This window comes from Hymenobacter sp. HD11105 (genome assembly GCF_054051685.1).
This window is the reverse complement of record NZ_JBSWBR010000009.1, coordinates 115,343-173,013: the sequence shown is the minus strand read 5'-3', so window position 1 is coordinate 173,013 and position 57,671 is coordinate 115,343. Positions and strand designations below refer to the sequence as shown.

General features: G+C 59.8%; 41 protein-coding genes (1 of these 41 cut by a window edge). 20 read left to right on the top strand and 21 right to left on the bottom strand.

The annotated features are described in order from the left end of the window. Window positions 1-239: 239 nt before the first annotated feature. Window positions 240-386: a hypothetical protein gene (locus tag ACW9KT_RS19895; protein WP_457083661.1), complete on the top strand. Its 147-nt coding sequence runs from the start codon at window positions 240-242 to the stop codon at window positions 384-386. A gap of 358 nt (window positions 387-744) precedes the next feature. Next, window positions 745-1,125, top strand: coding sequence for a RidA family protein (locus tag ACW9KT_RS19890; protein ID WP_457083659.1), 381 nt, complete (start codon window positions 745-747; stop codon window positions 1,123-1,125). A gap of 89 nt (window positions 1,126-1,214) precedes the next feature. Here ACW9KT_RS19890 and ACW9KT_RS19885 read toward each other — a convergent pair whose 3' ends face one another. Both ACW9KT_RS19885 and ACW9KT_RS19880 read right to left on the bottom strand, forming a co-directional pair. Continuing rightward, window positions 1,215-1,508 carry a hypothetical protein gene (locus ACW9KT_RS19885; RefSeq protein ID WP_457083657.1) on the bottom strand — a complete coding sequence of 98 codons (294 nt, stop codon included), beginning with the start codon at window positions 1,506-1,508 and terminating at the stop codon, window positions 1,215-1,217. A gap of 394 nt (window positions 1,509-1,902) precedes the next feature. Beyond that, on the bottom strand, window positions 1,903-4,851 hold the full coding sequence (locus ACW9KT_RS19880; protein ID WP_457083655.1) for a PAS domain-containing sensor histidine kinase: 2,949 nt from the start codon (window positions 4,849-4,851) through the stop codon (window positions 1,903-1,905). 751 nt (window positions 4,852-5,602) lie between these two features. Between ACW9KT_RS19880 and ACW9KT_RS19875 the strand changes: the two genes are divergently transcribed. The 4 genes from ACW9KT_RS19875 (at window position 5,603) to ACW9KT_RS19860 (ending at window position 8,339) form a co-directional block, all read left to right on the top strand. After that, window positions 5,603-6,142: a heme NO-binding domain-containing protein gene (locus tag ACW9KT_RS19875; RefSeq protein ID WP_457083653.1), complete on the top strand. Its 540-nt coding sequence runs from the start codon at window positions 5,603-5,605 to the stop codon at window positions 6,140-6,142. Between the two features lie 150 nt (window positions 6,143-6,292). After that, a complete protein-coding gene (locus ACW9KT_RS19870; RefSeq protein ID WP_457083651.1) occupies window positions 6,293-6,544 on the top strand; it encodes a LytTR family transcriptional regulator DNA-binding domain-containing protein in 252 nt (83 codons plus the stop codon). Window positions 6,545-6,871: 327 nt separating this feature from the next. Further along, window positions 6,872-7,441, top strand: coding sequence for an RNA polymerase sigma factor (locus tag ACW9KT_RS19865; RefSeq protein ID WP_457083649.1), 570 nt, complete (start codon window positions 6,872-6,874; stop codon window positions 7,439-7,441). Between the two features lie 643 nt (window positions 7,442-8,084). Next, window positions 8,085-8,339 carry a hypothetical protein gene (locus ACW9KT_RS19860; protein ID WP_457083647.1) on the top strand — a complete coding sequence of 85 codons (255 nt, stop codon included), beginning with the start codon at window positions 8,085-8,087 and terminating at the stop codon, window positions 8,337-8,339. 133 nt (window positions 8,340-8,472) lie between these two features. On the opposite strand, the gene ACW9KT_RS19855 is transcribed toward ACW9KT_RS19860, so the two are convergent. Then, window positions 8,473-9,042 (bottom strand): BLUF domain-containing protein, encoded by a 570-nt coding sequence (locus tag ACW9KT_RS19855; RefSeq protein WP_457083645.1) that lies wholly within the window; start codon window positions 9,040-9,042, stop codon window positions 8,473-8,475. Between the two features lie 348 nt (window positions 9,043-9,390). Between ACW9KT_RS19855 and ACW9KT_RS19850 the strand changes: the two genes are divergently transcribed. Then, the gene (locus ACW9KT_RS19850) at window positions 9,391-9,522 is read left to right on the top strand and encodes a hypothetical protein (protein ID WP_457083643.1); all 132 of its coding nucleotides are present in this window, start codon (window positions 9,391-9,393) and stop codon (window positions 9,520-9,522) included. Window positions 9,523-9,662: 140 nt separating this feature from the next. On the opposite strand, the gene ACW9KT_RS19845 is transcribed toward ACW9KT_RS19850, so the two are convergent. Next, window positions 9,663-10,085 (bottom strand): response regulator, encoded by a 423-nt coding sequence (locus ACW9KT_RS19845; RefSeq protein WP_457083641.1) that lies wholly within the window; start codon window positions 10,083-10,085, stop codon window positions 9,663-9,665. Between the two features lie 209 nt (window positions 10,086-10,294). Between ACW9KT_RS19845 and ACW9KT_RS19840 the strand changes: the two genes are divergently transcribed. The 3 genes from ACW9KT_RS19840 (at window position 10,295) to ACW9KT_RS19830 (ending at window position 16,059) form a co-directional block, all read left to right on the top strand. Then, on the top strand, window positions 10,295-11,506 hold the full coding sequence (locus ACW9KT_RS19840; RefSeq protein WP_457083639.1) for a PAS domain-containing sensor histidine kinase: 1,212 nt from the start codon (window positions 10,295-10,297) through the stop codon (window positions 11,504-11,506). Between the two features lie 78 nt (window positions 11,507-11,584). Then, on the top strand, window positions 11,585-15,622 hold the full coding sequence (locus tag ACW9KT_RS19835) for a PAS domain-containing protein (RefSeq protein ID WP_457083637.1): 4,038 nt from the start codon (window positions 11,585-11,587) through the stop codon (window positions 15,620-15,622). A 5-nt stretch (window positions 15,623-15,627) separates the two neighbouring features. Further along, window positions 15,628-16,059 (top strand): response regulator, encoded by a 432-nt coding sequence (locus ACW9KT_RS19830; protein WP_457083635.1) that lies wholly within the window; start codon window positions 15,628-15,630, stop codon window positions 16,057-16,059. Between the two features lie 79 nt (window positions 16,060-16,138). Here ACW9KT_RS19830 and ACW9KT_RS19825 read toward each other — a convergent pair whose 3' ends face one another. Next, a complete protein-coding gene (locus ACW9KT_RS19825; RefSeq protein ID WP_457083669.1) occupies window positions 16,139-16,750 on the bottom strand; it encodes a recombinase family protein in 612 nt (203 codons plus the stop codon). A gap of 276 nt (window positions 16,751-17,026) precedes the next feature. Between ACW9KT_RS19825 and ACW9KT_RS19820 the strand changes: the two genes are divergently transcribed. Together ACW9KT_RS19820 and ACW9KT_RS19815 are read left to right on the top strand one after the other, a co-directional pair. Next, a complete protein-coding gene (locus ACW9KT_RS19820) occupies window positions 17,027-17,260 on the top strand; it encodes a hypothetical protein (RefSeq protein ID WP_457083633.1) in 234 nt (77 codons plus the stop codon). Window positions 17,261-17,658: 398 nt separating this feature from the next. After that, window positions 17,659-18,393, top strand: coding sequence for a DUF6843 domain-containing protein (locus tag ACW9KT_RS19815; RefSeq protein ID WP_457083631.1), 735 nt, complete (start codon window positions 17,659-17,661; stop codon window positions 18,391-18,393). 655 nt (window positions 18,394-19,048) lie between these two features. Here ACW9KT_RS19815 and ACW9KT_RS19810 read toward each other — a convergent pair. The 4 genes from ACW9KT_RS19810 to ACW9KT_RS19795 all read right to left on the bottom strand — a co-directional run bounded on the left by ACW9KT_RS19810 (window position 19,049) and on the right by ACW9KT_RS19795 (window position 23,870). Then, window positions 19,049-20,206 (bottom strand): hypothetical protein, encoded by a 1,158-nt coding sequence (locus ACW9KT_RS19810; protein WP_457083629.1) that lies wholly within the window; start codon window positions 20,204-20,206, stop codon window positions 19,049-19,051. A 736-nt stretch (window positions 20,207-20,942) separates the two neighbouring features. Continuing rightward, window positions 20,943-21,398, bottom strand: coding sequence for a hypothetical protein (locus ACW9KT_RS19805; RefSeq protein ID WP_457083627.1), 456 nt, complete (start codon window positions 21,396-21,398; stop codon window positions 20,943-20,945). A 260-nt stretch (window positions 21,399-21,658) separates the two neighbouring features. After that, window positions 21,659-22,495, bottom strand: coding sequence for a C10 family peptidase (locus ACW9KT_RS19800; protein WP_457083625.1), 837 nt, complete (start codon window positions 22,493-22,495; stop codon window positions 21,659-21,661). Between the two features lie 157 nt (window positions 22,496-22,652). Beyond that, the gene (locus ACW9KT_RS19795; protein ID WP_457083623.1) at window positions 22,653-23,870 is read right to left on the bottom strand and encodes a helix-turn-helix domain-containing protein; all 1,218 of its coding nucleotides are present in this window, start codon (window positions 23,868-23,870) and stop codon (window positions 22,653-22,655) included. Between the two features lie 938 nt (window positions 23,871-24,808). Here ACW9KT_RS19795 and ACW9KT_RS19790 point away from each other — a divergent pair. The 8 genes from ACW9KT_RS19790 (at window position 24,809) to ACW9KT_RS19755 (ending at window position 35,302) form a co-directional block, all read left to right on the top strand. After that, a complete protein-coding gene (locus ACW9KT_RS19790) occupies window positions 24,809-24,973 on the top strand; it encodes a hypothetical protein (RefSeq protein WP_457083621.1) in 165 nt (54 codons plus the stop codon). 469 nt (window positions 24,974-25,442) lie between these two features. Further along, complete coding sequence (locus ACW9KT_RS19785; protein WP_457083619.1) at window positions 25,443-25,934, top strand: outer membrane beta-barrel protein; 492 nt, start codon at window positions 25,443-25,445, stop codon at window positions 25,932-25,934. Between the two features lie 323 nt (window positions 25,935-26,257). Beyond that, window positions 26,258-27,946, top strand: a complete 1,689-nt coding sequence (locus ACW9KT_RS19780; RefSeq protein WP_457083617.1) for a histidine kinase — start codon at window positions 26,258-26,260, stop codon at window positions 27,944-27,946. 4 nt (window positions 27,947-27,950) lie between these two features. Continuing rightward, window positions 27,951-28,649, top strand: coding sequence for a LytR/AlgR family response regulator transcription factor (locus ACW9KT_RS19775; RefSeq protein ID WP_457083615.1), 699 nt, complete (start codon window positions 27,951-27,953; stop codon window positions 28,647-28,649). A gap of 127 nt (window positions 28,650-28,776) precedes the next feature. After that, complete coding sequence (locus ACW9KT_RS19770; protein WP_457083613.1) at window positions 28,777-29,226, top strand: nuclear transport factor 2 family protein; 450 nt, start codon at window positions 28,777-28,779, stop codon at window positions 29,224-29,226. 279 nt (window positions 29,227-29,505) lie between these two features. After that, a complete protein-coding gene (locus tag ACW9KT_RS19765) occupies window positions 29,506-32,130 on the top strand; it encodes a DUF5916 domain-containing protein (RefSeq protein ID WP_457083611.1) in 2,625 nt (874 codons plus the stop codon). 1,291 nt (window positions 32,131-33,421) lie between these two features. Continuing rightward, entirely contained in the window at window positions 33,422-34,120 is a 699-nt protein-coding gene (locus ACW9KT_RS19760; protein WP_457083609.1) for a recombinase family protein, read from the top strand. Between the two features lie 384 nt (window positions 34,121-34,504). Then, a complete protein-coding gene (locus tag ACW9KT_RS19755; RefSeq protein ID WP_457083607.1) occupies window positions 34,505-35,302 on the top strand; it encodes a hypothetical protein in 798 nt (265 codons plus the stop codon). Between the two features lie 487 nt (window positions 35,303-35,789). On the opposite strand, the gene ACW9KT_RS19750 is transcribed toward ACW9KT_RS19755, so the two are convergent. From ACW9KT_RS19750 to ACW9KT_RS19695, 12 genes are all read right to left on the bottom strand, one after another. Continuing rightward, window positions 35,790-36,737 (bottom strand): hypothetical protein, encoded by a 948-nt coding sequence (locus ACW9KT_RS19750; RefSeq protein ID WP_457083605.1) that lies wholly within the window; start codon window positions 36,735-36,737, stop codon window positions 35,790-35,792. 165 nt (window positions 36,738-36,902) lie between these two features. Further along, window positions 36,903-39,665, bottom strand: a complete 2,763-nt coding sequence (locus tag ACW9KT_RS19745) for an N-acetylmuramoyl-L-alanine amidase (protein ID WP_457083603.1) — start codon at window positions 39,663-39,665, stop codon at window positions 36,903-36,905. Between the two features lie 381 nt (window positions 39,666-40,046). Beyond that, entirely contained in the window at window positions 40,047-40,976 is a 930-nt protein-coding gene (locus ACW9KT_RS19740; RefSeq protein ID WP_457083601.1) for a caspase family protein, read from the bottom strand. Then, window positions 40,957-41,514, bottom strand: a complete 558-nt coding sequence (locus ACW9KT_RS19735; RefSeq protein ID WP_457083599.1) for a hypothetical protein — start codon at window positions 41,512-41,514, stop codon at window positions 40,957-40,959. The genes ACW9KT_RS19740 and ACW9KT_RS19735 overlap by 20 nt, the downstream gene beginning before the upstream one ends. A gap of 687 nt (window positions 41,515-42,201) precedes the next feature. Continuing rightward, window positions 42,202-43,674: a peroxidase family protein gene (locus ACW9KT_RS19730; RefSeq protein ID WP_457083597.1), complete on the bottom strand. Its 1,473-nt coding sequence runs from the start codon at window positions 43,672-43,674 to the stop codon at window positions 42,202-42,204. 689 nt (window positions 43,675-44,363) lie between these two features. After that, window positions 44,364-44,693: a hypothetical protein gene (locus ACW9KT_RS19725; RefSeq protein WP_457083595.1), complete on the bottom strand. Its 330-nt coding sequence runs from the start codon at window positions 44,691-44,693 to the stop codon at window positions 44,364-44,366. Continuing rightward, complete coding sequence (locus tag ACW9KT_RS19720; protein WP_457083593.1) at window positions 44,690-46,297, bottom strand: hypothetical protein; 1,608 nt, start codon at window positions 46,295-46,297, stop codon at window positions 44,690-44,692. The genes ACW9KT_RS19725 and ACW9KT_RS19720 overlap by 4 nt, the downstream gene beginning before the upstream one ends. A gap of 956 nt (window positions 46,298-47,253) precedes the next feature. Continuing rightward, window positions 47,254-50,124 (bottom strand): DUF6519 domain-containing protein, encoded by a 2,871-nt coding sequence (locus ACW9KT_RS19715; RefSeq protein WP_457083591.1) that lies wholly within the window; start codon window positions 50,122-50,124, stop codon window positions 47,254-47,256. A gap of 90 nt (window positions 50,125-50,214) precedes the next feature. Then, the gene (locus tag ACW9KT_RS19710; RefSeq protein ID WP_457083589.1) at window positions 50,215-52,392 is read right to left on the bottom strand and encodes a hypothetical protein; all 2,178 of its coding nucleotides are present in this window, start codon (window positions 52,390-52,392) and stop codon (window positions 50,215-50,217) included. After that, window positions 52,389-55,061 carry a putative baseplate assembly protein gene (locus tag ACW9KT_RS19705; protein WP_457083587.1) on the bottom strand — a complete coding sequence of 891 codons (2,673 nt, stop codon included), beginning with the start codon at window positions 55,059-55,061 and terminating at the stop codon, window positions 52,389-52,391. Before ACW9KT_RS19705 ends, ACW9KT_RS19710 begins: the two co-directional genes overlap by 4 nt. Window positions 55,062-55,067: 6 nt before the next feature. Beyond that, a complete protein-coding gene (locus tag ACW9KT_RS19700; protein ID WP_457083585.1) occupies window positions 55,068-57,647 on the bottom strand; it encodes a putative baseplate assembly protein in 2,580 nt (859 codons plus the stop codon). Then, window positions 57,647-57,671, bottom strand: partial view of a GPW/gp25 family protein gene (locus ACW9KT_RS19695; RefSeq protein ID WP_457083583.1) — the final stretch only. The gene runs 326 nt beyond the window's last position; the window shows 25 of its 351 coding nt (coding positions 327-351); its start codon lies off the right edge, out of view; it ends in the stop codon at window positions 57,647-57,649. The genes ACW9KT_RS19700 and ACW9KT_RS19695 overlap by 1 nt, the downstream gene beginning before the upstream one ends.

The following is a 57,671-nucleotide window of genomic DNA, read 5'->3' as shown; positions in this document are numbered from 1 at the left end:
CGTAAGCAAACGTATGGAACCCTCCCCCTGGACTCGCTCTGTTTATAAAGCCGATAAGACGGGCCTTCTCATGTGCGGCGTCAACGGGTTTTGCCTGGCTTGCCTGCTGTGGGAAGCGGGGCTGCTCTAGGAGCCAAAGCACCCGCCTTCGAGTAGGAAGAAAAGGGGGTGTCTGCATCTTTCGATGAAATAGTACTCGTCAGCAAACCATTGCCTAAGTACCTTGTCCTAAGGAGGCGATGGAAAGACACCTCCTGAAAAAACCATGGCCTGCTCGGCTGCGCTATCTGCTCTTGAATGGGCGGCACGTGCTCTGGTCACTGGTGCTGTTCTTGATCATCTGTCTCCTGGTCGCCGAAATCTGGCGCGAGTTAAGCCCTGAATAAGGGAGGATGAACCAGGGGCCTCACGCCGCAAACGCTAGTCGGATGGCCTTGGGTACGGGCTACGAGCGCTGGCCCTTGCCCTCAGCTCAGGGCTCCTGTGCCGGGTTCCAGCACGAAGTCAAGGCATTACTACGGTTGAGCTAGGAATCACCACCTTCCAGCCTAAAGCTGATCAGTCCATGTTAGAGAGCAAAAAGTCCCGGCATCGACCCCGCTTTTTTGGTATTGTATTGCACCCGCAACGTTAGCCCCGCCCCTTACTGAGCCTAAGCGACGGGGTCAATATCCGGTCGGAACCAGCACTTTTACGCCCGAGCCGCTCGCGCACGGGCGCCGACTTCCCTCCTTTCCTAACTCTATGCGACAACTGATTTCTTCGGGGGCTCCTTGGGAACAACGGGTGGGCTACTCCCGCGCCGTGCGCGTGGGCCAGGTCGTGGAGGTGGCCGGCACCACCGCCCAGGACGGGGAGACGATCAGCGGGCACGACGAGTACACCCAAACCAAGCGCATTCTGGAGAAAATCCGGGACGCGCTCCAGCAGGCCGGCGCCGCGCTGACGGATGTGGTGCGCACACGCATCTTCGTGACCAACATCACGGCCTGGGAAGAGGTGGGGCGCGCCCACGGCGAGGTGTTTGGGGACATTCGGCCCGCCTGCACGCTGGTGCAGGTGGCCGCGCTCATCGATCCTCGCTTGCTCGTCGAGGTAGAAGCCACGGCCATCATCCCCGGCTAGCAGGCCTCCCCTCTTTTGCTAGCTTCCAGCGCCCGCGGGCTAATGCGGAGTTGGCGGCCCGCCCTGTAGCAGTAGATTACCGTTTAAAGCTATAGCCTCCCCTCGCTCTCCTCCCAAAGCCGTAGCTCGTCGGGCGTTAGGTGCGCGGCCATATAGGCAGCCATGGACCGGCCCCGGTGCTCGAGCACCGACCGGCGAAAGGCGGGCAGCGTCAGGCAGGTGCGCAGCCCTAGGGTATGCATTTGCAGACGGGTGGGGGCGGGCAACAGGTCAAACCAAGTGGCTAGTTCCTGGGCCGTAATCACGAGCTCATCCACTTGCCGGTAGTAGGCCAGCACGGTATCGGTGACCTTATCACAGGGGGGGATATAGGGGGATTCCATCGCCATTTTATTTGCTACGGGTAGGTGGGGCGGCTGGTTTGGCCTAACAGCCTAACCCCAACCGTAGCCTAGGCTGCTACCGCCGCCTACGCCGGAGCCTTACAAGTCAAGCCCTTGTGCTTTCCGCCCGGCCCACTAAAAAAGACGCAGGACTGGATTCCGAGCCCATAAAAGTGGCCACCACGGCCCGGCAACCCTTAGCCCTGCCAGCAGGGCCCTGGTTATCTTGTTGAAGCAGTAGGGCACACCAGCGCTGCCGGAATACTACCCGCTGGCTGCCTGGTTGGCTTCTTGTCAGTGTAATCCTACGGCCCGTTGAAACGGGTCCCCGGATGAGTCACCTGCCTGCTCCGGCGCTAACCCGCGGGGTGGATAGTCGGGTAGGCTCCTGTGCTCATCCTGGCTGCCCCGCCGCAGCGGCCTCGTGCGCGTCCAGGGCTGGGGGCAGGTAAACCATAAAGGTGGTCCCTTCCCCCAGCTGGCTCTGCACGTCCAGGCGCCCGCCCGCATTGTCGACTATTTTCTTGATCATGTACAGGCCCAGGCCCGAGCCCTCCACGTGGGTGTGCAGGCGCTGGAACATGCCGAAGAGCTTGTCCGTCCCCTGGCTCAGGTCCAGGCCCAGGCCATTATCCTGCACCCGCAGCACGTGATTGCCCGCCTGCCGGAAGTAGCGCAGCCGCACCTGCGGCGGTCGGTCGGGGTGATGGTACTTGAGCGCGTTGCTGAGCAGGTTGTAGACCACGCTGCGCAAATTCTTCTCCGAGAAGGGCAGCCGGGCGCTGGCCGGCACGTCGACCACCAGCTGGGCACCGGTTTGCTGCACCAGCGGCTGCAGGTCGAGCCGCACTTCCTCCACTAAGGCAGCCAGCGGAACTGGTGTGGCGGCCTGGGCATGCGCCTGCTGCAGCTTGCTCACGTCCGTGAGGTAGGCAATAGTCCGCTGAAAGCGCTCGGTGGCCTGGTGCATAAACTGGAGGATCTCGGGCACGTTGCCGACCTGGGCCGTGGGGGGCAGCTCCTGCCCCAGGGCCAGCAGCAGGCCTTCGATGTTGGATATCGGGGCTTTCAAATCGTGGGAGGCGGTATAAATGAAGTTGTCCAGGTCCGCGTTGGTGCGCTGCAGCTGGCGGTTGGAATGGCCTAGTTCGTCGTTGGTGGCGCGCAGCTCCTTGTTGGTGGCGGCCAGCTCCTGGTTGAGCTCCTCTACTTGCGCGCGGGCCTGGACCTGGGCCGTGACGTCCGTGGCCACGGCCGCCACCCGGCTAATTGACCCATCGGCGTCGCGCAGGGGCTGATACACAAAGTTCAGGTACACGGTTTGGGTGCTGGCGCCCCGGCGTAGCCGGGCCGCGATGCCCTCGGCCACGAAGGCCTCGCCGCTGCGGCGCACGCCATCGAGCAGTTCCTGAAAGCCCTGATCGCGCACTTCGGGCAGGGCCTCGAACAAGGGGCGGTCCACCACCTCCGCCCGGGTGCGGCCCCAGAGCTGGGCCATTAACGGATTGGCCACTTCAATGACGTAGTCCGGACCCTGGAGGATGCCAATGGCCACGGGGGCCTGCTCGAACAAATCCTGCAGTTGCTGCTCGTGCAGGGCTCGTTGCTGGCGGGCCAGCACCTGTTCGGTCACGTCAAAAGCGAAGATGGAGACGCCGACGATGGCGCCCCCCTCCCGGTAGGCCTGGTAAGTAAAGTTGAAGTAGCCCGGGCGCGCGGGCTGGCCTGGGGCCGGGGGTGGGGTAAAGGGCAGCTCCTGGCCAAAGAACGTCTCGCCCGTCTGATACACGCGATCGATAAGGGCGCCAAAGCCCTGCGCCATCAGTTCGGGCGCAGCCTCGGCCAGGTCACGCCCTACCAGCTGGCGGCCGGGAAAGAATGCTTGATAAGCGGGGTTGACGTAGTCGTAGCGGTGGCCGGGGGCGCGTAGCAGGGCAATCAGGGCCGGGGTTTGCTCGAAGACGGCCTGGAAGGCCGCGCGCTCCTGCACCTGGCGCTGGGTGGCGGCCAGCACCTCGCGCTGCAGAACGACTGTTTGTTGGTGGGCCAAGACCTTCTCGGTCACATCCACGACAAAGACCAGGATGCTCTGGGGCTGACCAAGCACGTCGGGCAGAGGCTGGTAAAGGAAGTCGAGGTAATGCAGGGCGTGCTCCCCCGTGGCGGGGTTCAGCATCTGCGTGGGCCAGTCGGTACTGCGGAAGGGCTGGCCGGTGGTGTAGACCTGCCCTAAAAGGTCGATAAACCCTTGTTCGGAGGCTTCAGGGTAGACCGCCGTGACGGGCAGGTCCAGGCCGGCGCGTCCCCCAGCCAGGGTCTGGTAGGCTTCGTTGAAGAAAGTGTGGCAGTGCTCGGGTCCGGTGAGCAGGGCGATGGCGGCGGGCACCTCCCCCAGAATCTGCGCCAGCTGGGCCTGCTGGTGCTGCAACTCCTGCGTGCGCTCCTGCACCCGGGTTTCCAGCGCCTGGTTGAGCTGCTCAAGCTGCTGGCGGGCCTCCACTTGTTCGGTCACATCGACGGCCAGGTCAAAGACCCCTAGCAGCGTGCCCGTCGCGTCATACACGGGCTGGTAAGCAAAATTGAAGTAGTGCGTGGCCAGCTGCCCCTGCTGAAGCAACTGGGCCGGCACTTCAGTCCCCAGGAAAGGCACGCCGGTGCGGGCTACCTCGTCCAGCTTTTCCGTGAAGCCCTGACCGCGCAGCTCCGGGACCCCTTCCAGCAGCGGGCGGCCCAGCACCTGCTCCGCCGGATGGCCGAACATGGCGCTGATGCGCGCGTTGGCCAGCGTGACCACGTAGTCCGGGCCCTGGAACAGGGCGATGCCTACGGGGGCCTGGGTGAAGACGGCCTGCAGCAGCGCCCGCTCCCGCTCCGCCTCGGCCAGCAGGGCCCGTTCCCGGGCCTGGCTGGCGCGCAGGGCTTCCTCCACGGGGCTGCGGGGCTGATCGGCCGTATCCGTAAAGCTCACCAGCAGGCCCGCGCCCACCCGACGGGCAGCGAGGCGGTAGTAGTTGTCGTAGCCGTCGGCCTGGTAGTTGATGTTGTACTCCCGGGGCTCGCCCGACTCGAAGGCGTCGACGTGAAAGGCAAACGTGCCGTGCGCCTCGCTGTGCGGCCACTGCCCCAGGTGGGTCAGGGTGGGCACCTGGGGCATGCCCATCATGCGCTGGGCGGCGGGGTTGAGGTAGGCAAAGGTGAAGTCTACGATCTGGCCCGAGCCAGCGGGGTCGAAGAGGGGCGTATAGAGAATGACGCCCGTCAGCGAGACGGCCAGCAGCTCGCGCAGCACCTCGTCGAGCGGGGCGACGGCCGCAAAAGGGGAAGTTGAGGAAGCAAGAGCCATACGTAGACCACCAGGCCGAAGCGAAAAGAAGACAAGCGCCGCCCATCCATCTGGAGGGGCGCTCAAAGGTAGCGTAACCCGCGGCAACACCCCCGGGGACCATTTAGGGGTGGCGGCGCAGCCATCCACCCGCCCCCGGCTGGGACGGAGATGATCTCTCCGATGGCGAGGCGAGCCTTCCGAAGGGACTATAGCCAGGCCTGAGGGCTCACACAGGTCGACGCATGGCGGGCTCAATAAGTCATCGGATTCAGACCCTATGATTATTGGCAGGTGAGTAAGCTAAATACGCTCGCCCGCGTGGTCCAACAAGACGGTTCCGAAACAACAGACCCCTTTGCTTTCTGGCCCTAGCTTGTTGACCTGCCTTCAAGAAGGCCGCTTGACCTACTTCCCCTGTTGCGCCGATCTGCTTTAGTAGGGATAACAAGCTTTACTTATCGCACGGTTGTTCAGTTTGCACGGCTTCCCTTGTTCAACGAATAGACGCGAACCGAAGGTCGGCAAAGCTACCACGCGTCTTTGTGCCTCCATTCCGGCTGACGGTCGCGCCATGAATGTGCTATGAAACAGCACTTAGATTGGGAGCTTGTACATTAGCAAAGTGGCAGCCTAACAAGCTGAACCATAAAATGGGCAAAATCACGAAGGAGCCGCGAGGTAGGTATTTTAAGAATTAAACCCCTACCTCGCCGGCCAGGCAACTGCCCTCCTCATCAATCATTTTCCAGTTAATTCATCACTGTATCTTATGCACGGCCATATTTTCATGTTGCTAAAACGCTACGTTCAAACGCAGTACGACCATAGCACATGGCTTAAGCTTATGAAGAATGCCGGCTTGGAAACCCTGGAATTTGATCATAAAACAGTCTACCCCGACCAGCATATCTACGACCTAGTAGGCCAGGCTGCCGAGATGACAGGAATCCCTGCGGGTGAACTGCACGAGAAGTTTGGCGAGTACCTCGTGCCCGATCTGATGTTTATGTATCAGAAGCACATCCGGCCCGAGTGGAAAACGCTCGACATGATTGAGAACACAGAGATGACCATGCACAAGCAGGTGCGTAGTGAGCACGTCGAGAATAGGCCCCCCGTACTGCAGGTGCGGCGCTTAAATGAAAACGAGCTGATAATTGATTACATCTCTAAACGACGTATGAGTGGATTAGCAGTCGGCATTGTGCGCGGCCTAGCTGCATATTTCGACGAAGCTGACCGCATCGACGTGATGCCCACCACCAGCGAAGACGGGGAGCGGGTAAGTATTCATGTGCGGCGCAGCTAGGGCAATTGTGCGGGCGTAGCCCCCACTTCTTGACGGCACCATTGCCAGAAAACATCTAGTGAGAATATTTTTTGTGGTCGGATGACCATTCAACGCGCAAACCACCCACCCAGTACAATTCCGTAAGATTTGTATACTGCTTATCGCTGAATGTTCGTAACCAAATTGGGTAAAACCGCCGACTCGGCCCTGCGTGGGTTTGCTCTGCGGCTTTCAGGCCACACTCAGGTCCAATACCTGGAGGCGCGGGGAAGTTACATCCTGCTACGGGGTGAAGGCCAGCCCCACCCGATGCGCACGACCCTAAGCAAGCTGGCGCGCCAACGGGGTGCCGACCACTTCCTGCGGGTGCTCCGCTCCCTAATGGTCAACACAAATTACTTCCAGGGGTTGCCCCCGTGAACGTATGGGGAGTGCGGGTTGACGCTGCCCGACGGCACGCACTTGACCTCCTCGCGCAGCTACGCCGAGAACCGGCCGCCCTTGCTCCGGCGCGGCCGGCCCTCGGCGCCCAAAAAATGGCTGTTCACACGCCATTGTGGACTTGTGGGATAATCCCTTTGCTGTTCACCCTCAAAATAGTCCACCTTGTCCTAACCTCGGGAACAAGGCCACGGGTTCTGCGTAGGCAGGCCATGCCTCTCACTTACTGGTTTCGGTGCTACTAGCACTCTCTTTGGTAGGCCGTTGCCCACTCTCTGCCCTGTTCGATCTTTTTCCTGCTTGCGTATGCCCACCCTGCTCCCTTTGCCGGTGCCCCTAACGGAGGAAGAACGTCTGGTGCAACGGCTCCTAGCCCGGGACGAGCGTGCCTTGGGCCTGCTCTACCGGCAGTATGGGCCCACCCTGCGACACGCCATTCGGCGCCTGGTGCGCCAGGAGGAGCTCGTGCAAGATATCCTGCAGGAAGGCTTGCTGCGCATCTGGCGCCACATCGGACGCTACGACCCGGCCCGGGGCCGCCTCTTCACCTGGATGCAGCGCATCTGCTGCTACCACGCCATCGACGTGCTGCGCAGCGCTCGTCACCACCTGCACACCCGGGGCCAGTCCCTGGACACGGACGCGGCCCGCTACCTGCCGGCTCCCTGCACCTTTCAGCCTGAACACATCGGCGTGCGCGACCTCACCCAGCGCCTCGCGCCCGCGCACCGGGAGCTGATCGCGCTACTGTATTTTCAGGGCTACACCCATGTGGAAGCCGCTGAGCAGTTAGGCCTGCCCCTGGGCACGGCCAAAACCCGAGCGCGGGCCGCCTTACAGGTGCTCAGCAAGCTGGCCCGGGAAGTAGAGAACTAGGGAGCCAAAGTAATACCCCCCGCGGGGGAGCGCCCCTGGGGCCAAGGCCCAGCCAGAATAGGGCAGAGCAACCCAACTACTACCGCTTAGCTGGGCGACAGTAGCTAGAAGACGTAGCAAGCACGGGGACCCTTGACGGCCAAAAGTCAGTTTTCAAAATAAGTTGTTAAAGTGCTCCTCGTAGGTGACTTTGGTATCATGTTCGCCTGCCAAGCCCTTCAAACGTCTCGTTAAACAAGCGACCTTTCCCTGGCCCTCTCCTCTGCGGTCAGCCGGTAAGATGCCGGCTTGTTGTGTCGGTAATTCCTTATGAGCCACGGCTATTTTCCTGCTCCCCCAACGATGCTTTCCCCTGAGCAGCAGCTCGGTTGGCGGGCGCGCGTGCGGGAGGCGGAGCGGCTTGTCGGGCTTCTTGAAGGAACGGTACCCGTCGCTTCGGGCGACACCATGGCCCTGCTCGCGCGCTATGTCAAAGGGGAAATGAGCCTGGAGGAAGTGCTCGCCGTGCAAACGAGACGGCTAGGGCCCCGGCGATCCTAGAGGGGGGCGCCGGTGAATCATAACCTATCTACCGGCGGCAGACTACGTAAAGGAGGAGCAAGTTTAGTTGTAGTTACTAGTTTAGTATATGGTTAGCTGGCTTATGGCGCATCAAGCTTCCTTAGTGGCGCTCGCGGGCATTCTGGTCGCGATTATGGTGATTAACCGCCTCCTTTCCCAGGGGCAACGCCCCGCCGCGGGCAATCGCGCCGAGGATGCGAATATTGGGAACCGCCGGCCGTCGCGCGCCGCTGGCACCCTGGACCCGGGTGCCCCCACTAGTGGGCTGCCCCCCACGTCGCGCGCCGTTCGGCGCTCCCTATCCCGAACCAGACCAGGCAGCCAAACACCGCGGTAGGGGCTGCGGCAACAGTAACTAGGCCGGTTTAGGAATAGAAGCCCAAGCGAACAGGGCAGTTGGCAGGCAGGGCGCAAGATGCCCTGAAATGCGCGGCCCCGCAAGCGCAACGCGACGGCGACCGGCAGCTCGCTCAGCCCTGGCCCGCCGCCACCAGCGCCTGCCGGTCGGGGTCCAGCACCGGGGGCTCGGCTAGCGGATCGGCGATCACGGGCAGCACCTGCTCTACCACCAGGGGCGCCAGGGAGCCAAAGCGCAAGCTCCAGTCGGCAAACCGCCGCTGGGGCTGCGGGCCCTGACTGAGGGTGACCACCTGCTCGTGGCGCGGGTCGCGCTGAATCCGCGCGTATACGGTTTGCACGTCTGCTTCGGCCCCCTCCAGCACCTGCACGTAGCGCCCCGCGCTGTAGAGGAGCAAGCCCGAGAGCTGGTGGCACGCGTTGTAGCGCCGGGATTGGGTGAGCAAGGCCTGCAGGCCCGCCTCGCTCGGCGGCGCGGTAGCCCGGCTGTGGTAGAGCACATGGTAGACGCTGCGCGTGAGTAGGTCCTCTACTTCGTCGAGGGTGAGCAGGCCGTCGGCATACTGCTCCAGCAGCTGGCGCTCGTAGCGCTGCGGGGCCAGGGGCGTGTTGGTGGCTACCTTCACGGCCCAGTCCACGGCGCGGCGGCGTTGGGCTTCGGTGGTGAGAAGGGGTGTTGGCATGCCCTTGTCTACGGGCCCCAGGGTCGGTAGATACCCGGAAAAGAAGCCATAAACTACGCAAACAAATGCGTAAAGCACTTACCTACTACCTTCTTAGCTCCTGCATAGCTGTAGCCCCCGGACCCTCCTCCGGCGGTGCACGAGAGCCACACCTGAGGTTGCGTATACCTATGGAATTGAGTAAGTTACACCTCCACTGTAACGGCAATCGAAATGGGGGCCATCACCACGTTAGCGCAGTACCAGGCGGGGGAGGGAATTGTCATGGATACCAGTCAAGCCTGTTGCCGAGTGGGGTGTTCAGACGCCAACTATTGCCTCTTCGTGGTGTGAGACGGCTACCACACGGTGTGTCTTACCGACGAGGAATACGACTGTATCCAGCGCCAGGTCAGTCCCGCCTATCATCCCATCCCGGTCTACCGGGAAGCCTTAGCTGGCCTGGGCCGGGGCAGTTACGCGACCAGTAACCGCCGCTAAGGGTGCCTCTTCGCTCTTTCGTGCTGCTCAGCACCCGGCCAAGCATAAGATGTCGCTTTCGGCGGAGCGTGACGCCTCAAGGGAGGAGAATAGGTTCACGTAAAGCCAGGGAAAGCGTAAAGAAAGCGAACTCTAGGCCCCTAACCGACCGGAAACTGGCGCTGGTAGTGGAGCTTGAGGATGGTGTCCATCTTGTCTTTGGTCAGGGGCTTGCTCACCAGGCCCGCAATGGGCAACTCCTCGAGGCGCCCCAGGTCGAGGGAACTCATGGAGGCCGTATGCAACACAATCACCACGGCCTGCTGCTGCGCGGCGGGCAGCTGGCGGTAGGCTTCTAGAAAGGTCATGCCATCCATGCCCGGCATCTTTACATCCAGCAGCACCAGCACCGGGCTGCGGGGCTGGGCGTGGGCACTGAGCTGGGTTAGGGTGGCCAACGCTTCCGCCCCGTCCGTGGCAGCCAGGTACTGCTCGGCTACGCCGAGTTGGCGGAGCAGGCGTTCGTTGAGGTCATTGGTGAGCGGGTCGTCGTCGACCAGCAGCACACTGGAGAGTTTTTGCATCAAGTGAGCAGGCGAGCGAAAGGAGCAGTAGCCATAGGGTAACCAAGCACGAAGATAGCATAGCGGCAGCTACGGCTCAGGTTGAGCGACTACTTCCGGCCAGCAGGGCACTTGTTTTCTACCCCCGTCCGGGGACCATCGAACCAGGGAGGCGAGGGGCGCGTACTGCTGAGGCACCCGTACCGTCCGCGGGCTGCTATTCCCCCGCTATGGCTGACGCACCCTTATCCTCACCTAACCCGGGATCTTCCAAGGGAGAAAACCACGCGCTGCGCCCAGAAAACGGCGAGCTGCGCGCGGACCAAGTAGTGGCTACCGCCCACGCGGCCGAGCAGGATCGCTACCAGCAGAGTCAGGCCCGCTTTCGCACCGTGTTCGAGAACTCCCCGCTGGGCCAGAAAATCATCACCCCCGACCTGACCATCCGCCAGGCCAACCCCGCCGTGTTGGCCATGCTGGGCTGCGCCCAACTGGAGGACCTGGTGGGTCACAAAATCATCGAGTTTGCCCACCCTGCCTACCGGGCCGACTGGCAGGAGTTGCAACGGCGCTTGTGGGAACATAAGCTGCCGCACTTCTCGCTGGAAACCTGCCTGGTCCGGGCCGACGGTTCCTCTTTCTGGTGCCAGGTCACCTCGGTCTTATTTCCCGACGAAGACGGCGAACTTGGCTACACCATCTTAGAAGACATCTCCGCGCGCAAGGGCCTGGAAGCGAAGCTCCAGCGGCTTTACGATGCCCAGGAAACGATTCTGCAGCTGGCTACCCACGACATGAAGGCCCCCGTGGCCCAGATTGAGCTGCTGGTCGACTTGCTGCAGCGCGAGGTCGCCAGCCGGGCCGGGGACGGCCCCCCGCCCCCGGAGATGGTGCACTACCTGAGCCTGATCCAGCGCGCCTGCGCCCACGCCACGGACTTGCTCGAGGACGTGCTCTACGTGGGTGATTTGAATGAACATGGCCTGGACAAGCGGCCCACGAATCTGAATACTTACCTGGCCGCGCGGCTCGAGTTGCATCGCCTGGCTGCCCAGGGCAAGGGGGTGGCCTTGGTTCTGGACCTGCCGGCCGAGCCCGTGTGTGGGCGCCTGCACCCCGACAAGTTCGGCCGGGTGCTGGACAACCTGGTGGGCAACGCCCTGAAGTTCACGCCGGCGGGAGGCACCATCACGCTGGGGGTGCGACCTCAGGAGGGCCGCGTGCGGATCACCGTGCAGGATACGGGCATCGGCATTCCGGGCAAGCTGCACCACCAGTTGTTCGACAAGTTCAACCCCACGCGCCGCACGGGCCTGCACGGGGAGACCACCACGGGCCTGGGGCTGTTCATTGCCAAGCAGATTGTGCAACTGCACGGGGGTGACATCTGGCTGGAAAGTCGCGAGCAGGAAGGCACTACCTTCTTCGTGGAACTGCCCTAGTCAGATAAACCCGACCTTCGTAGCCCGCCCTTCGCCCTCCCCACTGTTTTGATGCCCTTCGCCCCACCCCCGCCCGACTTGCTGTCCGTTTTCAACGCCCAGCCCGGTGCCAACCTGTTGCTTTCCCCGGAGTGGGTAATAGTGGGCGCCAGCGACGACTACCTGGCCGCGACGCTGACCCAGCGGGCCACTATCGTGGGGCAATTCATCTTCGATGCCTTTCCCGATAACCCCGCCACGCCCGAAGCCAACGGCGTGGCCAAGGTGCGCGCCTCGCTTCTGCAGGTGCTGGCTACCAAACAGCCCCACGAGATGGCCCCGCAGCACTACGACGTGCCCGACCCGGCGCAGCCCGGCCGGTTTGTGGAGCGCCACTGGCTACCGCGCCACACGCCCGTGCTCGACGCGGCCAGGCAGGTGCAGTTCATCATCCAATCCGTCCAGGACATTACCGCCCGCCGCAGGGCCGAGCGGCTGTTGCGCGACAGCCAGGCCAGTGAGCGGGACGCCCGTGCCGAGGCCGAGCAGCAGCGCGAAGAGCTGCGCCAGCTCTTTGAGCAGGCCCCCGTGGCGCTGGCCGTGTTTCGGGGTCCCAGCCACGTCGTCGAAATGGCGAATCCGACCGTGCTGCGCATGTGGGGCCGCACCTCCACGCAGGCCCTGAACACGCCCTTGTTCGAGTTGCTGCCGGAGACCAGCGGGCAGGGCTACGAGGAGTTGCTGGCCGGCGTGCTGGCCACCGGCCAGCCCTACGTGGCCCACGAAATGCCCTCGTTCATTGACCGGGAGGGCCGCCGCGACACCGTGTACTGGAACTTCGTGTACCAGCCCCTGCGTGGGGCCGACGGCCAGGTGACGGGCGTCACGGTGGTAGCCGCCGAAGTGACGGAGCAGGTGCTAGCCCGCCAGCAGCTGCAGCAGCTCAACCAGGAACTGGAGGCCTCGGTGTTCGAGCGCACCCAAGCCCTGCGCCACGCCAGGGCTGACGCCGAAGCCGCCACCCAGCGCCTGTTGCGCGTCACCGAAAGCCTGCCCAGCACCACCTTCACCACCGACGCCAGAGGGCAGGTGCTCTACCTCAGCCCGCAGTGGTACGCCTACACCGGCATGGCCCCCGGCGCGCCCGTTACCGAAGCGTGGCCCACCTTTATTCACCCCGACGATCTGCCCGTCATTGCCCGCGAATACGGCGCGGCCCTGGCCGAAGGCCGCCCCTGGAGCTACGAGTTTCGCCTGCGCGGGGCGGACGGGCAGTACCGCTGGTTCGCCAGCCAGGGCGTGCCCGAACCGCTGGCCGACGCCGAAGCCGCCGGTCGGCCCCGTTTGTGGTACGGCGCCAATCTCGACGTCCATGACCTGCTGCAGGCCCGGCGGGCGCTGGAGCAGCAGGAGCAGCGCATGAGCGAAATTTTGGGGCAGGCCCCGGCCATGATTGCCACCTTTGAAGGCCCCGACCACCGCTTTGCCTTCACCAACCCCGGCTACGACGCGCTGGTGGGGCACCGCGCCCGCTTGGGCGTGCCCTTGACCGAGTGCTTCCCCGAAGCAGCGCACCAAGGCTTTATTAGCCTGCTCGACGGCATCTACCGCACCGGCGAAGCCTACGTGGGCCGCGAAACGCCTACCGAGCTGCAACCGCCCGGCGGCGAGCCCGCGCTGTACTACCTCGACCTGGTCTACCAACCCCTGCGCGACGGGCAGGGCCACACGACCGGTATTCTGACCTTTTTGACGGACGCCACGGAGCGGGTGCAGGCCCGCCTGCAAGCCGAAGCTCTGCAGGCCCAGGTGCTGGCCGCGGCCCAGCAGCAAGCGCAGGAGCGGCTGGCCTTTTACCACGTGTTCGAGCAAAGCCCGGCCGTGGTGGCCCTGCTGCGTGCCCCGGGCCACCGCTACGAATACGTCAACCCGGCCTACCAGGCGCTCTTTCCCGGCCGCCAACTCGTGGGCCTGGACCTGGCCGTGGCCGCGCCCGAACTGGTGGCCCAGGGGTATAAGGCCCTCATCGACCAGGTCTACCAAACCGGCGAGACCTTCTTTGGCACCGAGCAGCCCTTCACGCCAACCCCGGCCGCGGGGCAGCCGGCGCGCACTTGCTACTTCAATTTTACCTTCCAAGCCTACCGCGAGGCCGGCGAGATCGCCGGCATTTCCATCCTCGCCTACGACGTGACCGAGCAGGTACTGACCCGCCAGCAGCGCGAGGCCGAGCGCGAGCAGTTGCACAAGCTTTTTATGGACGCCCCGGCCCCCATTGTTATCCTCGACGGCCCCGCGCTGGTGTATCAGCTGGTCAACCCAGCTTATCAGCGCATCTTCCCCGGCCGCACCCTGCTCGGCAAGCCCTTGCTGGAGGCGCTGCCCGAAATGGCCGGCATCCCCCTGCTCGACGACTTGCAGCGCGTATACGAGACGGGCGAAACCCTCGTGGCCCAGGAGCTGCCCCTGCGGCTGGCCCGTCACGACGGCGGCCCCCTGGAAGAAATCTACTGGACCTTCACCTACCAAGCCCGCCGCAATGCCGCCGGGGAGGTGGACGGGGTGCTGGTCTTCGCCCACGAAGTCACCGACCAGGTGCAGGCCCGGCGCGTGGTGGAAGAGGGCGAGCTGCGGGTGCGCTCCCTCGTCGAAGCTGCGCCCTTTCCCATCGGCGTGTTCGTGGGCCCGGACCTGCACATCCAGTTTGCCAACCAGGCCATTCTGGACGGGTGGGGCAAGGGGTCGGACGTGATCGGCCAGCGGTTTGCCGACGTGCTGCCCGAGCTGGAAAACCAGGCCATCTTCGAGCAGGCGCAGCAGGTGTACGCCACGGGCGAAGCGCTGCATAAACGCAATCAGCGCGTGGATGTCCTCATGCACGGCCAGCTCCAAATCTTCTACTACCACTACAGCTTCCTCCCGCTGCGCGACGCCGCCGGCCGCGTGTACGGCGTGATGAACACCGCCGCCGACGTCACGGACGTGGCCGAAGCGCGCCTGCGCGTCGAGCAGTTTGCGGCCGAGGTGCAGGAGAGCGAGCAGCGCTTCCGCATCATGGCCGACGCCGCGCCCAACATGGTGTGGGCCGTGCACCCCGATTCCACCATTCGCTACATTAACCGCGCGTTTGTCGACTTTGTGGGCGTCAGCCAGGAGGAGTATAGGACCAGCGGGTGGGGCCCCTACATGCACCCCGAGGAGATGGCCCGGGTCCAGCAAGTGCTGACCGACGCCATTGCTCAGCGCCGCGTCTACTCCCTGGAGCACCGCATGCGGCGCCACGACGGCGAGTACCGCTGGTTGCAGGCCCAGGGCGCGCCCAGCTACTTTCCCAACGGCGAGCTGTACGGCTACGTAGGCTCGGCCATCGACATCACGGACCTCAAACAGGCCAACGAGCAGCTCACGCGCACCAACGTGGACCTGGACAACTTCATCTACACGGCCTCGCACGATTTGAAGGCGCCCATCAGTAACATTGAGGGCCTGCTCTATTTGCTGCAGGCGGAGCTTCCTACCGAAGTGGTCCAGGACGCGGCGGTCGGTCCGACCCTGACGCGCATGCTCGACGCAGTAGAACGCTTCAAGCGTACCATCGACCACCTGACGGAGGTGTCCAAGCTGCAAAAAGAAAATGCGCCGGCCACCACCCTGGTCAACCTGGCCGCCGTTGTGGAGGACGTGCGCCAGGATTTAGTGCCTTTGCTGCAGGAGACCGGCACCCAACTGGTGGTCGAAGTCGCGGCCACGCCGCCGATTCACTTCGCCGAGAAAAACCTGCGCAGCCTCGTCTACAACCTGCTCAGCAACGCCGTCAAATACCGGCATCCCGACCGCACGCCCCACGTCGACGTGCGGGCCCACGTCCGTGATGGCCACACCGTGCTCGAAGTGCACGACAACGGCCTCGGTCTCGATCCCACCCACTTGCCTAAGCTCTTCACCATGTTTCAGCGCTTCCATGACCACGTCGAGGGCACGGGCATCGGCCTGTACATGGTCAAGCGCATGGTCGACAACGCCGGCGGCCGCATCGAGGTGCATAGCCAGCTCGGCGCCGGCACCACCTTCCTCGTTTTTTTACCCCACGCGGATAGCCCCGCCGGGCAGCCCTTTCCTGCTTACCTCCCTGCCTAAAACTCATGGCTGCCATCTCCTGCACCCTGCTCGTCGACGACGACGACACCACCAACTATCTTAACCAAGCCCTGCTCCGGCGCATGGCCGTCAGCGACACCGTCCTGGTAGCTGGCAACGGCCAGGAAGCCCTCGACCTGCTGCACACCCACTGCGAGCTGCCCACCTCGCCCACCTGCCCGGCCCTGGTGCTGCTCGACATGAAGATGCCGCGCATGAACGGCGTCGAGTTTCTGCAGGCCTACGCCCAGCGGCCCGCCCGCCAGAACCCCACGGTGGTCATCATCATGCTCACCACTTCCCTTAATCCCAACGACGTGGCGCAAATGCAAGGCCTGCCCATCAACGGCTACCTCACCAAGCCCCTCACCCGCGACAAAATCAGCCAGGTGCTGCTGGAGCATTTCGGCCACGTTGCCCCCACTAAGCAAGCATAGCAAGCCGGGCGAGCCACCTAGCCTACTCGTTTAAGCCTGTTTTTCACCATTGGCCTTGGTTAAAAGGTTGGTCCAACGGTTAAGTGGATGGGGTGGCTGGGGCTGGTTTGCGGTGGGCGTGGATGACCACGTTGCGGTGGCGTAAGTACTTGTAGAGGGTGACTTTGGAGATGCGCAGGCGCTGGGCAATCTCGTTGACGCCGAGCTGCTGCTCCCGATAGAGGGTTTCGGCGATGATGGCCGTGCGCTCGGCTTCTTCGGATAGTCCCCGCTGGCGGCCGCCTACCCGGCCCCGTGCCCGCGCCGCAGCGAGCCCGGCATGGGTGCGCTCGCGAATCAGCTCCCGCTCAAACTCCGCGAGCGAGGCGAACAGATTAAAGACGAGCCGGCCCTGAGCGGAAGTGGTGTTGATGGCATCGGTGAGCGACACCAGGCCCACGCCCCGCTGCTGCAACTCGCCCACCACCTGCAGCAGGTGCTTGAGTGAGCGCCCCAACCGGTCGAGCTTGTAGATATACACCGTGTCGCCCGTGCGCAGCTGCGTGAGCAGGCGCTCTAGCTCCGGCCGGCTGGCGCTCGCGCCGGATACCTTCTCCTGGTAGATGGTCTCGCAGCCCGCTTTCGTGAGGGCATCGAGTTGCAGTTCCAGATTCTGGTCGCGGGTCGAGACGCGGGCGTAGCCGATGTTCATAAGGCAAAAGTACAGCTTATCCGTCACGAAGGTAACGTTAAGTGTACTTTGATTGCTGAACAAGTTTTCTGAACTAAACCGGCAGCTGTTGGACCTCATTCCTTGTGAAGCAGACCGGCAGTTTAGTTGTACAAAGAAACGTTCGTTATGACATAAGGGAATAAGCTAGGACGTACGCGCCTTGGCGCGAGGGGCGCTCCCGTAGGCCAGCACGCTACCCAGCAGGGAGAACCAGAACGCAATGACCAGCGCGTTCCACCACCACCTTAAATCGTCGTGGCTGCCGCGGAAGCCCAGCCATCGCAGGAGCTGATGGGCAGCGGGGGCGTGGAGCTTGGTTTGGCGCACCAGCTCGGCCACGCGGTTCACGCCGTAGACGGCGGGCACGCCAAACCCGACCCAGCACCCGAGGCTAGCCCCGACCGCGACGCGTTGCAACCGGCGACTGCGCGGGGCCAGCCGCCGTACGAGTCCGCACAGCACGACCAAGACCGGCAGCATCAGCAGTAACGGAAACAACAGATAATAAGCCACGGCCCGTACGCGGGCCGGAAGATGGAAGCCCAGCGCGTGCCAAAGGTAGTGCCGCGGATACATCCTCCCGCGTGCCTAGCGCCCACCTCAGGGGCGCCATAGCCTCGTCGCCATTGGCTATCCTCGATGCGCATGCGGGAACAGTCGCCACGAGGATAGCCCACTCGTTTTAACGGCATAACCAGCGGCGCGTTGGTGCTAAGAGGCAGTTTACTTTAACGGTGGTTCAAGCAAGGGAGCGTTTCTTTGGGTGGAGGCAGTCCGCTTCCTCCTTGGCCCCCCTTTTGCCCCTAGGGGGACCGCCCACCCGCCGTTGGGCGGCCTGGGCCGCCTTGATCGTCCTGCCACCCTACTTGTTTTCCCTGTTCCGGACCATGTCCCCCCGCTATATTTCTACGCGCCGCTTCGGCTTTTGGGCCGGGCCCTTCTTGTTAGTGGGCAGTCTACTGCTGGCCGTGCTGGTCATGATCGGCACGGCTTATTTCCCCCCCTTGGTCTTCCTCTTCCTGCTGCCAGCCGTTGGGCTGCTGGTGGGGGTCCTGCTCATCGTCAGGGGCACGCAGCCGCTCTGGGCCAAGCTATTGGCCTTGCTTTCTCCCGTGCTCGGGCCCATTGTATTCATTTTAGTCGTGGGGTCCTTGCTGCCCGCCGAAGACCATGTGGTCTTCTTAATTCCTGCTGACTTTCGCGGGCAAGTAGCCTTGGTGTGCGAGGAAGGCTATTTTAATCCCCTCCCGCGGGCGGGCCGTGACATTATCCTGACCGTGCCGGCCAGCGGCCGGCTGACTACCTCGGACCCGCCCGACAAGCGCTGGCTTACCAACGCGGACTATTACCTGATCGATGCGGCCGGGCATCGCGTAGGCAAATTACCCCGGCTGGACGACGCGGCCTTTGACCAGCATCTACGGCCCAGCGAAACCCGACCGGAAAAGGATCGGCAAGCGGTGGGAATATTCACTTCGGGGCTACACTACAAGCGCCCGCGCGGTGCCCCGGACTATTCGAACATACCGGGCAGTTTCCCCCCCAAAGAAGTGCCTTACCTCTCCTTTACCGTTTCCTGCTACGATAGCCTCGAGAACGCCCTGCGAAAATCCGCCTTTTAGGGGCTTGGTGAGGGAGTGGGGAGAAGCCGCTGCTGCCAAGGGGTGCCAAGCCCACCGGTCGGCCGCCCCTTAGGGTAATGCGGGGCTACGAGGACGGGTGCTTGTGGCGGCGCGGTATGTGCCATTTGGCATAGCATTACGTCAAGCTGTTTTAATAAACATCATGAAGCGCCTCGTCCTGCCCTCGCTGGGCGCCGCTTACCGGAGTATGACCTTGGAGAAGCTATACCCCAAAGCTGTGGCTAAGTGATTCGTTTCGCAGGGGTTTCCTTAAGACCATAAGGGCGCAACCTAGCGTACCGTAAATGGCTTTATTTCACTACATAGGCACTCCTTTCGTGGTGAAGCTGAACGAGAACATTGAAAAGCTTGGCTACATCAACGGGAAAACGGCAAATCCTGCGGCCCTTGGTCGAACCTCTATCGGGAGCGCGGACCGCGTCCGCTTAACCGGGCGCTCGACTGCTACGACCGGGTCCTGGTACCCTTCGGCCCTGGGTCCACTGTGGCCGTGGAGCTGGCCCTGCCCCAAAGTTTCCGCAGGCCGAGCCGGCGTAGGGTTGAAGGAAGAAGATCCCCCCGTGTCGATGAGTAGGCAGCCAGCTATATAGAACTTTGAGCCCTGCTACCCTAGCACTTAATTGAGGCCAGCCTGTTATTTGGCGGCCGCTTTTACAGCACTAAAGGCCCAAAAACCATTTTCATACATGCTCATGCTCAGGTGGTTGGTATCTTTATCCAGGGTAAACTCAATCCTCACGTCGGCCTGGGGCAGAAAAAACGCCGTCCACGATTGGGGCTGCAGCACCTGAGACTGGCCATCGATGGTGGTAATCTTCAGGCCCTCTTTATCCGGGGAAACCGTGATAGGACCCGTGAACTCGTTAAAAAAAGTGCCGGTATAAGCCGCTTTTTGGTCTTCAGCCAAATCGATGCGCTTCGGTTCCGTCCAGCTACGCGCTGGCCGGCTTTCCATCAGGGCTCTCAAATCCGTAAAGGCATACGATTTACGCCCCTGCGCCAGCAATTTTTTGAGGTTGACGTTAACTGTATTCTGGGGGTCATACTGCGAGAAAAACCAGATGTCTCCCGTCGACAGGTTCTGCACGTTGGAGTACAGGGTGGATTCTCCCTGCGCCGTTTCCTTACAGATAGCCATCATCGTTGCTAGACTGGCTTGTTGCGCGGCTAGTTTTGCCGTGGCTTTCGGGTAGCGCCAGCACGAGGAGCCGTCTTCTTTGCCGCAGATGTCAAAATTGGTGGACACCAGCGGCTGGCCTTTCTCCATTAGCTGCATACCGGAGGCGCTGATAATGGCAAACCGGCCCTGCCGGTCGGCCACGTGCATCTGCGCGCCGCGAAAGCCCTGCTGGAACCAGTAGGTTTCGAAGAAGCGAATGACCTCCTGCACGGAGCTCATCGTGGCCAGGATATGCGGCAGGATGGCTTCGTCCCCCGGCGGAAATACCTGTTTGGTTTTGGGGTCGAAATTCTCCACCCATTTGATGGCGTTGAAATCAAAGGTTAACCCGGCCTCGTTCATTCCCCCCTGCAGGTTACTGCCTTCGCCCAACTTGGGCGAAAAGTGGGACAGGGTATAGTAGCCGTATTTGGCCCTGCCGGTTTTTGGAAACACATTGATAAACTCACCTACGCCCACGGCCCCATCCTCGTTGTTTGCGTTCCACACCTGCCCGTTGGAAGCAACGGCGCTGACGATGGTGCAGGCCAACGCTGGGGTAGGAGCCAGAAAAGCAGCGACGACAACCAAAAGGACAGCAGGGGCGAATAAGCTGAAGGTCAACTTTTTCATAACTTTTTTAAGTAAAGCCGAGACTAGGCGCCGACCATGATACTTTGTGGTCGTCAGCGCGATGGCCACAGTTCCAGCCACCTCCAAATTAAGGACATATGAGCCTTTGGATCAAGCACGTAACAACTGAACAAAGCAAATTAACAGGTTCGCTATATGTTAGAGTCGACCCAATGGCCGGCGCCCGGGATACTGTTGAACTGGATAAGTCCAGGCGACGGGCCCGAGCGGCGAGCCCGGGCCCATCGGAAAAAAGGTTGAGCATGCTAGGGCCGCAGTTGTAGGAGCTAAAAGGGAGAAGCCAAACAAGGAGTCTAGGTCGAGCGGGTACCCATGGGGTACCACTTGGGTGGTGGTTAACGCGCGCCTTTGGAAGTACGCCCGGCGGCGAGGGCTTCCGGCATCGTGCCCGACCGCTGGGCGGTGGCCGCCCCGCCTAAGAACCAGGACTGCTCGGTACGCCGCGGGTACTGCGGCGTGCCGAGCAGTAGGTATTCGGAGGGCCCCAACCGAGCTGACCCGTTCTTCCTGCTGCACTCGGCTTAGCAGTTGTGGAAGAGCCGACATCGGCAGGGTGTGAGCTGCGCGCGGTCGTGTTGGCCATGGCCTAGGCTGGTCCGAAAAGGCGCTCGTCCGCCCTTACCGCTGACGCGACGACGGGTCACCCGGCGTTTTGCCCTGCGCAAACCCAAGCGGGCGGAGGGTACGTAGGGCGTAGCCTGCCCGCATGGCAGCTTCAATCAGCGGTTACCTGCTTAACCGCTACCACTTGACGGGGTAGGACGGGGCGCTGCTGCCTCACCGAAATGGTCGTAATAGCGTCCGGGTCGGTTACCTGCACGAGGTAGACGTGGCGGATGGCGCCCACCTGCACCAGCAGACGGTAGCGCCCGGCCCGCAGTCCCTCGAAGAGGAGCTGCTTGCCGTAGACCGGCCTTAGGGAAGCCTCCCGAAACAGGGTCTCGCCGGTACTGCCCCGCCACACCCGCACCCGGCAGGGCTGCAGGCCGGGGTTGTTTACCCGTAAGTCCAGGGTGGCCCCCTCTCTTTGGGTGAGCCGCACGGGCCGGGCGACCAGTTGCTGAGCGTGGGCCGGCGCAGTAGCGAAGAGGCCGGCACCCAGTAGCAGTCCGGTCAGCCGGCGGGTGCTACGGGTGCACCGGTAGCGGAGGGTAGAGAAAAAGGTTTTCATCGGACAAGTGAAAAAGGTGGCTGGGGGCAAGGGCAAGAGATGGACCGACGTACCGCCCGACTGTGCAGGATTGAACAACGTGGGGCGCCGGGTAATCGGTAAAAATTTAGTGTGACGCCATCCAGATAATGTTATATTATCTTGTTTTTAAGGCAAAAAGCCGCGCACCTAGCCTGTCTTACAAGCTGTTCTTCAATGGAGGGGCTTACCTCTGCCGACTTTTGGAAAAACAAAGCTGGCTAGCTCGCGCATGGTACCCCTTATTGGCGTGCTAGCGGCTTGATGGTAACAAAGGCTCGCAGCATGAGGTCGTCGGCGACATCAATGGGCCGAAACAAGTCGTACCAGCCGGTGCGGAACCCGCCGGACCCGTAATTGATGTGCACCCAAAAAACACCGTGCTGCTCGTGGTACCCATCAATGACCGTGGAGTGCCCGAAGCTGGTGAAATTACCGTAGTGAAAATACACCGGCCGTTTGGCCTTTATTTCCCGGCGGATAACCCACTTGACGCTATCCGGACCAATCAGGTGCCGGATGTTTTCTTTTGTGGCGATGGCGTCCAGTTGGGCTTTTGACAAGGGGCTCTCACCCGTAAAGCTGCCGTAGAAGACGGCTTGGGCCGCGTAGTGCTTTTCGATTTGCCCGGCCGGGTTCACCACGAGCCGGTACCGCCCAGTCCCGAAGTCTTTCTGCACCGCGGCGGCCGTTAGGTAGGAATAGCGGGCCACGGCCTCAATCTCTTCCGGGGCACTGCCCGCGTTAAGCTGGGGAGCGAAGTGGTGCCAGGGCAACGGGTAGCGCGAGAGCGTGTCTTGGACGGCGTACCCGTTCGAGCAGGTATAATTCACCGTGCCCGCTGGCCGGAGCCGGTGGTAGTAGAGGATCTGGGCCAGCGCGGTGCTCCAGCACCCCAGGCGCTCCTGAGCGGGCGCGTACCGGGCATAGATGCCGAACTGGTCCCAGTTGGTTTGGAGCAAGTGCCGACCCCGGGCCAGGGTAACCGGCTGCTGCTGGGCAACCTGGTCGGCGGCGATTTGGGCGGGGGCGACGAAGCTGGTGGTCAGCCAGCCGAGCACGAGGATGGTTGTTTTCATGGGTCTGCTTGCTTTTTGCGAGGAAAACGGAAAGCGTTTTTTCTGGCAAAGAGAAGGCTAGACTGGGAGCCGACCCACCCACAACCGGTTCTGAGCGCGAATAAAAGCGGGGGGCGCACTCAAAACCGGTTTTGAGAGTTGGCAATAAAGGGGGTTTTTAGCCGGGGCGGGCGTTCATAAAGTCTTTGGGGGAAGTGCCGGTGAGCTGCCGGAAGATGCGGTAGAAGCTCGCCTCGGAGTTGAACCCACACTCCAGGGCCAGGCCCAACAGGGAGAGGTGACGGGCCTCGGGACCGGCCATCCGCCGCTGCACTTCGTCCACCCGGTACTGATTGATCAGGGTGCGAAAGTTTTGCTGGAAGCACTGGTTGATGGTCGTCGACACCGTCGCGGCGGGACGACCGATGTGCGCCGCCAAGTCTTTCAAGCTCAGTTCCGGCTGCAGAAACAGCCGGTCGATTTCCAGCGCCGCGAGAATTTCAGTTTTAATTTCCGCCAGGTCCAGCGGGCCTGGTCCCAGGGCGCTGGCCGCCGCTTCGGGCGGGCGGGCGTCTGTGCCGGCCGCCAAAAAAATCGCTGGCGTCGGCGGGGGGAGTCCCCCCCCTGCAGCAACTATGGCGCGGGGTTCGGGCGTGTTTTCGGTCGCCTCGTACACCCGGTACCCTTTAAAGGCGATGTAGTACGTAATGACCGCTAAGTAGATGTGGAACAGCTGCCAGTGGCCGGGAAAGTACCGCTCGTAGGCCCCGACGTTTTCGAGCAGCGTTTTGACCCCCAACGCGGCGACCAGCACGCCGGTCACCGCCAAGATGTTGCGGAGCCAAGTCAGTTCCTGGCGCTGCGTGCTGGACTGGTTGTGATACAGCCAAGCCTGGTACTGTTGCACTTCTTTGAAGCTCAACCACCAATACCCCAGCCCCGATACCACCGCCACCCCATCTTCAATTACCTTGACCCGGTTGTAATACAGGCTTTCCGCCAGTCCATTCTTAATTGCTACGTCGGGCTGCGCGACGACCACGGCGTACACCACCAGGGCATGGCCCAGGAAGAGCAGGGTGGGCACAAAATGGAGGGCGTGGTGGCGCCTAAACGAAAAATTCCGGGTGGTTAACGCGCAGACATACAGGTAGACCAAGGGTTGCACGGTCGTGTCGACGGCGAGCGGCAGGAACTGGAACGGGGGGTGGTCCCACAGGCCGAGCGTATGCACCAGGATTTTAAAGCTGAGCCCAACCATAACCAGCAACAGCAGCAGCAGCACTGATTTATGAGGGCTCCTGGCTTTGTTCAGGCCTAAAAGGAACAGGGTGACAACGCCCTGAACTATGCCTACCAGCACGAGCAGATCAAATAAAGTAGCGCGGAGTGGCATAAGAGTGGTTCATCACCAATTTTTTCAAAGGGTAAGACTTTTAAGTGGGCGCGGCCGAAGCACGATGCTGTCATCAGCCATAATCTGCAGGGGAATGGCAGGGAGCGAGGACATGCGGAGCGAAGAACGGATACCCCTCCTTTTCGGTCCTTGTGCCAGCTAATGCACCCATTCCGGGCTCCTGGTATCAGCTGCTTACCCCCGTGCCGGGCCCACCCCTGGCTCACTGTCGACTCCCCGGTAGAGGAGCAAGGGCACCATCGGGCGGCAGGATACGCAAAAAATGCCACACCTGGGAACTGGTTAGCTGCCCCGGCACCCGCTTAACCCAAGGCGCAGGTGAGGTGGTCTACTAAAGGGAGATTGAAAAGGGCATTAGTTTCCTTTTGTCTCCCTATTAGTTGACCACCTCAGTATTACCCCGGAGCCTATAGCATCTATTATCACCTGGGGCAGGCCTAGCAGCAAAAAGGGGAAAGGGCGTTCGCCACTTCCAGCTACAAAAAGTCGCTGGCGTTACGCCCCAACGAAAGTGCCCGGAAAGCGCCAGGGTAAAAGGAAAGACTGTAGGGGATAGCCTGCCGACCGCAGTCTTACCATAATGACCTTGGTTGAACGTTTGGTCGTAAAGGTACATGCGAGCAACGGGGTGTGATGACTGTGACCTCGACCCGGTACGCGGGCCCTTCTTAAACTGCTCCGCGCCACCCAGACCTTCCTCACCGCAGCGGCGCCAGGAAGGCATCCCCGAAGTTCTTGAACTACTGACGTCCTTGCCTTTTAGGTAACCCTCCCGTTACGAGGGTTGAGCAGGGCCCATAACGACTCCGGATCAAGGCGTTTAGGCCGCGGGAAAGCCGGGGGGAATCACGTTGATCTTGATTAGCCTGAGGGATGGGCACCTTGTTATTTCGGCCCCGCTTCGCACCTTTGCCCCAATGCAGTCAGTCGGCCTTGATTCCCGGGATGAGCAACTGCTGTTGGCCCTCCAACAGAGCAACGAACAGGCGTTTGCCGCCATTTTCGAGCGCCACCACGTCGACCTGTTCCGCTTAGCCCTGAAATACGTCCGCCTGCCTTCCCTGGCCTTGGAAGGCAACTAAACTTGTCCCAACTGCCGCGTCACCGCAATCAGGCAGTTCTTGGCCAGCATCAGCTACCGAGCACGTCGGCGCCAGCAGCACCTCTTGGGAATGCCGACGTTCCGCTGCTGGCGGGACTTTGAGAGCAGTTAGCAGACTTTCATAAATGGTAGCGATTCGGCTCACAGGTATCGCTCGTTTCTACCTCGAATAAGGTCCGAAAAGGGCAGCGGACGATTAGGCATGAGCGGGTAGATCCGCTCATGCCTAATCGTTGGGGTAGATCATCTAGGATGAGTTAAACGCCCACGTGGTGCCTGTGCATGCGAAGCCTAAACGAACAGGTCTAGGCCTTGGCCGTAGCGACCTATAAGCGTGGGTAGCGCCACTGGTATAGCTATAGCGCCGTTGGCAAAGTAGAGCCGGCAGCGGGCAAGAGCCAGGAGTATGTTTGACCCAATTCATTCCTCTACTTCTCTTTTGTCTTCCTATGAAATGCTTAGCCTTCGCGCTGGTGCTGGTCCTGAGCCTGCTCGGGTTCCACGTGCAAGCTCAACCGCTCAAATCGTTTTCGCTACGACGAGACCATTCATGCAGGCCACGTGAATCGAAACTTCACGGGCCCCAACTTTACGCTGTAAGTGGGCCTGAAGGGCGAGGCTACCCGCGCCACGGGCCACCAGGAGCGGCAAGTGGAGTATCAGAATTTTACGCGCCGGTATTTCAGCTTTTCCCCAGCGCGGGCCTAAAGCGCACCTTAAGCGATCAGCACGAGTCCACACTGTCCTTGAGCCGCCGTATCGACCGGGCTCCCTATTCCCAGCTAAACCCGTTTCGGGAAATTATGGATCGAGCCAAGCCAGAAGGCGGCAACCCGGAGCTGGTGTCGCAAACCAGCGATAACGTGGAGCTCAACCACACGTTTCGCCAGAAGTATAGCCTGAACCTTAGCTACAGCTTCACTAGCGACCCCTTAATTTAGGCGGTGCAGCCCGTCAGTGATAGCACCGTGCTGGCGGCGCCACTCTCAAGCGCGGCGGACCAGCCTTCTACCTTAACTCCCTCCATTCGTTCACCTTCGGCAAGGGCTGGGGCGCCGAAAAGTGGCAGCGAAGACGAAAAACAGCGGGCGCAGTAAGGTGGGGCGATGGCCTGGATTAGCTTGATGCAAACACAGGAACCTGTTTGGCTGGTTTGCCCAATTGTGCCTGGTTGGCAGCTCGCTCATGCCCCGCGGGTGGAAGCCCGCCAAAGACAAAAAGCCTGCTTACCTTGAAAGCCTCTAGGCTGCTACTTATTCAACCTATGCGCTACCGGCTGCTGATTTGGGGAGTGTTGTGGTTGAGCCTGAGTACGGGCCCGCTAGCCTGGGCACAAGAAGAGCCTGGCTCGCTGGTTCGCGTATTAACTACGTGGTGGTGGCGCCCGGAGCGGGGCGCCGAGCCGTGGCGGCCAACTCGGCTGCTCAATGCCCCGGCACAAGGCGAGCGAAACCGGGCCCGGCAGTTCTGGTTGCGCACACAGGTATCAATCTCGCCCGTTGAAAGTCAAACGGGCGATGCTCTCTTGGTGCTGCAGGGCTGGCACACGGCCACCGAAGTATATTGGGACGGCCAGCTGCTGCAACGCAACGGCCGGCTGGGGCCCGTCGGGGAACAGCCCGGACAGTGGCAGCAACTCCTTTTGTTGCCCCCCCACCGGCTACGTGCCGGGCTGCACACGCTCCTGGTGCGCGTGTCTGATCAGCAGTTTGCTCACCAAGCCTGGCAGCCCGACGCGGCCCTTATCACCGTGACCCGATTCATGGTGGACCAACAAAGGGCCGGCCATTCGGCCATGTTAATTATTGGATTGCTGGGCGCCTCGGCGCTGTTTTGCCTCTTGTTGTATGCGGGCTTTCAGCGGCGGCTGCCGTATCTGTTTCTGAGCGGGTACTGCGCCCTGCACGCCCTCAAAATATACGTCGGCCTGCGGGGCACGGATCCCGATGTGCGCTTTCCCGAGTATTACTTGCTTAATTCTCACCTGCCGTACCTGGCCCTGCTGGCCGGTGACCTGTGCCTGCTGGTATTTCTGGTGCTCGAGTTTCGCTTGCCGCGGGCCCGCTGGTGGGTGCTGCCTGCGGTAGCGTTCTCAGGTTTGGCTTTTTTTTGGGTACCGGTTAGCCCCTATTTCGTGGCGTTCACCGGGGTGATGGTAGCGGCCGCGGGGCGGGCGGTGGGGCTGGGGCGCGAGGGCAGTTGGTGGGCGCTGGCCGGCATTCTGGGCCTCACGGCGCTGACGTATTTGGGCTATCTAAGGCTGCTGCCGCTGGGCTACTACTGGGGCATCGTGTTCTTTATCGTCAGCCTGGCTTTCTCGGTGGGGCGGCAGTTGGTGCAGCAAAACCGGGTCCGGCAGCAGGCAATGCTGCGGTCCGCGCGGCTGGAGAATGCCCTACTGCGGAAAAACATTCAGCCGCACTTTCTACTCAATACGCTTATGTCCCTGCAGGAGCTTATCGAGGAAAGCCCCCGGCAAGCCAATCAGCTCATTGATGCCCTAGCCGAGGAATTTGATATGGTCTCCCAGATGGCTGAGGAAAAGCTCGTGCCCATGGAAGATGAGTTGCAGCTCTGCCGGACTCACCTGCGCATCATGGGCTTCCGCCGGCAGTCAGAGTTCGTGCTGGAAACCCGCGGCCTGCTGGGCACTGAACAGGTACCGCCCGCCACGTTCCACACCCTGATTGAAAACGGGCTGACTCACGGCTACACCCAGCGCGGCGCCGGCCGCTTCGTGCTCACGAAAGAGACGCTGCCCCGGGGGATTCGCTATCGCTTGTTTAACGACAGCGATGCCGCCGCCTGTGGCCGGCCCGTAGTAGAGGGCACCGGCTCGCGCTACGTCAAAAGCCGGTTAGAGGAATCCTTTCCCGGCGCGTGGCGCCTGACGTCCGCGCCGGTCACCGGTGGGTGGGCAGTCGAGATTGACATCCTGGACTCTCCTAGCTAGCACCATGAAAGTTCTCCTTGTTGAAGACGAAGCTTTAGTGGCGGCCCGCATCGAGCGGTTACTGCGCCAGGTGCTGGGCGAGCGGCTCCGCAGCGTCACTGTGCAGCCTTCCGTGGACAGCGCCCAGTTTTTTCTGCAGGACGCGCCCATCGACTTGCTCTTACTGGACTTAAACCTAAACGGCCGCGACGGCTTTGAGCTGCTGCAGCAGGCCGTGGCCGGCTCGTTTCACACCATCGTGATTTCGGCCAACAAGCAGCGCGCCATCGAAGCATTTGAGTACGGGGTGCTCGACTTCATTGGCAAGCCCCTGACCACGGAGCGCCTGCAGAAGGCCCTCGACCGCTTTGATGGTGCCGGGCAACGGGCCGCTCCTCCCTTGAAGTACCTAGCCGTGCGGCGCCGCCACACCCTGCGCCTGCTCGACATCCAGGACGTGCTCTATATAAAAGGCGCCGGGGTGTACTCCGAGCTGCACCTGCGCGACGGCCGCGTGGAGCTGCACGACAAGAGCCTACAGCGGCTGCAAGAAGTGCTACCCCCCGAGCTGCAGCGGGTGCACAAATCCTACATCGTGCGCCTTACGGACGTACGCCACTTGCTTAGCCACGGCTCCAGCAAATACGAAGTGGAACTGGTCAGCGGGGTCGTACTGCCCGTGGGGCGGGAGCGGTACAAAGCGCTGAAACAGGCCTTGGCGTAGCGACCTATAAGCGTGGGTAGCGCCACTGGTATAGCTATAGCGCCGTTGGCAAAGTAGAGCCGGCAGCGGGCAAGAGCCAGGAGTATGTTTGACCCAATTCATTCCTCTACTTCTCTTTTGTCTTCCTATGAAATGCTTAGCCTTCGCGCTGGTGCTGGTCCTGAGCCTGCTCGGGTTCCACGTGCAAGCCCAATCGAAAACCGCGGACGAGCAAGGGGTGCGCGCCGCCATTCTTGACTATGTCGAGGCCTTTTACCAAGGGGATACGGCCAGGGCAATCCGTAGCGTCCGCCCAGATTTGGCGAAACGGGGCTTTTACGCCTCCGATGGCGGCACCACCTACCAAGAGTTGTACATGAGCTTTGCTCAGCTTGTGCGCCTGTCTCAGCAATGGTATAAAACGGCCCGGATTACGCCTACCACCCCCCGGGAAATCACCATTTATGAAGTGCAGGATCAGACTGCCACGGCTAAGGTGCGGGCCGAGTGGGGTACCGATTACTTCCATTTGGCCCGCTACAACGGTCGGTGGATGATTGTCAACGTGCTATGGCAGTCCGCGCCGAAGGCCAAGTAAAGCTTTTTTGCACCAGTAGTTACTCCCTAAGGCGAGCGCTGGTCTCTGGGACCAGCTGCTTCCGCGCTCCCCTTCCCTGCGGGAAGCTCTAGCACCTGGCGTCCAAAGTGCTCCAGCCCGAACAGCCACTGGGCAATGCTATTGGGTTTGATTCAACCGAGGAGGTGTATCAGGGCATTTTGATGAGTCAACGCTATCACTACCCTCCCCTAGAATTGTAAACCCGCCGTAACGGCCGCTTCCTGCCCGCGCAGTTCCTGCCGCTGCTCCTATCCTGCTATGCCTTACCGAAGCCAACCCTACCGCACCTTTTCCTGGCTGAACACCGTCCCAAAACGCTTTGCTATGTCTTGCTGCCTCTACGCGCTGCGCGCTGCCCTTCTGCTGCTTAGCCTGGGAGCCATTACGCACCTGGGGGTGGCGCAGCCGGCCACGCCGGCTGTCAATACTGAGGCAGGCACGGCGGCCCCGAAGCGCCAGCTGCAAGCCGTGCGTATTACAGAGGGCATTAAGTTAGATGGAGTACTGGACGAAACCAGTTGGCAGCGGGCGCCCATCGCCTCGGGTTTCACGCAGCAGCGGCCCAATCCCGGCGTACCGGAAAAGCACAGAACCGAGGTGCGCGTACTCTACGACGACGCCAACTTGTACATCGGGGCGGTGATGCACGACGTGTCGCCGGATTCTATTCTGCGCGAGCTCACGCAGCGCGACCGGTTCGGCAACACCGACGTCTTTTCGGTATTTCTCGACACCTACAACGACAAGCTGAACGGCTACAGCTTTGGCGTCACGACGTCGGGGGTGCAACTGGATGCGCGCTACTCGCCGGCCGTGGGCGAAGACTGGAACTGGAACGCCGTGTGGGACGCCCGCACCGGCAGGCAGGGCACTGACTGGGTAGCCGAAATTCGGATTCCCTATTCGGCCATCCGCTTCGCCCATGCGCCCGAGCAGCTGTGGGGGCTGAACTTTTCCCGCCAGCGCAAGCGCGACAATGCCCAGTATTATTGGAACGAGGTCAATCCCGCCGTTAATGGCTTCGTCAACCAGTGGGGCGAGCTGCGCGGCGTGCGCGACATCAAGCCGCCGCTGCGCCTCTCGCTCGCGCCCTACATTTCCGGCTACGTCAACGACAATCCGCTGAACGCGGAAGGCACGCGCCGCACCACCAGCTTCAACGGCGGCGCCGACCTGAAGTGGGGCATCAACGAGAGCTTCACCCTGGACGCGACCTTGGTGCCCGACTTCGGGCAGGTAATCAGCGACAATCAGGTGCTGAACCTGTCGCCCTTTGAAGTTCGGTTCAACGAGAACCGCCAGTTTTTCACCGAGGGCACCGAGCTCTTCAACAAGGGCAACTTATTCTATTCCCGCCGCGTGGGCGCCACGCCCATCGGCTTCTACGACGTGCAGGTGGAGGCCAACGAGAGGATCGTCACCAACCCCGGCGAGACGCGCCTGCTCAACGCCACCAAGATTTCGGGCCGCACCAGCCAAGGCCTGGGCATCGGCTTGTTCAACGCGCTCAGCAACAACGTGTACGCTACCCTGCGCGACCAGGATACGGGCACGGAGCGGGAAGTGCTCACGCAGCCGTTCAGCAACTACAGCATCGCCGTGCTCGACCAGTCGCTGAAAAACAACTCGTACGTGTCGCTCATCAACACCAACGTCACCCGCGCCGGCAGCACGTACGACGCGAACGTGACGGGCGGCTTGTTTAAGATCAACGATAAAGCCAACAACTATTCTTTCCGGGGCAGCCTAGTTTACTCCCGCCGCCGCGGCACCAAGTTCGGGTCCGAAGCGCCCATCGACGACCAGGACGGCTTCAAGTACAATGTCGGGTTCAGCAAAATCAGCGGGGCCTTCACCTGGGGCCTCAATCAGGGCATCGAATCGGCGACGTACAACCCGAACGACTTGGGCATCTTGTTCGGCAACAACAACATCACGCAGATGGTCTACGCCGCGTACCGCAAGTTTAAGCCATTCTGGAAAGTCAACAACCTCAACATCTTCGGCCAGGTAAACCATTCGCTGCTGTACCAGCCCACGCTTTACAAAAACGTGAATTTTTACCTCGGCGGGAACACCACGTTTACCAAGAGCTTCAACCAACTTGGCTTCGATCTGACCGCCAACGCCGTTCGGCACGACTTTTTCGAGCCACGAGTACGTCTGCTGGGCGAGTACTTCGTGCGGGTCCCGGGCAACGTAGACTTCATTGGCTTCATCAATTCCGACACGCGTAAGAAGTTTTCCTACGGGGCTGAGGCAGGTGCCGTCGTGTACGCCGAGGACAAGCGCCTGCCCCGGCCGAGCCGCTACCGCCTGCGGGCTAGTCTGTTCCCGCGCTACCGGGTCAACAACCACCTCACATTCCGCTACAGCTTCGACTGGAGCACTGACCAAAATCAGATTGGGTACGTGAACGGGGGCATGAGCGCCAATGAGGAATTGGACCAGCCTTTTCTAAATCAGGTGATGCTGGGTCGCCGCAAGGTGACGACCGTAGCGAACGTGGTGTCGGTGGACTATACCCTCAACAACCGCATGTCGTTTACGCTACGCACCCGCCACTACACCAGCAACGTGCGCTATGCCGACTTCGCCCACCTGCTGCCCGGCGGGCAGGAAGAGCTAGTAGATTACCGCCGCAACCGCGACAACACCTACAACGCCTTCAACGTGGACGCCGTCTATTCTTGGTGGTTCGCGCCCGGCTCGGAAATCAGCTTCGTCTGGAAAAACGCCGGCGCCACCTTCCTGCAAGGCGAACAAGCCACCCCGCTTTACTTCGACAACCTGAACAGCACCATTAACACGCCGCACCATAACTCGGTCTCGGTGCGGGTGCTCTACTTCCTGGATTACCTACTGCTGAAGCGGCTCAAATAAGTCCCGACCACGCCGCGCGCTGCCGCGGCTTACGTAACCACAGAACCAAGGTGCCAGGACTAGTGCACCCTGTTGTGCTTTATGGGCGGAGCCGCCGGGTAGCTACCTTTGGCCTTGGTTAAAAGTTTGGTGAAAAAGATATGGTGATGGCAGGCAACCACTAAGCCGCACTTATTGCTATTCGGGCTCCTGAAGGAGGACGTTTGAGTTCATCCTGTGTAGCCTCGGCCACTGAAGTGGGCCGAGGCTATTTCTTGCCTGATCAGGTGGGGCGTGTGTTTGTAGGGATCATACGCCCGACTTTTTTCCATAGGCAGTAGCGGAGCACAAGCTGTTCATCGGCAAGTCGGCCATGACGGCCGACTTGCCGATGAACAGCTACAACGCATGCAGCAGTTCCTGCAGCCAGCCGACGTGCAGCTCTGCAAGCCTATCTGCTACCAGCACCACCCTTGGACTCACTGAGCCTACAGAAACGTGTCGGCATCCTCACGCTCTCCAACGTCGTGTTCAAAGCCGCCCAAGATTAAGCCCTAATGCCCTACGGCTGGCAACGCTGTGGCAACTGTGGGTATGGTACGCTCTTATGGGTCGAGAAAGTGAACGGCCACTGGCAGATTAAGCAGTAAGCAGCAATCAGGCACAATGAAAAAGAAACAAGGATAGCCTAAACTCTTATCCTCACTCTTATCCTCACTCTTATCCTCTGCTGGGCTCCTACCTCAGCCAATTAGGGCTGATACGCGGGGGTTATCGCCCCTCATCTGTGGGCTGGCCTTTTTGGTGGAAGAGTACAACTCCTAGGGCCAGCAGCACTACCGCCAGGTCAGATAGGGTACCCATGTGTTCGCCAAGTAGCAGGCAACCTCTAGCTACTTTTATAAAAGAGCATCAATCACAACATGTTTGCACATTTCTTAAAAACGTTGCACTATATCGTCAAGTGTCTAATAATTGCTTATATATAAGCAAACCGAGTAGCATTTGTAACATTAACAAGTTTTATATGATTATCCCGACTAGTACAAAAGGCTAATTATATACTTTGACTTATTCCCAGCAGCTGTTGCACATTCCATATATCATGTACAGTTGTTGAACGTCCGTTTAACAAACGTACAGGGTGAAGGTCTTTTCTTTATCTTTGCTCAGTCCGGTCTTCATTATTACATATGAATTCCCATATACTTGAGAAGTGTTGGGTATGTTTGGGAGTCAGACGGGACTGGCGGTTCTTATTCCCTAGCGCCATCTACCTTTCCTCTTTTCACCTATACTCTATATAATAAAGATGCGTCGATACGTGGCGTACTACCGGGTCAGCACCGCAAGGCAAGGGGCCTCGGGCTTAGGCCTGGAAGCCCAGCAATCGGCCGTGCAGACTTTTGCCAAGGATGGGCTGATTGTGCAGGAATTTACGGAGGTGGAAAGCGGCCAGCAGAATCAGCGGGTCAAGCTGCATGAGGCCATTGCCGTAGCCAAAGCCGCCCGGGCCACCCTGCTCATTGCTAAGCTCGATCGCCTCTCGCGTAACGCGGGCTTCATCTTCGCCCTGCGCGACAGTGGGGTGGACTTTACCTGCTGCGACATCCCCGATGCCAATTCCCTCACCGTGGGCTTGTTTGCCATCCTGGCCCAGCACGAGCGGGAGACCATCTCCACCCGCACCAAGGATGCGCTGCGGGCCAAAAAGGCCCGCGGGGCGACGCTGGGCACGCCGGCCAACCTGACCGAGGCGGCCCGGGCGCGCAGCATCCAAGTGCGCCAGCAGAAGCGCCAGCAGGAGCCCGCCCTGCGGCAGGCGCTGAGTTTGATTACGCTCTTGCACGCGCAGGGCATGACCTACGCCGCCATTGCCCGCCGCTTGAATGCGGCTGGCTTTACCACCCTGCAGGGCAAGCCCTACTCCCATGTGCAGGTCAGACGTATGCTACAGTACGCGCAGGCCGACCAGGCCCGGGCCCACGGGCAGAGCAAGCAACCCGCCTAGTGATTCCAACCGGGAGGAAGCCAAACACTGTCAAGGCAGGCAAGGGTAAATCACGTACATGACCTGCCGCTTCATTTGCCTCAACAACAGGCGCCAGGACCATATCGTCCAGGCATTAGGCAGTCAGAGCCTTCCACTTATCAGTTACCTACCTTTTTTCTCGTCGTAATATCAGAGTGAGAGGGCGAAGCGTCCAGCCAGTTCAGTCTACACACGAGAGTGGTTAATGGCCATTCGTAGACTGATCATCCTGACCAAGCAGTAGGTTATATCGAAATAATGTTTTATATTTTTACTTGCAAGTTACTATAATAAATGAGCTAGTATAAGTGTCACTCAAAACTGACACTTATCCAGGTTTCTAAAGCAATCCAACCAGGTAAAATGAATACCGTGTCTGACAATCCACTTACTTTTACTGTTATAGCCGCAGTCGTTTCAACGTGCGGAACGTTATTGGCCCTTTTCTTAAAGGATTTTTTACTCGTTAATTATTTCAACGATTTAAAAGAAAAAAAGGAACTTGAAAGGATTTCAAAAAAGTATAAAGACCCAATACTACTATCGGCCACTGAATTAGTTAGAAGAATTTCAGAATTCAAAACTAGATATAAAAAAGTTGCTCTAAGATATACGAAAGTAAACCTCTTTAATAAAGTTGACTATCTTCAAGCAAATAAAAGTGATGATCCCTATTATATCAAGTATAGAATCATAAGCACCATCTATAGGTTTTGCGCCTTCTTCGGATGGCTTGAAATCTATCGTCAAGACATCACTTTTTTAGATTCTCATTCTAAAAACGAAAGATTTAAATCGTTAGAAATAATTGAAAAAATAAGAGAGGAAATTGCTGACGGCCAGAAGAACAATGAAGAAGGCTATAGTGACGTTTTGATTTTTCGAGATGAATTAAGAGCAGTAGGCGAGGGTATGATAGAAGTTATAAATGGCCAAAAAAGTATAATTGGCTACGGAAAATTTTTATCGCTTATTGTAGAGTTTGAAACTGATAATAAGTATATTTGGCTAAGGCCTGTTATTAATTTCTTTACTGAATTTAAGAGTGAAAAAGATTTTAGAGTGAAACGGTTTGAAAACCTCTCAAGCAATTTAAAAGAATTAATATATTGTTTAGACTCTGAGTATTACAATATGAGGGTCAAAGATCGGATAAGTTAACAGACTTTAATCGCAATAGAATTGCATAAATTATGCTTATTTCCCTTGGCTATTTTAACTAATCGCTAATTTAAGTTGGTAATTAGTTGATAATAAATTATTGAATTTTATTATTTTATATTCCTCCACGATTCTATGTATTTTTTCTCCGAAGTATTTTCGGATAAAGATGCCGTTGGAATTTTGTTGGGCATACTACTTACTGTATTCGAGAATGCGTTTTGCGATTTTGGCCGTCAAAACCCTCTACTTGCAAAAGGACCAAACGGCAAAGTAAATCGCCGAGCTACTCGGCCTGGGTCGCTCCACCGGGTACCGCTACTTGCGCTTGCTGGGGGCAACGCCTTCCCCCCGGCTGGGCCGGCGTGCGGACAATCCAGCATCCCCTGCGGCATGGGAATCTCGCCAAAAGCAGTTAGGCTTTGACCCAGCTGGGCTGGGTGATGCACCTACTCACCTTTTGCGATTTGCTAATTAGTTACCTATCCTAGCTGGAAACAGGACTGATCCATATCTCAATCTGACCAGCCCGTACGCCCGCAAACTTTTTGTTGGTCAAAGGCAGTAGACGTACTTTCGGCTTGTTCGGTAACGTGTTCAGAAAATCTTGGGTTACCTGCAACGCTTTTTCAGCTTTGGCGGAGTCCTCTGGAAAAAAATAACGGACGGTACAAGCATAATTCCCCTCTTTCCTTTCTACTCCGGGAACATTCCACTCCTTTTTTTGCAGCTGCTGCTGCAGCTGCTGAGCGGTTGCCCGCTTGAATGCTCGGAATTGAATATAACAAAACTTATCCGGTTCGTTAATCGCCGTAATTTCCTGTACCAATGCCCGGTTTTCGGGCGCAATAGGAATGCTATTCGCGGGTTGAGCGGCGAGAGTAGAGGTGGTATCAGCTGATGAAATGGTCGTAGTGGATTGATAAACAGTCTCTAGAAATGCTTTGCCTCGCTTCGGGTCTCGGCGACACATAATCCTTCGGGCGAGATTCAAGCGCGTTTTAAATAAGGTTTTGTCAACCCCCGGGGTGGTGGCTATGCCCGCGCGATAGACCTCTTCAGCAATGCTGAACATCAACGAGTCATCCGCTTGCTGTTCATCGGCTGAAAAAAAACCTTGCCACCAGCTTGGATTAGGATTGGAATAAATGCGATCCAGCGTGACGAGCGCTAAGTTGCGCTTGGTAATATCCCGATCCGTTTCCTGCGTGGAAAGCGCGGTGGTTAAATCGTCCACCCGTTTCGTACGCTCCATATTATGCGTGTATTCCTCTACGCTACATTTGGCAAACGTGCCGAGTAGGGTCACCAGTACCAACTGAGCCAGACTGTTAACAATGGGGAGTCGCGTATTGAGCATACCCCACCCATCGGGAGCCTTCCTTCTGTAAGGCTGGATGATGGTTTTAGTACCCGTTGGAGTTGAGTCAACCATGCGCAAAAGCAAGGGATATAACTTGGAATAGTTGATCAGCTCTGATAATAAGTTTGCAGTTCAATCCAAGCACCAGCAAGTTATACTCAGACCAGTTCGTGTCTAACTTACTAGGCCCTGGCACAGGAGTATTGTAAATCAAATACCTGCCTAATTCTTAGCGGGCTATAGGGTGTTGCGCCCAGCAGTAAGAAGATCCTGCCGTACTTGCTGCAGGGCCTTGGCGTTGCTGCGGAACAGATGCCGTTGCGCTGGCTCTTTTTCCAGCGCGTGCTGCTGCTTACCCGGCCCGAGAATGCGCGCCAGCGTGGCCTTGACCGTGAGCTCGTCATCGTCGAAGTCGCCGTGGTGCCGACTGCCCGACTGCTGGGTGACGGGCAGCCGTCCATCGATGGTGGGCGCCAAGACCAGCTCCAGGTGCTGATTCCGAATCAGCTTCACCACGTCCGGATCCGCAAACGCGCTATCGGCCAGCACAAACTTGGCCATGCCCACCAGCGGGGTAGCCCGATCATGCCGGAAGGGCTGGCGCACGGCCGGTTCCTCGAAGGCATTGGATACCAGATACAGCAAGGACTTGTGGTAGACGTGGGCACAATGGTCATCCTGCTCGACGGTGTCGTGCAAGGCAAAGAGAGCGGCCCGCTCGATGCTCGCGGCCCGGATCGCGGGCGCATAAGTTTGCAGGAACAGCTCCGTGGTAATGGCCGGGGCCCACAGCGTACAGCTGGCAATCTGACGGCCATAGCCCTGCTGGCCGGCCATGGGGCCAGTAGGCACGCGCCCTGCTGTGGTGAGTAACTGGGCAAACGGGGCCAGCACAATGGCGCCGGCACTGTGGCCGATCAGGTGCAGCTCCACGTCTTCGCCCACTTGGTGCAACAAATCCATCAGGTAGCCGAGTACGAGCCGCAGCCCGCCCTGCGGGCTTTCGGTCGCCAGCCGCGCGTTTTCTTTCATTTCCTGCCAGAGCACCCGCCCCCCGGCGTGGCGGGCGACGGGCTCGAGAAAGTCATCGAGTCGGTCGAGCACGAAGTCCAAGGCTCCATCCAGCATCCCCTCGGGTCGCCGCCGCCGCTGGGCATCCTGCAACACGTTGGTAATGGTGGTCCAGAAATCGCTGCGCCAGATGATAGCCAACGGGTACACTTCGTGCTTGAGCAGCTCGGCCCGGTACTCCGCGACCCGCTGCAGGGCGTCGTCTTCCCCCACCAAACCGCCGTGGGCATAAATCAGCAGGCGCTTGCGCTGCCAGGTTTTCGTGATGCGGGGGAATTCCTCCAGCAGCAGCTGGCGCACGTCTTCCTCGTCGTTGCCAAAGGTGCCGGTTGGGCGCAGGGCCCCGTCGTTGGCGATGCTGAGGATGTGGGGCCGCAGGTCGGCAAAGCTGTAGGCGTTGGCTTTGACGGCCCCGCTGCCGCCCCAGCGGGCGGCGGCAATGCCCTGGGAGGTGCGCAGCTGCACCGGTACGCCCAGGCGGACCACCCACACGTCCGTGCCGTGGGCCAGCCAGTCGTCGTAGGAGAGATGGGCAAACCCCTGATGACCCCAGTCCGGACCCCACGAATTCTGGAGCCAGAAGCCCTGCTCGTCGTAGCCGACCAGGGCAAAGGCGTGGCCGCCCAGGCGGGTGGCACCCAGCTCTATGCGCCCCTCGGCGCTGACCCGCTGCCAGCCCTCGTGCACGATGCTCGTGGCGTAGAGCACGCCGACCTCAGCCAGGGCGTTATGCATGCTCACCAAATCTTTGTGATTCACCCGGAAATAGGCCCCCAGCGGGCAGCGGCCCGCGGCCTGGGCCAAGTCGCCGGTCAGGCGGTGGCCGTTGGGTCCCAGGCTGGGCCAGTCCGCTTCGGCACACACCCCGTGCTTGTGCCAGCCCTTGATGGCGCCCCGGGCGCTGGAGCCTTCGTAGGCCTCGCCCTCCCACTCGTCGTAGCGCCGAGCCATGTCGTAGAGCATGCGGGCCGAGACGGGCTGGCAGGGCTGCACCCGCTGGCCGAGCAAGTAATTGGCCACGGTGGCCAGGGCAAAGCCCGTGCAGGCCCCTTCCCGGCCCTGATCGAGTACGGGCACGCCGTATTTCTTCGCCAGCTTTTGATAGGCGGCCAACGGCCGGGTGGCGGGGACTTCCCGCAGGGTGGGCACGAACAGGGTGTCGCGAAAATCCAGGGTATCCGGGCGCGCGTCCAGCACGTAGCTTTTGTCCTTGGCTTTGCCCCGGCCCGTGGTGGCCACCGCGATGCGGTCTGCCGCGCGCACTGTGTCCAGGGTGGTGCCTTCGGCGTCCAAGGCAAAGAGCTGGTCCGTAGGGGCTGGAGCCGTGGCCATGGCCGGCGTAAGCGCGGCGTCCGTCGGTACCGATGGGGTATCGGTGGGCCGGTCAACGGTGACGGGAGCCGAGGCGGGCAGCGCCGCCAGTTCCGCTTTGACCAGGGCTAGAAACTCCTGGATGGTGCCGTGGGCATCGAGCAGCAGGTGCGGACACTTTTTACCTGACCAGTGCTGGTGGGGTACGACCTGCGACACCTTCAAATTAAGTCGGCGCAGCAAGGCGGCGGTGAGCAGGGCCGCCCGCTGGGTGGCCGCAACCTGGTCGATGCCCACGTGCTCACAGATCTCGATGCCAATACTCTGACTATTGCCCAGAGCGGTGCCGGCGTGCAGCCCGCGCTCGTGCAGGGGCAGGTGCTGGATGCACTGGACGTCATCCACCGTGAAGTGCCACGACACCAGGCGCTGCTGGGCGTCATCGCCTTTCAAGTAGCGGGCGTGCATCAGGGCATTGGCGCCTTTGCTGCCATTGGCCGTATTATGGATGGTGATGAAGGTCGGCGTGATCGGCCGGCCGGAGCGGTTGCGGGTCCCCACGGGGATAAAGTCGGTCTTGAGGTTGAGCCGTTCGGGCAGGGCGGGAGTAGGAGCCATGAGGAAGGAGCTTCAGCAGGTGAATTGTATGGTTCCCTTGGTTCGCCAGCCAGCAATTAGCTACTGTAGGGTTAAAGCACCACGCAGGCGCCAAGAGGAAATAGACAGTAGTACAAGACTACTTTTTATCGGTAGCTGCCGCATCAGTGGCAGCACTGAATGCTGGGCTGCGCACCGCTTTTACTGATCACTCGCCGCCAACGGATGGACTTGACGCCCCGAAAGGAGCGCGTAGCGCTGCCGATCAGAAAGTCTAGCTCACCGGAGGACTAGCCTGTGAACTGACGCGCTAACTTTCTTGCCCGAGCTTCGGGCAACACCCTGACAGTAGGACGTCCTCCAAAAGAACCGTAATCCTCCGCTCAGCTACCCATGCAACCGCTACTTCTTGAAAGGCAATTTATCTGCACGAAATCCGCAAGATTCTTTATCCCAATTCGTGAGTGGATGAGAATTATTATTCTTGTCAACATCCTCCTTAGTCAGCCAGCTGATATACTCTGCGAGGGAAACAGATGTGGTTGTTGGTCCCAGCTTTTGCCAAGCCAGCATGCTCCGTCGACACAGGGGCCCTACCTTAAGCCTTGAGTTGCCTGGTAGGGGTACTGTTTCCGTAAGCCGCCCTGGAGTGGTGGAAAAAACCACCGGATTTACTTCCTCAAACTCGTTCATTTTCCGCACAATGGCCATACTGCTCTTTGCTAGTTCCGCCATTTGCAGCAACGATTGCTGATACTCGAATTCCTTCGTAGAAATATCTTGTTGCTTTCCTTCATAGCAACAATCTAGCAATAGGACGAAAGGGAGTTTTGCGGCCTCCAGGGCATCGTATAGATCCCCGGCGTAGAGGGCCTGATCTGATAGTTTCGGTAAGTCAGAGTTGATCTTATAGCAAAAATCGCCGGGCATCAGAAAGAGATTCCATCCCAGTCCTTCGGATACCCCATGGCCGGCGAAATAAAACACCAGCAGGGGGTTTGGCTTGCGCTCCGTTTTGGCCCGTTGAATCAACTTCGTACAAGCCGCTATTACCGCTTGGCGTGTTATAAGCTTGGCTGGCGTAGAAATGAGGGTGTCACTATAGCTCGCATGGATAGTTCGTAATTGGCGGTGCATCATACGCGCGCTTACGGCGGCAGAAGGAACGGAAGAAAACCCAGCGAACCCATCCTCGAACCGGGTAAAGTCCTCCAGATAATCGGCTGAGCCAACGCACAGCGAGTACACAGTAAAAGGTTTCTGCGCATAACTGCTAAAGCTGAACAGCGATAGCCACCCTAATAAGCTCCAGCTAATAAGTAACGGCTTCATACCACGTGTCTTGTAAAGAGGACTGGCATTCCTTCATCAGGTTATAGCCCTTTATTTTGAGTGCCTTACTATCTCCTTCCTGATGCTTTATGTCCTGCACTTCATCATTGAAGGCCTTAAGTTTAATTTCGACCCTTTGATTATCAAATAGCGGTAGTTTTCCCCAATAGATTTCATCAAAATGGCTGCTCAGTGAGTCAAAACGCTGTTGATCGGGTGCCGCAGCAACAAGTTGGGCGGCCACCTTGCCCAGTTCAGTATAGGCCTCTAGTCGCTTTTCCCATGTTTTACGCCGAAACTCTTGCGCGTCATTGAAGGCTTGTTGGTGCTGATACTGCCACACACCACAAATCAAGCCGGCAACTGTAAGGAGCGGAGCGGCAATTTTCACCCACAGGTCAACCTTATCAGCCGTTGTTTTAGTAGGGGTCAGCAGTTTACGTTTGCGGTTAGGGGGTCGCTGATCGGAAGTAATAGTGCTTGGTTGAGGCCGTGGGGGTACTTCCCCGTTCGGTAAGTCGGAGGGTCGGGCTTCCATTTTGTGTTATAAATCGGATATGATAGGTTGGTTTACCATCAAGCAACAATACCGCATCAGCGCCCTCCAGCTGCGTAGCCCAGCTATGAGTTGTTGCCTGCCACATTCCTTCTACACAGCGCCGCACTTGCACCCTGCGCTCTTTCGGTTTTGCTGCTTGGCGAAAGGTGAATATTTGCCCCGAATCACATGCCTGGCCCAATGTTTCGCGTTGCCCAACCAAAGTCCATTGTTTAGTAACTGTACCAGCTAGTTTAGCGTCGATACTTGCAGGCGTTTGTTGGGGATTCAGTCCATTCCAACCAGTAATCCCGAGTAGCAAGGTCGTACCAAAATGAAAAAGGCTAAGCATATAAAAATCATAATATGTTAGTTCGATAGAATCAAAGTGGCTTGATTTGATTACTCGCCTCTGGCAGTCCTAAGGGCGGAAATATCAGCCAAAAGGATTTTATGTAGAGACCACAACCGTAAAGAGGGAACGGGTATGAGGGTGTAATTTATACAATAAAAAGAATTAATATAAATATTTTGCCGTGGTTTATCCCACTTATGGATCTAGACCTTTCATCTGGATCTAGACCCTTCATCAATTGAGCGTTAGTTGGGCTTAATCATGTAGCAAATGAAGGAAGATGTCGAATAAGCACTTCCGTTGACTAGAGCATCGCTCCTCGGCCCCTACCCTTAGGGTGCTACCCCCGCAAACTTGAGGAGGTCGGCCATTTTAAAGTCCCGGCCGGGCGCCAGTGTCGGCACCCACGTAGGGTTTTGGGCTAAATACGACATGGAGTCGCCCTCCAGCAAGCCCAGCATGACCTCGGCCACGATCCGCGCGCCAACGGGCCCCAGGCGATTGCCGCCGGCCCGCACCTCGGCTTCTTTCAGAATATAATACCAGAGCGGCGTCTGCCGGGCCATGCCCAGGGGCTGTAACTCCGCCAACTCCCCCGGGGTGAGCGGATCCGAACCAATGACGGGCGCCATGAGCGCCGCCACGTTCTGGCCCGAGGGCAAGCCGAAGGTAAGGCCGCGCAGCAAGTTGCGCTGGGCCAGGGAGGGGGGCGGCTCCCCCGGGCCGGGCGAGCTGGTCGGCAGCTGGAACATGGGCGAGGAGAGCTGGGTGTCGAGCTGCTTGTTGCGCTTGGTTCCCGGCCCCAGGCCCTCAAAGAAGATCCGCCAGTCCACGAAGCGGCGCGGCGCGCGCTTGCCCCCGCGCAAATCAGCCGGATCGGGGTCCGAATGGGCAATATCCGCCCGGAAGATGAAGGCCTCAAAGGGATTGCCCCCATCCCCGTCCTGGTTGAGGCGGTAGCCGGGCCGGATTTGGGTATGGCCAAAGCGAAACGCGGCCACCGAGAACTCGACGGGAATAAAGGGCAGGTTGCGCCAGGTATAGAATTTACGACCTCGGGCTAGAATGTCCTGCACGGTCTGCTGCCCGCAGATAGTGGGCAGGTATTCGTGCACGATAAGCCACTGGTAATGCCAGCGAACCAGTTGCTGCACCCGGCGAAAGGCGGCGCCCGCATCCGGCTGGGCCAGCACGTTCAGCTCGTCGGCTAGGGCATTATGAAATCGGAGCAGGGCCAGGTGCAGCTGGGAGATGATCACGTTCTCGTCGTTGCGCGGGTCGGCAATCAGGGCCGTGAGCTGGCTGTTGCGGGGCAGATCGGCATGGGCCGCCGGGTTGCCCGGGTCCAGTGACTCAATCAGGAACTTAATGTTGCGGGTGCGGGCATCGTAAAAGTGCGGGTTGGCGGCTGGTCCCGCCCCGTACAGGCTATCGAGCTCGAGGAAGGGGGTGCGGAAGTTGGCGACCGCCTCCGGGTCGTTCTGCCGCTCCAGACTCGACGTCGGATCAAACGTCATGTCGTGGTCCAGAAACTGACCCAGGAAGGTAAAGCCCGGAGGCATGGTCAGATGGTCGCGATTGTTGGGGCTCGGATCCAGGGGCCCGCCCCCCGTGGCGGGCATGGGGTCGCCCGGGTCCATCAGCCCCCCGGCCCGGCCCAGCTCCAGCAAGTTGGCCCGCACCTCGGGCGTATTGCTGGCACAGGGCTGCAGGGAGGGAAAGAGGCGGCCGAAGCGACCGTGCTCATAATAAATGGAGCGGGGCGGGATATGATCCCGCAGATAAAGCTCACCGTGGGCCGTCATAACATGGCTGATAGAGAGTACGTTATAATACGATGCAAAAGTACAGGCCTTGGTAAGGGCGGCATCCGTGCTATCACTGAATTATGGGATGCCGCATTCCAGCCGGGCAAGAGCGGCAGGAGGACCCGACCTCAACAAGTAGGACGGTCCGGTAGAGCTATTTCTTCGGTCAACCTACCTGATCTGCTTCATTTTTCGGTTGCCGACTCTTCGGCCTATTAGGTCACAAACACCCGCCAGTTATGGGTGATGGGCCTTAGAATGACTCGCAGTAAAGCGGGTTAGGATACTTGCCTGTGGAGGTTGCTGTGGTGGTCGGCGAGGTCCTCAAAGCAGTGTCGTACCTCTGCAGCCCAAGCTACAGGCGGCGCCCAATGAAGCCGACGGCTCGCGTATCGCTCTAGGCGACTTATTGCTTAATTACTATCCACTCGGGCGACGAAAGCTGGCTGGCGATGCCGAGTAGCCGGAGTGGATAGCGAAGTTACATGCTAGGGAGGAACGTCCTTGTCTGGCAATTCAAAAGAGGAATTGTTGAAGGTTTACAAAACAGCGCTTCCAAACAATGTAGTGAGTAGAGTATCCTGTTTAAGAAGGCAATCCTCAGAGTTGAAGGAAGCAATTCATGAACAAGGAGCAAAGTTTCTCGCTTTGTTTGGTCAATCCATAGGGATAAACAAGCTTTTTTCTCACACGCCAACTAAGGCTGGGGCAGTAGACACTTCCTTGGCCGCATCGGGCGATGGGGAAGGGGGTGGGCCCACCAACTCGTTGATTTGCTTCACACAACTCGAGCGGCGAATGGACGCGTGCCAAATGCACACTAGATCAAACAGCAACGCCGCTAGCCACCATAGGTAGAGGCAGCCTACCGTTGCCAAGAACACGGGCCAGAGCGGGCCAAGACCAGGTCCTTCAGGATCCAGATCCACTACCTGGGTACCGATCACAATGATCATAAGGATAGTGAGCAGACCCAGCGCCAGTAAGGGCTTCATGCCCCAGGTTGGGTGCTTCATACTGACCCAGTACACCAGCCCTGCCCCGGGCAGGAACCATGCTGCGTACTCCATCCATGAGCTGTCGTCCAGCCAGTCGTGGTTAAGGGCAGAGCTCCCGAACTGATGAAACATAAGTAACCAGCCGAGTCCCAGCCTGCCAGGCAACAAAACCATGCCACCGCATGAGACCACCAGCTGTCCGGCAGCCGATGCAGCCGGGGCAGGCGCGCCAGGACGGTAAAGCCACTCATAATGAAGGTTCCTCCAAGCACACTCCAGAAGATGAATGCGTTGCTTTTGTACAGCATGTCATGATCATATATATGGGGGAAGTAGTCGACCAGGGCTTTGAATACGATATATACGGCCCCAAACAGCAGCGTCAGCAAGCCCAAATACGGTAGGACGTTACTCAGGAACTGCGTGGTTTTTTTATTGCGGGGTGGCTGGCTGAAGCGGGCATGGGTGGGAACAGCAGGAGAACCCTGATTGATCACCGTGTGAATGTAGTGGCCAAATACCTCCTCATCCTCCCAGTAATCCACGTGGGCTTTCCCGGGAAAGGGATACCGCGCAAAGCCCATATCGTCCTCGTCAGTGAATTCAAACAGGCTATTGAGTTGGTTCTCCTGTAGTTTGACTCGTGCATCGTCGAGTTCAAAGCCAATCGGATCCCCGTAGTCGTAGTAATTACGCCCCTGAATCTTCTTTCCGGCCATCTTATCCTTTATCTCCGCTATCGCTGCAGCCGGAGCCTTCCAAGGAAAGAGCTCAGGCCAGAGGGCAATATGTTTGTCAATGGGGGAGCCGAGTGTCATCAATCCCCGGACCTGATAGAGCCACTTTGCTCTTCCGGGATTGTTGATAGCTTCCAGCAAGCCCAGTAAGGCGACAACGGTGCCCTCACTGTGAGCCACGAAATGAATCTCGGCTTCCGGGTACTGGTCTTCCACCTGGATGAGCACTTTCCGGAACGCGTCCAGAATTTTAGTCCGCTGCATCTTGAACTCCGCCACGACTTGCACATCCCCAAGGTAGTCTTCGAGCAGCTTCCGCAGGTCGAAGGAGAAGATGCCGGCCCGGTCCGCCAGATAGCACAGTCGTTCCACCACGGCCAGACTCTCGATCAGTTCGGTCATGATGAATTTAATCCGCTCAAAGTTTGCGTCACTGGCTCTGCACTCCGCTGGTGTTAGCTTGCTTTTGGCTTCTTCCCCCGCGTGCTTGTGGCGCATGTGCATACGCTCGACAATAGTGCGAGCCCAGTTCTTAGCTTCTTCCAAGGTATACTGCTCCTTGACGACTTCCCGGGGAATGGGCGCCCAGTAGACTTCCGCAAACGCCAGTTCCTGAAATGGTTTGGGCGGGTAGGGGGGAGCTAAGCTGTAGAAGGACTCGTTGTGAAAGCTGCCGAGCGGTACGGCCGGGGGCACCTCATAGAAGCAGCAAAAGCGGTTGATCACGGACTGCAGCGTGCCAAAGGTGTGTTGGTCTCCCACCCCATGAATAGCGATAATGACCATGGTAACCTTTGCGGGAGAAACGGTAGCCTTGGGGCCTTGGGTACGGACACTAATCGGGGGCGGGCCAGCGGGCGGGGACTGCTGTTCAATAGCTTCCATATATAGACATTTTACTTAAATAAAAGAAACGGAACCCGCCTCCACCAGAGCAGAGCAGCTGGGATGATAGTAGTAGATCTACCGGTAAAATGGATCCGTGCCTCCACTGAATTTTCAACTCTGCTCCGTGGCTGCTGGCTGTTAAGACCCGGCCTACCAAACCCCTAGGTATACTTTATGGCAGCAGGCAAGCTTTCTATTTACAATCCCGTTTTGGGCAGACGGGCTTTGTCACGTTTGTTGAACGGAGGAGTGTTAGGCGTCACAAGCGCTCTTTAAAATCTTGTCACCTTACTTAAATAAACCTTCTAAAACGTGACAGGCGAAGTAAATGCTGATAGCGTTTCGGTTCGCCACGTAATGCCTGTTATCCTTCCCTGATCAGGACCGATAAGCCGCTTGTTAGCGGACCCTAACCAAGCTTTTATATGCTCTAGATGGTCGTTCCGTACCGGTCACGCCGGGGCTTCGGCTGACGAACTACTCCTATGGCAAATGGGCGAGGCAATAGTTAACCAGTACGGCCCGCGCCGCAGCATAGGGAAAGCGGGGCTTGCTGCCGCCTCGCGCTGGTCAGGTACTGATCGAGGGGAAATTACTTACCTCTGTCTCGGGGCGTTACCACCCTGATGAGTCGATTGTAGGCTACTTAATAGAGATCATCAAAAACAAAAGAGGCTAACTAGCGTCAGCCTCTTTGTTCACGCCTGGGATTCGAACCCTTCTTATAGCTTGCAACTAAAGTATTCAATTCACAGCGTTTGCCTTCGATTCACAGCTTTCGCCTTGAAAAGTCAACAACGTCGCAAATTTTTGCTTAAGCCACTTACTATTTTACCTTACCGATTGGATAGGCGCGAGATTAAATATAGCTTTTCTTATTGCTGATTACAAGGTATTTAGCAAAGTTTACATCATCAAATTGCCCCACAATTAAAGGCTTGCATCTAACTGGGCTATAGGGGAGTATTCTCTCTCCGGTTCACGACTCCTGAATTAGCCCTGACTGTTGCGTCTATGCTGGGAGCCACGTTCCACATAACTACCCATTGCGCGGTGCTGGGCCTTTTGTTGACCCGGGGCTCCGGCTGCACCACAATGCCGTTGCTGAAACTGTGTTTTCGCTGGCCGTCAGCGCTGGCCACGTAATTTTTGGTGATCATTAGCCGGTCGCCTAAGTTGCCCCACACCCGAATGCCGTCAATAGGGAAAAGCCTAGTTCCGGGTAGGCGGACGAGCCGGATGTTGTTGTTTTCGATAAGCAGGCTGTTGCAATTGCCCACAAAAATGCCGTGGCGGTCCTGAGCAAGAGCTAGCGGGGACAAGACAATGCCGATGGTGTTGCCCGCGATAGTGACCGTGTCCGCCCGGTCTGCTGCTGCGGTCGCTGCTGAGGCATGACTCAGGCCCACGTGCACGCCCTGCAGCGAACCTTCAATGGTGTTGTTGAGCACCCGAACATCACGGGCAATGCGTCCCCCCAGGGTGATGCCTTGCGTTCCGACTGGTCGGCTGTGTTGAATGATGGCCGTTATTTCCTGCTCGAGGGGAGGAAAACTTCTCCGAAACTCTTCGTCCACCAAAAGCCGCTGTGCCATTTTCCTGAGGTGCCGGGCTTCCGCCTGGGGGTCTGCCCCTTCCCCGAGCGGGTGTGTTCTCAGCAATGTTTGCCAGGCCGTTCGTAGGCGCCCGGCTTTGGTAAAGCTGCTGCTTGGGAGCACCGGTGAGGGATTGCTCGGGCCGGCAGGGCCGTTGGGCAAGGTGGAAATCAGCCGCCGACGCAGCGCTGCCTGCAGCAACGGCTCGGCCAAAACATCTTTGATGCTAAGGGGGGCGCTGGCCTGGTAAACACCCAGGGTATTGTGCTCGACCAAAGCCGTGGTCATGTTCACCAGCAAGATGCCCTGCTGCTGATTGCCTACCTGCAGGATGCAGTTGCAAATGCGAACTGCCCCGGGTTTATCTTCCGTGTTGCGAACTGTCAGACAGCAGGCCGCGCGGGCGGGGGCGGCCCCGCAGTTAAGCGTAGCATTTTCCACCGCCACCGCGGGGCAGCCCAGGAACGTAAAGACCCCATTAAGCCGCGGACTTACGACCGGGACCGGTTTGCCGGGAAGGGTGGATTCGGCGTACAGGTCCCGAATCAACACCGACCTGCAGTTCTCAAACACCAGTGCCGCCTCCAGGTTGGAACCCAAAAGGCGCGTGCCAGGCCCGCTGCCCGTTAGTTTGAGGTTGCCTTTGCCCGAAATTTTAGCGGAGTCGCGCAGCACGTAGTCACCCACTGGGAAGCAAAGGTCAGCATCCTGGTTCGGGCCTATTTTGTCGAAAACAGATTCCCAGCCTTCGCCCGGAATAGCAGTCAACGTGCAGCTGCCCCTACGCTGCTGACACAGCGCATCCAGGGCCTGTTGCACCGTCTCTACGGCCGGGTCAAACGAGCACTTCGCGTTGTTGAATCCGACATCAGCTGCCGTAATCTCGGTTAAGGGCGGAAAAAGCCTCCGGCAATCCTGCAGTTTGTGCAGGCCTTGCTGGATCTCGACCAGTGCCAACTGGCAATAGTGGTGGGCCGTGCCGGCTGGCAACCGGGCCTCAGGGCCCGCAGCGGGCGCCGCCGCCTGCGGCCACTCCACATCGCCCGTGGCCGTGCGGGCCGCTACCATCCAATAGTCGCCTGCGTGATACGTCCCTTCCGTAAACGATACCTCAATGCCGTCTTCCACTTCCCGCCACCCCCCGCCCGCTTCCGGGGGCTGCAGGGGGAGCTCCCTTTCTTTCTGGTCCCAGCGACGCAGTTTTAAGCGGGCACTGCTTTCGGTGCTGACAATCGGGCCTTCCAGCGTGAGCTGGCGCGTGCCAGGATCAAGCTCCACGATCCGAACCAGATCGCGGGGTTGGCTGGTGAGCGTGGAGTGTTCATCTACCACCTCTATCCACTGGTTTAAAGCGAAACCCAGGACGGCGTCCCGGCCCAGGTCCGCAACCCGAACCGTCATTTTCTCGCTGCTGACGTCCGTTGCCACGATGCTTTCGATAATGGTTTCCACGCTGGCATTATCGCGCGACCATTTAAAGGTTGCCGTTTCCCGGGTGCCGGATTTTTGGACTTCAATCCGGTACAACTGATTTTCCAGGCGCCGGAAGCCGGTGGTGGGCGGCAGCAGGCAAGGGTCTTTGGGGTCTGCCGTTCGTTTGGTTTGCACTTGCAGCTTGCCCGTCGCCGGTTTCTGAAGCGAAATCCACTCTTTGATGGCGGAAGAACAGGTAACCGGGGACGCGCCCTCGGTGGCGACCCGCATCAACTTTACCTGCCAAACCGTTTGCAGCCGGGTTGTGGTGTCAGCTTCCCCCAGGGCCACTTCGTGGATCTGAGGATCGTCGCGAAAATTGAGTTCGCGCTGCCACGCATCCAGGTACACCAGATACGTTCCAGAAAGTAGCGGCCGCAGGTCAGAGTCGGGTGGGCCAGCCGGGGAGCCCGCGGGCGAGGCACTAAAGTAAGCCGGGTCGGGCGCGGGGTAGTGGGGCTGCCGAAAGTAAGTAGCCGGCTGGTCCAGCTCACACAGTAGCCCCCCTGCGTACAGACGGCCCGGCGAGATGGTAAGCTGAGAGCCGGCGGCCGAAACGCCAATCTGGAATCCTGCGCTCGCCTTCGGTGCCCCGGCGACGCCGACCACGTCGATGGTTTGCGTTCCCGTGCGGTACTGCTGGATGTCAAGCTGCTCGTTCCAGTCAGAATCGAGCTGCACCCGTCCCTGCTGCATGAGCACCCCGCTGTAGTGCTTTTCCCGGGTAAAAATTTTTCGCGAATAATCCCCTGCCATCGGATGTTCCTCCTTTCGATTAAGATAATTCCCTGAAAAAGCGCCTGGATTCTTTAACTGGCGGCCAACAGGTATTGCGCGCGGCGCTGCTCAGGATGCCCGGTAGATCCCTGCTTCCAGCCCAAACCGCAGATACTCCTCCAGCCGGGCGCGCAAATTGGCTTCCCGCTGGGGCTGATACAGGTTGTGAAAGGCTCCCATTTCCGCCTCGTCATCGGCCCCTTGACTGATTTCCAGCGAACACGCCGCGCTAAGCTGTCCGTAGCCCGGGTGGCCGTAAAGCAACGATGTAAAAATCGGGCGCACCCGAGCCGCCAGCGCATCCGTTGCGGGCTGGCAGCGGTACGGGGCAGGCACGCGGGAGCCGGGTGGCACGTAGCAATACCGAACGCAGCCGTATTGCAGGCGGTTGGCCAGCACCGCGGCGGGCCACTGATCGGCCGACCCCAGACCGGCCAGGAAAATGGTGTTTGAAGCCAGCAGCAGGGTGGTCGTATGGACCTTCCCAATCACGGTGCTGTTGTGAACGGTAAGAGTTCCTCCCGGCTTGGCGACCTCAAAGTTGGTTGCCGGAAGGGAACCTACCAACCCGGCGAAAGCCACTTCCGTGGGCTGCAGGGCATCCACAATGCAGTTTCGAATGTCGACCGCAGCTTCGTCTGTCACACGCAAGGGCCCACTAATGGAGTGCGCCACCTCCACTTCACAGCCTGGCACTTCTACCACCAGGCGGGGCGTAGCCGGCCCGACGGGCACGCTCCCGGCGGCCGTAGTGACGGCCGGACTGGCACCGGGCAGCAGGGTGCAGTGGCGCACGCGAAGGGCACGCAAGCGGTTAGGGGTGCCGCTGCTGGCCAGCAGCGGCACCTGCACCGTTCCTCCGCTGACGAGCAGGCCGTTCACAATAAATTCCGCGTTGGCCCCGCCCGTAACACGCATCGCGCTTGCCAGCACCAGCATGGGCCGTTTCTGGTCGGCGGCCCGCAGTTCAATGATTTTGCCGGCAGCAATCCGCACTACGGGAGTTTCCAGGTAGTAGTCGTTGTCTTGAATCTCTACTACGCCCCCAGTTGCAGCCAGTAGGTTGAAGGCGGACTGCAGGGTTACGCCGTTGGTTTTTGAAACCGTTATAACGGGGCCAAGCGCCGGGGCAAAGGTGCTCGCCCGGCCGTACTCGCCCCCTCCCATGCGGGCACTGAATCCGTACTGATAGCTTACCTGCACCCGCCTAGGGGGCGGCTGAGCAGGGTGCAGCTGAAAGGCTATCCTGCCCAACACCGGATCCAGGGCTACTGGAAAAGCACTGCCCGCCGCGGGCACGTTCATCCAGCCCACGGGCTCGCCGGCGGCGTCCAGCACGTCGTGGCCGGTCAGATCTTTCACGTTGCTCAGGTCACATATGGCAATGGCATCAGGTGCAACAAGCTGCTCTTCGACCCCTTCGACCCTTTCGACCTCGACCCACACCGCCAGGCTTTTGGACTCGTCCGCCCCGTAGTACCAGGCCAGGTTCCGTTTTAACTCGGCCCGGCCCAAAGGCCTGGGCACGTTGCGGGGTTCGGCCAGGTGCGTGATTTCCGGTTCCGGGACCGGCCGGTTGTACAAGGGCATGCTCAGGCCCAGGGCGCTGAAAGTGAACCGCAGGTCATCCACCCGATAGGCCGGGGAATAGGAGATCGGGTGGCTTTCCAGACGCCAGAGGTAAATCCCGATGTTGGGCAAATTGTACTTACCCCGTCGCGGCTCTATCCGGCGCACGTCCACGGTGCGGGTGATTTTGTCGAACGGCGAGTGCAGCTCCTCCAGCAGCTGGGCTTGGCCCAACGGGGCCACCGCCAGGTTTTCCGGTCGAAGATGGTTCAGATACTGGGTGGTAGCCAGCAGCTGGAAGTACTCCACGACACTCGCGTCCCAGCCCGTCACGTCGCGCGCCAGCTGCTCCAGGACGGCGGCGGTGCCTTTGCGGCGGCGGTAGCTGAGGGTATTGGCGACCTGGCTCCGGGCACTGAAGTCCGCCTCCGGAAAAACAACCACGCCGCGGGCCCCCACCAAATCGCCGAGGTAAGGCACCACCCACTCGGCGCAGGTTTCGATAAACTGGTCGTCGTAGAGCTGGTCCAGGTTTTCTTCCAGCACGCCGATCTGCTCGGCTAGCAGAGTCACCAAAGCTTTGAGCGGCCCCTCTTCCTCGGGCAGGGCCGCCTGCGCGTCGCGCAGGCGATACAGGGCGGGCAGCAACTCATACAGGCGCTGGGCGTCGAAGTTCATAGGGCGTGCAAATCAACGGGGCGGGGATCAAGCAGCAGCAGCTCGGCCGCGAAAGTGCCCTCCCCCCCGGACCGGGGCAGGGAAGCCCCCAAGTGCAGCGCGAGTCGCGCTCCGGCAGGAAGCTCCGGCTCATCGGTGCGGTTCAGCGCCTGCAGGTCGATGGCCACCACGCCCGGTACCTGCTGCATGGTAGCAATAACTGCGCTCCGGACTACGGCTTGGCCAAAGTCCCGGGCGGCGAAGGAGAACTGCTGGCGCAGGGCCGTTTCCACGGCCGCCAGCACCCGCTCCGGCACGTAGGCCGGCGCCACGACCACGTTTGCGCGGAGCTGAAAGAAGGCGGGCTCGTACGGGGCAATTTTAACGGCTACGGACGGGTCACCCGCGGCCCGGATGGCGTGCGCTAGGTTAGCGGCGAGGACACTGTCGCTGCTGACCAGGGCTCCGTTCGGGCCCGCCACCGTTACCACGATCTGCCGTCGTTGGCCCACCCAGGTCCAGGTGGCCAGGGCTTTGTTGATACCCGCAAAAGAGCGGGCAAAGTCCGCGTAGTCCTGCAGGGAAACGATGCGTCCCAGCGTGAGGATGTGCAGCGGGGCGTTTCGTCGGGCATCTTCCAGGGCTTCGCGGCCAGCGGCGCCGCTACTGGCCCGGGGGTTGTTTACCCCCTTGACTCCCAGCGGTCGGCTAAGGAGTTGGGAGAGCTGGTTGGCTTTCACTACCCCGCCGAGCCCCAGGCCTTTGCGGTACCGGGCTTTCACGTTCTCCGCCCCCGTCGGCAGGCGCGCGCCGGTGATGCCGTCGCCGAATAGCACCGTCGTTTTGCCTTCGTCGTCTACGCGGGTGGTGTAGATGCGCTCCTGCGGCCCGTGCCCGAGCATAAACGGAACTTCCTGCCACAGCACGTCCGCCACCCGGATTTCCAGCGTGCTGGCCGCGCCGCTGCCGTTGGCGCTGCTCACGTAGGTCAGCGGGGGCTGGCGCAGCACAAACCGCTGGAACACCTTGCTGGCATCGCCGCTGCCCAGGCTTTCCTGTACGGTTTCGCCGTGGGTGGCCAGGGATACGTTGCCGTTGAGGGCCACGGAGCTCCGCACGTAGGTGTGCGTCAAGGCTTGTGCCAGGGCAAGCTCCGTAAGCCCTTGGCTCATGGTTACCGCCCTAAGAGTGAGCAGCTCACTGGCGACTACGCCCGGCAAGTCGGTACGCGTCCCGATAAGCACCAGCCTTTGCCCCGCTTTCAAGCCCGGGTAGTAGCGATCCAAAGTGACCGAGTCACCCCGCACGGGATCTACCAGGGGAACCTCGGCGATTTGCAGCGGCTCGTTTTGGGCATAGACGGTTAAGTCCCGCAGGAACGATAGGGAAGTTGAATCCCCTGCAATCCCTGTCTGCCAGTCCTTGGACATGGTCAGGACCGTGGTTTTAGCGCTCAGACCGTAGGCCGTGCGCGCGCGGATGTTTACCTGTCCTACGGTTAAAATTCTGGTGCTGGGGATGTCTTCGAGGTTTTCGTTGCTGCCCTGAATGGCGATAACGCCCCCCACCAGTTCTTCGTAAGCGGCATCCAGATAAATCTTGGCGCTGTCCTCTTTCGTTTTCCACTCCTCGAAGGTTGGGACTCTGTCTGGGTAGCTTACTTTACAAGGGGCGTTATACCCGAAAAAGAACGCCCGCCGGCGAAAAATCTGAACTCCACTTAAGGCAGTTTTAGTTGGTTGGGCCGCAGTGGTATTGAGGCTGGCAACCATATGGGCTTCCGGCCATTTATTGGTCAGGCGCATGGCCGCCATGTCCCCCTCGCGCCACTTGTAGCGCAATATGTTCTTTACGGTGGAGCCGGTAAAAGCGGACGGGGTGGTAGCAGGGCTGATTTTACCGGTGGTCAGGGTCGGCTTCCCGGAGAGCGAAAAAGAAGAGTTGACTGCCAAGTCCAGGCGGGTTGTTTTGGCGGTTTCGTCAATCGTAACCCTGAGAATTTTGCGCAGCTTCATTTGGTTGATCAGGATAACGTCCCCTGGTTTCAGGCCGTTGCCGGTTCCCTGCACAACCACCGCGCTCATGGCCGGACTGATTGCCTGGGGGTAAGTCAGGCGGGGCTTTATGTGGTTCCACTCGGGGCGGCCCACAAGGGGCTCCACCGTTTCGAACACCTGGGCTTCCTCCCCCGGCCCCGGAACGCTTTGCACCTGGGTTCCGGGGGGGACGGGAACCTCTGGTACCCCGGAGGGCTCCCCGTACGCAATTCCGGGCGCTGCCTGGGGGGCGCTGGTCGTCTCTTCCAGCGTGAAAGCCAGGTAGGCGCTGGCGGCCACCCCCGGCTGCAGCTCATAGCCAATCAGGCGGGCCAGTTCCAGCACGGAATACCGTTCGGTGGCGGTGCGCAGGTACGATTCGTTGGCAATGCGTTCCTGGTAAAACGTGAGTACATCGGCCATCGATGACCAGGCATCTAGCAGCCCAATGGTAAAGTCGTCGTCCAGGCGGGCAGTCAGCCGCCGCAGGGCCGGGGCCGAAGACAGGCACGCCAGCAGGCTTTGCTTGAACTGCGCATGCGTGCCAACCCGGTAGGCGATGGCGTGCAGCCCCGGGCGGTTGACGATGACTGCTGGCGTTGCCGCTGACCGTTCGTGGCAGCAGCTGCAAGAATCTGGGTGTACGTGTTGCATAAAGTGTTATCGGCCCCCGGTTAGGATAAGCTGGAAAAGTCCCCGATCCGGATAGTTCGGGTCGTTGTCCAGGCGGGCAATTTCCAGATGCCCCAGGGAGATATCGCCCCGGACCAGGCCCACGGGGTCGCGGCTGCCCAGCCGCCGGAAGGCCGTAATCTGCACGGACTGCACGCCCGTAACGGCTTGCGCGGCGCCGTAAAACGGACTCAGGTATACGGTTTGCCCAAACCGGAACTGGTCCGGGTGAAACAGACCCGGGCGACCATTGGGCTGGTAGCCCCGGCTGAACACGCGCAGTAAGGCCGCTTTCACCTCGCTCGCCACGTAGTTTGGAGCCACGCAAACCTCCATGCTCAGCTCCAGCGGCTCATAGCGGGGGCCGTCCACTTTCAAGTCGTAGCCCGCCATGCGGTAGCGCTCCAGCCGGGCCCGGGTCTGCTGCTCAAAAGCCGCGTCGACGGGTTGACCACCCATGCGGTCCACGGTCACAAAGGCCGTCCGCCAGCTGCCGGTCCAGCGAAAGGTGCAGGCGGCGCCCTGAATCGTGGCGTCCCCCCGGCGGGTAAGCTCTTCGTAGTCAGCCGGGGTAACCGCTCGTTCCTGCCGCCGAAAAGCGCTGGGGGCTTGCTGGCGCACTTGCTCCACGGACTCCGGAGCGGTGCCGCCCCGGGCGGGGAGCGGATTGCTAATGCTTACGATGCGGAGGGGGTCCAGCGTAATAGCCGTATCGTTTGTGGCCAAACAGACCAGGGTACCAGCCCCCACGTTGCCGCGGGGGCCGTTGCCTACCCGGTAGGTAGCCCGGAACTTTGTCCCGGCGGCGGGCCGGGCTCCGAGCACGTCGTTGCCAAAGCGGAGCCACGCCACGCCATCGGGTTCCGTCTCGACTACAAACTCGCGGGCCGTCGACCGGCTGTTAAGCAGGTCCGGCCGGGGTCGCCAGAGCAGCGCCTCGTTGGGCTCCCCGTGCGCGTCCGCCTCGCATAATGTAATCAGGGGCTGCGCTTCCGAGCTAGACCAGCGCATAGCTGCGCTCGCGGATGCCGGTGGGTTTTGAGAGTCGTACAAAACCGCGTGGGTTAACGGACCCTGAGACAGCCGGGCGCGATACCGGGCCGGAACACGCACCTTCGCCGAATCGCTACAGTGGCCAGCGGCCACCGGGGGCGTGTATAACCGGGAGTCTGGGACGGTATCGGGGACTAGGGCGCTGATTTTCTTTTCCCGAACGGTCAAGCCGTAATCGGCCAGCACCATGTTGCCCAGGGCCACGCTTACGTTCGCAAAGGAAGCTGTGCCGCGGCGCGAGGACAGGCACAGGGGAAAGGGCAGCGCGTCGTCCGGGTGCCAACGGATGGTAGTGACCTGCGCAACGAACCCTACGGACCCGAATTCAGACGAGGAGTCCGGCCCGCCCAAGGGGTCCGTTTCAAAGCTTACTTCCGTAAGCCGGACCGCGTGCCGGTGCGTGGGATCCGCCTCGTGGGCTGAGCCGGTGTCCGGGCCCCGGGCTTCCACGAAAATCAATACCTGGCCCTGTTTAAGGTTGGGGTAGTGATTCTCCAGCACGGCGCTGGTAGCCCCGGTGGGCAGGCAGCATTCGGTGTTGCCCCAGGTGTAAAAGTGCATTTCATTGTGCTGACTGTAGAGCGTAGCGTCGTGCAGCAGCTCAAAAATCTGGGCTCCCCCTTCCACCGCGGCCCGGTAGGCGGGCGTGCCGCTCGTCATGACTCTGCTTGCGGCCGCATCCCGCCCTTGGGTCAGGAACTGGGTTTTTTCGCCGTCGTATTCCTGTTTCAACTCAACCGGGGCCGTTCCGGCAACCTGCACCTGTACCCAGACCCGGGCGGTGCTGCCCTCGTGCATTACGTAATCGATCAGCCGCACGTGGCGCCGAACGGAGGCGCGCTTACGGGCCGTGTTGAGGTAGGCTTCCGTGCCAACGGCATCCTGCTGGTAGCTCAGGTGGTCGCCCACGTAGGCCAGCATCTCAACCAGGGCGATGCCCAAATCGGCCGGGTTGCGCTCCTGCCAATCGGGTACGAGCAAGGCCAGGCGGTCCAGCATGAGCTGCCGAAAGCTGCCGTAGTCCTTGGCCAGGTAGTTTAACTGCGGTGCCGGCGCGGGGGGAGGCGGCGGGCACGCGGCGGGCTCACAATCAAAGTCGCTCGGGCACGCCACCTTGAAGGAAAAGGCCACCGCCGAGAGCACGGGATCAAAGCCCGGGGGCGGCAGCGTCGTTTGCCCTCCCGCCACCAAGCGGAGCGTGTAGGTTGAAAAGTCGCCGGCTTCCGCCACGGTTACCCGCAGGATTCGGGGCGGGGCCGCAGGCTCGGCAGGAACCGTTAGGGCCGTCACGCGGATGTTTCTGATCCGGTCCCCGCCTTCGACAACCGCGCTCAGGGCCGCGGCATCCTCGGGCCGCAGGTCGTTAAGAAGGTGGACGGTCAACGTGGTTTGCCGCTGCTCGAACGGGGCTCCGGCCTCGTCTACCACCTCCAGGAAGTCGATGCCATTGACCGTGGGGTGTCCTTTAACCGCATTGCGGCGCAACTCATCACAGCAGGCGTAGGTCGTCATCATCAGCGGAAAAATTGAGTTACTCGG

What these genes read in the sequence shown, in the direction of transcription:
- ACW9KT_RS19895 (WP_457083661.1), top strand. Translation starts at nt 240, where the DNA reads ATGGAAAGACACCTCCTGAAAAAACCATGGCCTGCTCGGCTGCGCTAT.
- ACW9KT_RS19890 (WP_457083659.1), top strand. Translation starts at nt 745, where the DNA reads ATGCGACAACTGATTTCTTCGGGGGCTCCTTGGGAACAACGGGTGGGC.
- ACW9KT_RS19885 (WP_457083657.1), bottom strand. Translation starts at nt 1,508, where the DNA reads ATGGAATCCCCCTATATCCCCCCCTGTGATAAGGTCACCGATACCGTG.
- ACW9KT_RS19880 (WP_457083655.1), bottom strand. Translation starts at nt 4,851, where the DNA reads ATGGCTCTTGCTTCCTCAACTTCCCCTTTTGCGGCCGTCGCCCCGCTC.
- ACW9KT_RS19875 (WP_457083653.1), top strand. Translation starts at nt 5,603, where the DNA reads ATGCACGGCCATATTTTCATGTTGCTAAAACGCTACGTTCAAACGCAG.
- ACW9KT_RS19870 (WP_457083651.1), top strand. Translation starts at nt 6,293, where the DNA reads ATGTTCGTAACCAAATTGGGTAAAACCGCCGACTCGGCCCTGCGTGGG.
- ACW9KT_RS19865 (WP_457083649.1), top strand. Translation starts at nt 6,872, where the DNA reads ATGCCCACCCTGCTCCCTTTGCCGGTGCCCCTAACGGAGGAAGAACGT.
- ACW9KT_RS19860 (WP_457083647.1), top strand. Translation starts at nt 8,085, where the DNA reads ATGGCGCATCAAGCTTCCTTAGTGGCGCTCGCGGGCATTCTGGTCGCG.
- ACW9KT_RS19855 (WP_457083645.1), bottom strand. Translation starts at nt 9,042, where the DNA reads ATGCCAACACCCCTTCTCACCACCGAAGCCCAACGCCGCCGCGCCGTG.
- ACW9KT_RS19845 (WP_457083641.1), bottom strand. Translation starts at nt 10,085, where the DNA reads ATGCAAAAACTCTCCAGTGTGCTGCTGGTCGACGACGACCCGCTCACC.
- ACW9KT_RS19840 (WP_457083639.1), top strand. Translation starts at nt 10,295, where the DNA reads ATGGCTGACGCACCCTTATCCTCACCTAACCCGGGATCTTCCAAGGGA.
- ACW9KT_RS19830 (WP_457083635.1), top strand. Translation starts at nt 15,628, where the DNA reads ATGGCTGCCATCTCCTGCACCCTGCTCGTCGACGACGACGACACCACC.
- ACW9KT_RS19825 (WP_457083669.1), bottom strand. Translation starts at nt 16,750, where the DNA reads ATGAACATCGGCTACGCCCGCGTCTCGACCCGCGACCAGAATCTGGAA.
- ACW9KT_RS19815 (WP_457083631.1), top strand. Translation starts at nt 17,659, where the DNA reads ATGTCCCCCCGCTATATTTCTACGCGCCGCTTCGGCTTTTGGGCCGGG.
- ACW9KT_RS19810 (WP_457083629.1), bottom strand. Translation starts at nt 20,206, where the DNA reads ATGAAAAAGTTGACCTTCAGCTTATTCGCCCCTGCTGTCCTTTTGGTT.
- ACW9KT_RS19805 (WP_457083627.1), bottom strand. Translation starts at nt 21,398, where the DNA reads ATGAAAACCTTTTTCTCTACCCTCCGCTACCGGTGCACCCGTAGCACC.
- ACW9KT_RS19800 (WP_457083625.1), bottom strand. Translation starts at nt 22,495, where the DNA reads ATGAAAACAACCATCCTCGTGCTCGGCTGGCTGACCACCAGCTTCGTC.
- ACW9KT_RS19795 (WP_457083623.1), bottom strand. Translation starts at nt 23,870, where the DNA reads ATGCCACTCCGCGCTACTTTATTTGATCTGCTCGTGCTGGTAGGCATA.
- ACW9KT_RS19790 (WP_457083621.1), top strand. Translation starts at nt 24,809, where the DNA reads ATGCAGTCAGTCGGCCTTGATTCCCGGGATGAGCAACTGCTGTTGGCC.
- ACW9KT_RS19785 (WP_457083619.1), top strand. Translation starts at nt 25,443, where the DNA reads ATGAAATGCTTAGCCTTCGCGCTGGTGCTGGTCCTGAGCCTGCTCGGG.
- ACW9KT_RS19780 (WP_457083617.1), top strand. Translation starts at nt 26,258, where the DNA reads ATGCGCTACCGGCTGCTGATTTGGGGAGTGTTGTGGTTGAGCCTGAGT.
- ACW9KT_RS19775 (WP_457083615.1), top strand. Translation starts at nt 27,951, where the DNA reads ATGAAAGTTCTCCTTGTTGAAGACGAAGCTTTAGTGGCGGCCCGCATC.
- ACW9KT_RS19770 (WP_457083613.1), top strand. Translation starts at nt 28,777, where the DNA reads ATGAAATGCTTAGCCTTCGCGCTGGTGCTGGTCCTGAGCCTGCTCGGG.
- ACW9KT_RS19765 (WP_457083611.1), top strand. Translation starts at nt 29,506, where the DNA reads ATGCCTTACCGAAGCCAACCCTACCGCACCTTTTCCTGGCTGAACACC.
- ACW9KT_RS19760 (WP_457083609.1), top strand. Translation starts at nt 33,422, where the DNA reads ATGCGTCGATACGTGGCGTACTACCGGGTCAGCACCGCAAGGCAAGGG.
- ACW9KT_RS19755 (WP_457083607.1), top strand. Translation starts at nt 34,505, where the DNA reads ATGAATACCGTGTCTGACAATCCACTTACTTTTACTGTTATAGCCGCA.
- ACW9KT_RS19750 (WP_457083605.1), bottom strand. Translation starts at nt 36,737, where the DNA reads ATGGTTGACTCAACTCCAACGGGTACTAAAACCATCATCCAGCCTTAC.
- ACW9KT_RS19745 (WP_457083603.1), bottom strand. Translation starts at nt 39,665, where the DNA reads ATGGCTCCTACTCCCGCCCTGCCCGAACGGCTCAACCTCAAGACCGAC.
- ACW9KT_RS19740 (WP_457083601.1), bottom strand. Translation starts at nt 40,976, where the DNA reads ATGAAGCCGTTACTTATTAGCTGGAGCTTATTAGGGTGGCTATCGCTG.
- ACW9KT_RS19735 (WP_457083599.1), bottom strand. Translation starts at nt 41,514, where the DNA reads ATGGAAGCCCGACCCTCCGACTTACCGAACGGGGAAGTACCCCCACGG.
- ACW9KT_RS19730 (WP_457083597.1), bottom strand. Translation starts at nt 43,674, where the DNA reads ATGACGGCCCACGGTGAGCTTTATCTGCGGGATCATATCCCGCCCCGC.
- ACW9KT_RS19725 (WP_457083595.1), bottom strand. Translation starts at nt 44,693, where the DNA reads ATGAAGCACCCAACCTGGGGCATGAAGCCCTTACTGGCGCTGGGTCTG.
- ACW9KT_RS19720 (WP_457083593.1), bottom strand. Translation starts at nt 46,297, where the DNA reads ATGGAAGCTATTGAACAGCAGTCCCCGCCCGCTGGCCCGCCCCCGATT.
- ACW9KT_RS19715 (WP_457083591.1), bottom strand. Translation starts at nt 50,124, where the DNA reads ATGGCAGGGGATTATTCGCGAAAAATTTTTACCCGGGAAAAGCACTAC.
- ACW9KT_RS19710 (WP_457083589.1), bottom strand. Translation starts at nt 52,392, where the DNA reads ATGAACTTCGACGCCCAGCGCCTGTATGAGTTGCTGCCCGCCCTGTAT.
- ACW9KT_RS19705 (WP_457083587.1), bottom strand. Translation starts at nt 55,061, where the DNA reads ATGCAACACGTACACCCAGATTCTTGCAGCTGCTGCCACGAACGGTCA.
- ACW9KT_RS19700 (WP_457083585.1), bottom strand. Translation starts at nt 57,647, where the DNA reads ATGATGACGACCTACGCCTGCTGTGATGAGTTGCGCCGCAATGCGGTT.